Consider the following 54,634-nt stretch of genomic DNA (forward strand, 5'->3'; position numbering starts at 1 on the left):
GTGGGTGCGGGCGCGCTTGGTCTCGACGACCACGGTCTTGGACCGGCCGTGGCTGAAGCTTTGCTTCACCGTACCCGCGCTCACCGACCCTGCGACGCCACGCGGCTTCAGGGTGAGAGGTGTGCGTCCGCCAGGGGCGGGGGGCCGGCCGTTGTCGTTCTCGTCGCTCATGCGCTCGCTTTACATACCGGTCGGGCGTTCCGACCACGTTCAATAGCTTTAGGCGCGCGGAACGAGGTTCGTTCCGCCCGCCTCTTCAGGGCTCCTCGCGCCAACTCTCGGGAAGGAGCGGGCGGAAGCCAGATAAACGGTGGACATCGAATGTCCACTGATCGGCGCCGCGCCCCGCAAGGAAGGCGGTGTGTATCACATTCTCTCCACCCAAGGCCAAACCCAATTCCTCATTGGAATAGAGTCCGAGAAGCTTGGGCGCCCGCGGTGACTTGCGGGCCACATTGAGGATCTTGCGGCGACCGTCCGCCGCGCCGTCGGCGGCCTCGATCACCCAGGCCGCGCGGCCGGCGTTCAGCGCGGCGGCGACCTTCTCGTAACCAGAGATAAGATCGCCGGCCCGCTTGGCAAGACCAAGGCCGTCCAGGACGCGGCGCCGCAGCAGAGCGTCGACCTGGTCGGCGAGGTCCGGGCTGGCGATCAGCTTGGCCTTGGCCGAGCGGGAGAACAGCCCCTTCTTGGCCGCGGTTTCCACCGAGGCGCGGTCGGCGGCCACCCACATCCCCCGGCCCGGCAGCTTGCGCGCCAGGTCCGGGACCACGACCCCGCCCGGACCCGCCACGAAGCGGATCAGGCGGTCCTCGGCCATCACCTCGCCCGTGACGATGTCGCGACGCTCGCGCGCGACCTGCGCCAGGGTCTTTGGGGCGGACGAGGCGGTCACGCTGAGGCTTACGCCTCCTCGCTGTCGGCAGGGGTCGCTTCGGCGGCCGCGTCTTCGGCGGGGGCTTCCGCGGCGGCGGCGGCCCTGGCCGCCGAGGCGGCGGCCTGGGACGCGGCGGTGCCGAACACCTGCTCTTCTTCCGTCAGCTCCACCGGAGCGGCTTCCTCGACCTCGGGTTCGGGGGGCGCCTCGATCCAGCCCATGGCGACACGGGCGCGCATGATCAGGGCCTCGGCGTCGGCGGCGTCCAGGCCGAAGGCCTCCAGGATGCCCGGCTCGCGGACCCGCTCGCCGTCCTTGCTCTCGAACCAGCCGCGCAGGTCGTCGGGGATCAGGCCAGCCAGGTCCTCGACGGTCTTCACGTCGCCGGCGCCCAGGGCCACGGCGACCGGCAGGGTGACACCCTCGATCTCCAGCAGGGCGTCGTCGACCCCGTATTCGCGGCGCTTGGCGTCCAGCTCGGCGGCTTCCTTCTCCAGGAAGTCGCGCGCGCGGGCCTGGATTTCCTCGGCGGTGTCCTCGTCGAAGCCCTCGATGGCCGCGACCTCGGCGTTCTCGACATAGGCGACGTCTTCCACCGTGGCGAAGCCCTCGGTGACCAGCAGCTGGGCGATGACCTCGTCGACGTCCAGGGCTTCCTGGAACAGGGCCGTGCGCTCGGTGAACTCGCGCTGGCGGCGCTCGCTCTCCTGGCTCTCGGTCATGATGTCGATCTGCCAGCCGGTGAGCTGGCTGGCGAGGCGCACGTTCTGGCCGCGGCGGCCGATGGCCAGGCTCAGCTGCTCGTCGGGGACGACCACCTCGACGCGCTCGTCCTCCTCGTCCATGACGACCTTGGAGACTTCGGCGGGGGCCAGGCCGTTGACGATGAAGGTCGCCTCGTCCGGGCTCCACTGGATGATGTCGATCTTCTCGCCCTGCAGCTCGGCGACGACGGCCTGGACGCGGCTGCCGCGCATGCCGACGCAGGCGCCGACGGGGTCGATGGAGCTGTCGTTGGAGACCACGGCCATCTTGGCGCGGCTGCCCGGGTCGCGGGCCACGGCGCGGATCTCGATGACGCCGTCGTACACTTCAGGAACTTCCTGGGCGAACAGCTTGGCCATGAAGCCGCCGTGGGCGCGGCTCAGCAGGATCTGCGGGCCCTTGGTCTCGCGGCGGACGTCGTAGATGTAGCAGCGGATGCGGTCGCCGATGTTGAAGTTCTCGCGCGGGATCGACTGGTCGCGGCGCATGATGCCCTCGCCGCGGCCCAGGTCGACGACGGTGTTGCCGTACTCGACCCGCTTGACCACGCCGTTGACGATCTCGCCCACGCGGTCCTTGAACTCCTCGAACTGGCGCTCGCGCTCGGCCTCGCGGACCTTTCCGGTCACCACCTGGCGGGCCATCTGGGTCTGGACCCGGCCGAACTCGAAGGGCGGCAGGATTTCTTCGTAGGTCTTGCCGACGAAGGCGTCCTTGTCGGCGGCCAGCGCCTCGCGCAGGCGGCGCGAGCCCATGGGCTCGCTGGGGCCCTCCTCGCTGTCTTCGGCTTCATAGACCAGATCGTCGGGGATCACGGTGATCACGCGCTTGATGGTGGTCTCGCCGGTCTTGGGATCGATATGGACCCGGATGTCGTGCTCGGCGCCGTAGCGCGAGCGGGCGCCCTTCTGGATCGCTTCCTCGATCGCCTCGATGACGATTTCCTTGTCGATCGACTTCTCGCGGGCCACGGCCTCGGCGATCTGCAGGAGTTCAAGCCGGTTGGCTGAAATGCCGGTCAGGCTCATGGTCTTAGTCCTCTTGCTCGGGCGTCTGTTGTTGGGTTTCGGCCAGCCGTGCGGCGCGCTCTTCGGCGCCGCGCTTCATCAGCTGGTCGGTCAGGATCAGTTTGGCTTCCACGATCCAGGCGAAGGGAATGAGGGCGGTCTCGGCCTCCCCCTCCAGATCGATGGCGACATTGTCATCCTCGACCCCGGCCAGCATGCCGCGGAAGCGCTTGCGGCCGTCGGCGACGCGGTCGAGTTCGAGGCGGGCCTCATGGCCCTCGTAATTGGCGAAGTCCTTCATCCGGGTCAGGGGACGGTCGACGCCGGGGGAGGAGACCTCCAGGGTGTATTCGCCGCTGATCGGGTCGGCGGCGTCCATGATCTCGGAGATGGCCCGCGAAAGCTTGGCGCAGTCCTCCACCACCATCTCGCCGTCGGGGGTCTCGGCCATGATCTGCAGCCGGCGGGCGTGCTCGCCCCCCATCAGGCGCAGGCGGACGATCTCGTAGCCCGCGGCCTCGGCCACGGGGTCCAGCAGCTCCAGGAGCCTCAGGTCTTCTGCAGTCTTGCCACGCATAAGCTTGGCCGCTCTCCGGCAACAAAAAAGCGGCCGGGCCGAAGCCTGCCGCTCATAGGCGCTATCCAGCGCTTACGGACGATGTAGAGCCCCATATAGCACCGCGCGGGGGACTTGTCAGCCCCCGCCGGCGCGGCCTCGTCAAGCGATCAGGGCTTGCGGTTGGACCAGATCGACACCCCGAGCGTGACCACGATCAGGATCGTGAAGCTGACGACGACGAGGGCGAGATAGAGGGTTTGGCCGTTGATGATCATGGGGCGCGCCTTTTCAAAGGCCAGCCTTGCGCCCAATCGAAGGTCATGGCGCGTTTATTCGTAAGGGGTCGGGCCTTTATCCCGCGCGCCGAATAGTCCAAAGACCGCGCCTACTCTTCCTGTGTGTGAAAAGGCCATCTCCCCATGGACATTTCCAAGATCTCGGTGGGTTTCAATCCGCCCTATGACGTCAACGCCATCATCGAAATCCCGCAGGGCGGGGAACCGGTGAAGTACGAACTCGATAAGGAAAGCGGCGCGATCTATGTCGACCGCTTCCTGCACACCGCCATGTTCTATCCCGGCAACTACGGGTTCATCCCCCACACCCTGTCGGGCGACGGCGATCCCATGGACATCCTGGTCGTGGGCCCCACCCCGGTGGTCCCCGGCGCCATCATCCGCTGCCGCCCGATCGGCTGCCTGATGATGGTGGACGAGGCCGGCAACGACGAGAAGATCCTGGCCGTCCCGGTGGACAAGCTGCACCCCTTCTATGCCGGCCTGGATTCCTGGCGCGGCCTGCCGGCGATCCTGACCGAGCAGATCGCCCACTTCTTCCAGCACTATAAGGACCTGGAAAAGGGCAAGTCGGTGGAGATCGTCCGCTGGGCCGATCCGGAAGAGACCGGCGAGCTGATCCGCGCGGGCATCGAGCTGAACGCCCAGATGGAGGCCGAGAAGGCCGCCGCCAAGGCCAAGCTGCTCAAGTAACTAGGGCTGCCAGACGGTGTGACGGGCGCCTAAACCGGCCTCCACTTCAGGCTGTCACGCCCGGACGAAGTCCAGGAACACCGGCGCGCAGTCGCCCAGGCGCTTTTCCTCATAGCGCGTGGTGACGTGGTCGGCGGGCGGGACGCGCCAGTCGCAGGCGCGTTCCGCCGGCCAGGCGAACAGGCCGCTGGCCAGCACCCGCTCCAGGGTCCAGTCGGCGTAGTCGGCCCAGTCCGTGGCGAAGCGCAGGGCCCCGCCGGGCTTCAGCAGGCGGGCCAGCTCGGCGATCGTCTCGGCCTGGATCAGGCGGCGCTTGTTGTGCCGCGCCTTGGGCCAGGGATCGGGGAACAGCACGAAGACGCGATCGAGACAGGCGTCGGGCATCCGCGCCATCAGCTCGCGCACGTCATTGTCGTGGATGCGGACGTTCCGCAGGCCCGCCTCGTCGATGTGCCGCAGGGCGCTGGCCACGCCGTTCAGGAAGGGCTCCGCGCCGAGGATCAGCGTATCGGGGGCCCGCGCGGCCTGGGCGGCCATGTGCTCGCCACCGCCGAAGCCCACCTCCAGCCAGACCTGGCGGGCTGCGGGCATGAGCGCCCTGGGATCGAAGTCTTCCAGCGGCGCGCGAATGGACGGCAGCAGGCTGTCCATCAGGGCGGCCTGGCGCGGCTTGATCGGGCGCGACTTGAGGCGGCCGAAGGACCGGAGGGGCGGGTGGTTATCCATGCCGCGCCCTCTAGCCCAGCGAACCCGCGGCGGCGAGACCTATCCCGCCGCCGGAGACGTTAGATCGCGGCGCGGAGCTTTTCCACGAGGTCGGTCTTCTCCCAGGAGAAGCCGCCGTCCTTGTCCGGCGTGCGGCCGAAGTGGCCGTAGGCCGCGGTGCGGGCGTAGATGGGCTTGTTGAGGCCCAGGTGCTCGCGGATGGAGCGCGGGGTGGCGCCGCCCACCAGCTCGGGCAGGACCTTCTCCAGCTTCGCCGCCTCGACCTCGCCGGTGCCATGCAGGTCGACATAGAAGGACAGCGGATTGGCCACGCCGATGGCGTAGCTGATCTGGATGGTGCACTTCCGGGCCAGGCCCGCGGCCACCACGTTCTTGGCCAGGTAGCGGCACATATAGGCCGCCGAGCGGTCCACCTTGGTGGGATCCTTGCCGGAGAAGGCGCCGCCGCCGTGCGGGGCCGCGCCGCCGTAGGTGTCGACGATGATCTTGCGGCCGGTAAGGCCAGCGTCGCCGTCCGGCCCGCCGATCAGGAACTTGCCGGTCGGGTTGACGTGCCACTTGGTCTTCTTGGTCACCAGGCCGTCGGGGAAGACGCCGAGCACATAGGGCTTGATCAGTTCGAGGATGCGCTTGGAGGAGGCGGCGTGGTCGCCGATCTTCTTGGCGTGCTGGGTGGAGACCACGATCTGCAGCACCTCGACGGGGCGGCCGTCCTGGTAGAGCAGGGTCACCTGGCTCTTGGCGTCGGGCTCCAGGCCCTTGGCCTCGCCCGAGTGACGCACCTGGGCCAGCTTGCTGAGGATGTTGTGCGAGTACTGCAGGGTGGCCGGCATCATCTCCGGCGTCTCGTCGCAGGCGTAGCCGAACATGATGCCCTGGTCGCCGGCGCCCTCGTCCTTCTTGTTGGACGAGTCCACGCCCTGGGCGATGTCGGCCGACTGGGCGTGCAGGTAGTTGGCGAACTTCGCCTTCTGCCAGTGGAAGCCCTTCTGCTCGTAGCCGATGTCCTTGACCGCGGCGCGCACCAGGGGCTCCAGCGTGCCAAGGATATCCTTGGTCATCTGCTTGTTCTCGGCCTTGGAGGCGCCCGGCTTACCGGCGCGGACCTCGCCGGCCAGGACGATGCGGTTGGTGGTGACCAGGGTCTCGCAGGCCACGCGGGCCTCGGGCTCGGCGGCCAGGAAGGCGTCGACCACCGTGTCGGAGATGCGGTCGGCGACCTTGTCCGGGTGACCTTCGGAAACGCTTTCGCTGGTGAAGATGTAGGAGGAACGGCTCAAGAGGAAGGCTCCGGAAAATGCGCGAGCGCCGCAGGCAGGGGCGGCGATCTGGAACGTCGCGGAAATCCTATAAAGAAATCTTTATATCCCGCAAGCGGCGCCTATCGGTCGCAGGCCTCGACGAAGCCTCGGAAGATGCGATTTCCGGCGTGATCGGTCCCGGCGAACAGCTCCTGATGCCACTGGATCCCCAGGGCGAACGGGTGGTCGGCCACCTCCACCGCCTCGATGACGCCGTCGGGGGCATGCGCCGTGGCCCGAAGCCCTGGGGCCAGGTCGGCGACGGCCTCCCGGTGGAAGCTGTTGACGCTCAGGGTCGGCGCCCCGACCAGGGCGGCCAGGCGCGAGCCCGGCGCCAGGGCGACCTCGTGCAGATGGTCGCGGGTGTCGTGGTCGAGGACCTCGCCCAGGGTCTTCACGTCGGCGGTGAGCCGCGCGCCGTGCAGGCAGGCCAGCATCTGCATGCCCGCGCAGATCCCCAGCACCGGCTTGCCGGCCGCCAGGAAGCCCGACATCAGGGCCTGCTCCACCGCCAGCCGCGGCGAGTCCGGCGCGAAGGAGGCCTCGCCCGCCCGATACCAGGCGGGCGGATAGGCGAAGCGGCCGCCGACGCTGAGCAGGCCGTCGAAGTCGGCGACGACGCCTTCGACCATCTCGGCGAAATAGGGCAGGCCGAAGGGCGCGGCGCCGGCCTGGCGCAGGCCCTGGAAGTAGCCCTTGTGGGCCTCGTAGCGCGTCGCGCCGCTGCTGGTGTTCTCATCCAGCAGGACGGCGATGCGCGGGGTCATGGCGCTCAGTCGGCCTCGACCGGCTCGCGGGGAAGGGCCGGTTCCGGCTCACCCTCCTCCTCGTCCACCATGGCCCGGACCAGGTCCAGGATGCGCCGGCGCACCCGGGCGCGGCGGATCTTGGGAAACACCGAGGCCAGCTCCATGCCCTCGGGCGTCATCAGGAAGGCGTGGGCCGGCGAGGGCCCTTCGCCCGGCGCCGGGGCGTTCAGAGCCTCGTCGGGCAGGCCGTCGAAGAAGTAGGAGATGGAGGTCTGCAGGGCGCGCGCCATGTCCCAGAGCTTCGAGGCGCTCACCCGGTTGGCGGCGCGCTCGTACTTCTGGACTTGCTGGAAGGTCAGGCCGATGGAGTCCGCCAGCTTCTCCTGGCTGACACCCAGTTCCTTCCGCCTCAGACGGATACGCAAACCCACATGCAGGTCGATCGGATTGGGGGACCGATCGACGTCGAATTCCTTGGCCATATGCTTCCCATAGACGAATCCGAGCCACGCCGCCAAAACATGACGCCGGCGTCAACTCAGACAGCTCGTCGAAAACGTCCCACCAACGGGATGAGCGCGGATAAGAGCAACATGATGGCGAATCCGGCGTCGCCGAAACGCGAATACACCGTAGGGGCGAGCGCTGGAGGCAGGCGAATGTCCAGAATCCCTTCCTGGCCAAGGGTTAGACGGGCGCCCAAAATGGGGCGGCCATAGGCGTCGATCATCGTCGACACACCTGTCGGGGTGGCTCGCGCGATCGGCAGGCCCTCCTCGATCGCCCGGTAGGCGGCGATGTTGAGGTGTTGCCAGGGTCCGCTGGTGGCCCCGAACCAGGCGTCGTTGGACACGTTCAGCAGCCAGCCGGCCCGGCCGCCGCCGCGGCGGGCGGCCTCCGAGGCGAAGCCCGGGAAAAGGGCCTCGTAGCAGATCAGGGGCTGGACGGCCGGCACCCCCTCGGGATGGATCGGCGCCGGCGGCGGCCCGGCGGTGAAGTCCTCGGGCATGTGCACCAGACTGCGGATCCCGAGCCGGGTGGCGAGATCCCCCAGGGGCAGGAACTCGCCGAAGGGCACCAGGCGGTGCTTGTCATAGAACCCCGTCACCCGCAGGCCCGGCGCCTCCCGGCGCAGGGCCACCAGACTGTTGAAATAGTCGACCCCGCCGCCGGGGCTGGGGCCGACCCGGTTGGCGCCCATCATCAGGGTCTGGCCCGGCTGCAGGGCGTCGGTGAGGCGGGTGGCGTAGGGGCTGCCGGGCGCCAGCAGGTCGTCGATCACCGCCGGCAGGGCGCCCTCGGGCCAGACCACGATGTCGGGGCGGGCCTTGGCCGGCCGGGTGGTGAGGCGGACATAGGTGGAGAAGACCATGTCCAGGTTCTCCGGCTTCCACTTCTCCTTCTGGTCGATATTGCCCTGCACGATCCGCACGAGGGGGGCGGTCGCCGCCGTCTCCACGGCCCGGGAGAGCCGCAGGGCCCCGAAGCCGTAGAGGGCCGCCAGGGTCAGGACGATGGCGGCGGCGGCGACGCGACGGGTGCGGCCGGCCTCCCACAGCAGGGCGACGGACGCTCCCAGGGCCACGGTGATCCAGGAGAGGCCGTAGGTCCCCACATAGGCGGCGACCTGGGACGGCGGCGAGCCCGCCCGCCAGGCCTCGCCGGGCAGATCCCAGGGGAAGCCGGTGAGGACATGGCCCCGTAGCCACTCGCAGAGGGTCAGGGCGCCGGCGAAGACCAGCACCCGCCAGGGCCCCCGGGCCCCGGCGATCCGGTAGATCAGCGCCGCCAGCCCCCAGAACAGGGCCAGGCCGCCGGACATCAGCAGCAGGGCGAAGGGGGCCATCCAGCCCTGGTTGGCGGCGTCCACCAGGAAGGGCTCGGTGATCCAGTGCGTGCCCACGGCGAAATAGCCCACCCCGGCCAGCCAGCCGCGGAAGAAGGCCGAGCGCCGCGGGCGCGGGCCGTCGGTCTCCGCCAGCCACATCAGCAGGCCGTAGGCGGCGATCCCCAGGATCAGGCCGAAGGGCGGGTGGGCGAGGCCCGCGCCGATCCCGGCCAGGACGGCCAGGATGCGCGCCCGCCAGGCCGGCGTCAGCGGCAGGGTCAAATGATGACGTCCGGCTCGGGCAGACGGCGCACCCGCACCCGCTTGACCCGCCGGGGGTCGGCGTCGGTGACCTGGAACTCGTAGCCTCCCGGATGGGCGATCACCTCGCCCCGCTGCGGCACCCGGCCGGCCAGGGCGGTGACCAGGCCGGCCACTGTGTCGATCTCCTCCTCGAGGTCCGGCGGCGCCAGCTCGGCGCCCAGGGCGGCCTCCAGCTCCTCCAGGGGGGCGCGGGCGTCGGCCTCGAACACCCCGCCCGGACGGGCCACCACCCCGGCCGCCTGGGCCTCGTCGTGCTCGTCGTCGATCTCGCCGACCACCGCCTCCACCAGGTCCTCGAGGGTCACCAGGCCGTCGGTGCCGCCGAACTCGTCGATCACCAGGGCCATGTGGATGCGGCTGGTCTGCATGCGCAGCAGCAGGTCGGCGGCGCGCATGGAGGCCGGCACGTAGAGGGCGTCGCGGCGCACCTTCTGCAGGATGGCGTCGGTGGGGCCCGGAGCCTTGCCGCCCTTGGGCCTGGGGCCGGCCAGCAGCTTGAAGACGTCCTTCACGTGGACCACGCCCACGGGATCGTCGAGGGTCTCGCGATAGATGGGCATCCGGCTGTGCTCGGCCTCGACGAACCGCTCGATCACCCCGGCGAAGGGGGTGGTGAGCTCCACGGCGACGATGTCGGCCCGCGGCGTCATGACGTCCTCGACCCGCAGGGTCTGGAAGGCCTGGGCCTGGTCGACCATGCGGTCGCCCACCAGATCGATGGGGGCCGGCGGCGGCTCCATGCCGCCCGTGCCGCGCAGCCGTCGCAGGAAGGCCCGTATGCCGCGGCTCTTGCGCGCGGCGGCGGGCGGGTCGTCGGAACTAGCCATCGTCTCCCTGTTCGGCGCCGTAGGGATCAGGCGCCCCCAGACCGGCCATGACGACGCGCTCCAGACCTTCCATGTCCTCGGCGTCGGCGTCGTTTTCGTGATCGTACCCTACAAGATGCAACACCCCGTGCGCCACAAGGTGTTGCAGATGGTGGGCCAGGGTCTTGCCCTGCTCGGCGGCCTCTCGGACGCAGACCCCGTGGGCCAGCGCGATGTCCCCCAGGTGGTCCTCGGGATTCTCCGGCGCCGGGAAGGACAGGACATTGGTGGGGCCGTCCTTGCCCCGGAAGCGCTGGTTCAGGTCCTGGACGCCGGCGTCGTCGGTGAGCAGCACCACCACCGCCCCCTCGCGCCGGGCGGCGGCCAGGGCGGCGGTCGCGGCCGCCGTCACCAGGGCCTCGATGTCGCTCAGGTCGCGGCCCCAGGCCTCGTCCTCGATCTCGACGTCGATCAAATGGAGCGTCCGCGCTTGGCGGCGTCGGCGTCATAGGCCCGCACGATGCGCTCCACCATGGGATGGCGCACCACGTCCTCGACGGTGAAGCGGTTGACCCCCACCCCCTTGACGCCCTCCAGCAGGCCGACGGCGTGGGCCAGTCCGGAATCGGCGGCGTTCACCAGGTCGATCTGGCTGGGATCCCCGGTCACCGCCATGCGCGAGCCCTCCCCCAGCCGGGTGAGCACCATCTTCATCTGCAGGCGGGTGGTGTTCTGGGCCTCGTCGACGATGACGAAGGCGTGGTTCAGGGTGCGGCCGCGCAGGAAGGCGATGGGGGCGACCTCGATCTCCCCCTTCTCGCGCCGGCGCTTGAACTGCTCGGCGCCCAGGATGTCGGTGAGCGCCTCCCACACCGGGGCCATGTAGGGGTCGACCTTCTCCGACAGATCGCCGGGCAGGAAGCCGAGGCGTTCGCCGGCCTCCACCGCCGGGCGGCTCACGATCAGGCGTTCCACTTCGCCGCGCAGCAGCATGCCCGCGCCATGGGCCACGGCCAGGAAGGTCTTGCCGGTGCCGGCGGGGCCCAGGCCGAAGACCAGTTCGCAGGCCGCCAGGGCCTGGAGATAGCGGGCCTGGCCCGGCGTCTTGGGCGCCACCTGGCCGCGCTTGCCGGTGGGCAGGCCGCCCGGCGCGGCGCCTCGGCCCATCCGGGCCTGGCCTATGGCCACGCGGATGTCGGCCTCGGTGATCTCCAGGCCGGAGTCGGCGCGCTCGGCGATCTGCTCCACCACCCGCTTGGCGGCGGCGCGGTTCTTGGCTTCGCCGGTGATCGACACCCCGCCGCCGGGGGTCTCCACCAGGACGTCGAAGGCGTCCTCGATCAGGGCCGCGTGGCGGCTGGCCGCCCCGGCCACCGCGCGGGCGGCCACGTCGGACAGGGGAATGAACTCAGGCGCCTTGCTCACGCGAACTCCAATGCCAGGGCGCCGGCCAGGCTCATCTTGGCCGCGCCCTCGATACGGACCGGAACGATCTGGCCGATCAGATGATCCGGGCCGGCGACGTGCACGGCCTGGAGATAGGGACTGCGCCCCGAAAGCTGGCCGGGATGGCGGCCGGCGCGCTCGAACAGCACCGGCAGGGTCGCGCCGACCTGGCTGGCGTTGAAGGCCTTCTGCTGGTCGTCCAGCAGCGCGTTGAGGCGGGCCAGGCGTTCGTCCTTGACCTCTTCGGCCAACTGGCCCGGCAGGGCGGCGGCGGGCGTGCCCGGGCGGCGGGAATATTTGAACGAGAACGCGCTGGCGTAGCCGATTTCGACCACCAGCTGCAGGGTCGCCTCGAAGTCGCTTTCCCGCTCGCCGGGGAAGCCGACGATGAAGTCCCCGGCCAGGGCCATGTCGGGCCGCGCCTTGCGGATCCTCTCCACCAGCCGCAGGTAGCTCTCGGCGGTGTGGGCGCGGTTCATGGCCTTGAGCACCCGGTCGGAACCGGCCTGCACCGGCAGGTGCAGATAGGGCATCAGGGCCTCGACCTCGCCATGGGCCGCGATCAGGGCCAAGTCCATGTCGGCGGGATGGCTGGTGGTGTAGCGGATGCGGTCCAGGCCCTCGACCTGGGCGAGCTGGCGGACCAGGGCGGCCAGGCCGCCCTCGCCGCCATAGGCGTTGACGTTCTGCCCCAGCAGGGTGACCTCGCGCACCCCCTGGGCGGCCAGGTCGCGGGCCTCGGCCAGGATCGCCTCGGCGGGCCGCGAGAACTCGGCGCCGCGGGTATAGGGCACCACGCAGAAGGTGCAGAACTTGTCGCAGCCCTCCTGGACGGTGAGGAAGGCGGTGACGCCGTCGGCCTTCCGCTCCGGACCCAGCCGGTCGAACTTGGCCTCCGCGGCGAAGTCGGCGGCCAGGCGCTCGCCCTTGGCGCGGTGGGTCCTGGCGATCAGTTCCGGCAGCTGGTGATAGGCCTGGGGCCCGATCACCAGGTCCACCGCCGGCTGGCGATGCATGATCTCCTTGCCCTCGGCCTGGGCCACGCAGCCGGCCACGGCGATGGTCATGGACTTGCCCCGGGCCTGGCGGTCCAGCTTCATCTGCTTGATGTAGCCGAGCTCGGAATAGACCTTCTCGGTGGCCTTCTCGCGGATATGGCAGGTGTTGAGCACCACCAGGTCGGCGTCCTCGGGACCCTCGGCCATGGCGTAGCCCAGCGGCCGCAGTAGGTCGGCCATCCGCTCGCTGTCATAGACGTTCATCTGACAGCCGTAGGTCTTGATGAAGAGGCGCCGTGCGGGCGCGGGGTCGGTCATGGGGCGCAAGGCTCCGGTCAGTCCTCGACCGGAACGCCGTAGAGCTCCAGCCGGTGATCCACCAGCCGGTAGCCGAGCTTGCGGGCGATCGCCTCCTGCAGGGCCTCGATCTCGTCGTCGACGAACTCGATGACCTTGCCCGACTTCATGTCGATCAGGTGGTCGTGGTGGACCTCGGTGGCTTCCTCGTAGCGCGAGCGGCCGTCGCGGAAATCGTGGCGGGCGATGATGCCGGCCTCCTCGAACAGGCGGACCGTCCGATAGACCGTGGCGATGGAGATGTGCGGGTCCACCTGGTGGGACCGGCGATAGAGCTCCTCCACGTCGGGGTGGTCATGAGCCGCCGAGAGCACGCGCGCGATGACGCGGCGCTGCTCCGTCATGCGCATGCCCTTTTCGATGCAGAGATTCTCGATCCGGTCCAAGAACCGACTCCTGATTGCCGACTAGCCGATAGGATAGGTCTAGAGGGCGCCGCTGTTAAGGTCGAGACGCATGACGACGGCGTCCACATAGACCCCGCCGCCGCGATCATAATAGCTCGGACGCCGGCCGGCGCGCACGAATCCCTGGGTTTCGTAGAGGGCGATGGCCCCGTCATTGTCCACCGCCACCTCCAGGAACATCGCCTGCGCCCCCGCCGCGCGGGCCGCGCCGGCGGCGGCGGTCACCAGGGCGCGGGCGACGCCGCGGCGCCGGGCCTGCGGATCCACCGCCAGGGTCAGGACCTCGGCCTCGCCGGCCAGGGCCCGGCAGAGGATCATGCCCAGGGGCGCCTCAGCCTCGACGATCAGGCCGAAGGCGCCGGGCCCGCTGGCCAGGTCGGCGATCTCCTCGGAGTCCCAGCCGGGGGTGAAGGCGCGGCGATGAACGGCCGACAGGGCCTCCAGGTCGGCTTGCTGGGCCGGGCGAAGGTTCATGCGGGCAGGTCGCGGCCGCCCGGCAGCTTGGCGTCGGGGGCGCGGAGATAGAGGGGGCGGGGGGGGACCGGGCTGCGGGCGGCGGCCAGGCGGCCCACGGCGACGGGATCGGCATGGTCGGCGGCGATCACCGTGGCGCCGGGCAGGGCCTGGGCCAGCAGGGCCGCGCCGGAGCCCACCAGGGTCACCGGTCCGGCCAGCTCCGCCAGGCGGGCGGCGGCGGTTCCCAGGGGCAGGGCGTCCGGCGCGCTGACCGCGACGCCGTCGGCGAAGGCCTGGAGGTAGACCTGGTCACGCTTGGCGTCGAGGACGGCCAGGACGCTTCCGCTCAGGGGTTCGGCCAGGGCCTCCAGCACGCCCACCCCCACCACCGGGATGGAGAGCGCCGCCCCCAGGCCCTTGGCGAAGGCTAGGCCGACCCGCAGGCCGGTGAAGGAGCCGGGGCCGACGGTGACGCCGACGCGGTCGAGCTGGTCGAAGGCGATCCCGGCTTCCGACATCACCTGCGCCGCCAGCGGCGCGAGCCGCTCCTGATGGCCCCGCGTCATGGGCTCGACCCGGCGCGCCAGGACATGCCCGCCGTCGAGGACGGCGGCGCAGCAGGCGCCCAGGCAGGTGTCGATGGCCAGCAGGATCAGAGGGTCTGCTCGACCCGGGTCACCTCGGGCACATAGTGCTTGAGCATGTTCTCGACCCCGGCCTTCAGCGTCGCCGAGGAGGAGGGGCAACCCGAGCAGGCGCCGCGCATGTGCAGCCAGACGACCCCGGTGTCGGGCTCGAAGCGGTTGAACAGGATGTCGCCGCCGTCCTGGGCCACGGCCGGACGGATGCGGGTGTCCAGCAGGTCCTTGATCTCGGCCACCACCTGGGCGGTGTCGGCGTCATAGACCGCGTCGTCGTCATGGCCGCCGCTCTCGGCGCTGGCCTCGGCGGCGAACAGGGGCTTGCCCGAGGCGAAGTGATCCATGATGGCGGCCAGGACCGGCGCCTTCAGATGGGCCCAGTCCTGGTCGGGGTGCTTGCCGACCGTGACGAAGTCGGGGCCGAAGAAGACCCGCTCCACGCCTTCGATGTCGAACAGGCCCTGAGCCAGGGGCGAGGCCTCCGCCTCCTTCGGGCCGCGGAAATCGCGCGAGCCCTCCGCCAGGACGGTCTGGCCGGGGAGGAACTTCAGGACCTCGGGGTTCGGCGTGGGTTCGGTCTGGATGAACATGGATCAGATGTGGCGCTAGAACAGGCAATACGCAAGGTTTGGCGAACCTGCGCGCCCGCGCGGACGTTGCAGACGCGACGAGCCGCCGCACCCTGTGCTCAGCCCGCGATTGAACGGCGTTGGGAAAGGGTGTATCGCGCCCGCCGCACACGGCATCCTGCCGACCAAGGGAACCGCCTTTTCGGTCCCGGAGACTTTGGATGGCTGATCCGGCCAGCGTCGCCGAGGCGACGGAGGATTCGCTGCACGCCCCCCACAAGGACAGCTTCCGCGCCCTGGCGCTGGGGGCCATCGGCGTGGTGTTCGGCGATATCGGCACCAGTCCGCTCTACGCGATGCGCGAGGCGCTGCATCACACCCGCCACTCGGTCTCCAACGAGATCGCGGTGCTGGGGGTGGTGTCCCTGGTGACCTGGGCCCTGATCCTCATCGTGACCATCAAATACGTGGTCTTCCTGATGCGGGCCGACAACAAGGGCGAGGGCGGGACGCTCGCCCTGATGGCCCTGGCCCAGCGCTCCCTGGGCCGCCGCTCGACGGCGGTCTTCTTCCTGGGCGTGGTGGGGGCGGCGCTGTTCTACGGCGACGGCATCATCACCCCGGCGGTCTCGGTGCTCTCGGCCATCGAGGGCCTGAAGGACGCGCCCGGCGTCGGACACAAGATGGCGCCCTTGGTGGTGCCCATCTCGGCGGCCATCCTGGTGGCCCTGTTCATGGTCCAGGCCAAGGGCACGGCCGGCATCGCCAAGTTCTTCGGCCCCATCACCGCCCTGTGGTTCCTGGTCCTGGCGGGCCTGGGCGTCTATCACATCATCGACGACCCCTCGATCATCCGCGCCCTGCTGCCGCACTACGGGCTGATCTTCCTGTGGGACAACGGCCTGCTGGGCTTCATCATCCTGGGCAGCGTCTTCCTGGCGGTGACCGGGGCCGAGGCCCTCTATGCCGACATGGGCCACTTCGGGAAGAAGCCGATCCAGGCCGCCTGGGTGATCCTGGTCCTGCCGGCCCTGCTGCTGAACTATCTGGGCCAGGGCGCCCTGGTGCTGGCCCATCCCGCCGCGCGGTCCAACCCGTTCTTCGAGATGATCCCGGAGGTCATCTACTGGCCGGTGCTGCTGCTGGCCACGGCGGCCACGGTCATCGCCTCCCAGGCGGTGATCACCGGCGCCTTCTCCATGACCCAGCAGGCGGTGCAGCTGGGCCTCTTCCCGCGCATCGACATCCGCCGGACCAGCGAGACCCAGGCCGGCCAGATCTTCGTGCCCCAGGTCAACACCATCCTGATGATCGGGGTGCTGGTCCTGCTGTTCACCTTCCGCAACTCGTCGAACCTGGCGGCGGCCTACGGCATCGCGGTGACCGGGGCGATGTTCGTCGACACCCTGCTGTTCTTCGTGATCATCAAGCACATGTGGCACAGGCCCACCTGGCAGGCCTGGGCGGCGGCCATCGGCTTCGGCGCCCTGGACGTCACCTTCATCTCCTCGAACCTGCTGAAGATCCCGCAGGGCGCCTGGCTGCCCCTGGTGCTGGGCCTGGCCCTGGTGGTGATCATGTGGACCTGGACCCGCGGCGCCCAGATCCTCACCGACAAGACCCGCCGCGACTCCGTGCCCCTGCTGGAGCTGTCGGAGATCCTCAAGGTCCGCGCCCCGCACCGGGCGCCCGGCACGGCGATCTTCCTGACCTCCGACCCGGACATGGCGCCCGTGGCCCTGATGCACAATCTCAAGCACAACAAGGTGCTGCACGAGAAGAACATCATCCTGACGGTCCACACCGCCGAGACCCCGCGGGTCAAGGAGGAGAACCGGGTGCAGATCGAGCCGATCAACGACGACTTCAAGAAGGTCACCATCAACTACGGCTTCATGGAGAGCCCGAACCTGCCCAAGGCGCTCGGCCTGTGCCGCAAGCTCGGCCTGAAGTTCGACATCATGGCCACCAGCTTCTTCCTCGGCCGCCGCTCGGTGGTGGCCTCGGCCCAGTCGGGCATGCCGCTCTGGCAGGACAAGCTGTTCATCTTCCTGATGCGCAACGCCGCCAACCCCACCGACTTCTACAAGATTCCCCCCGGCCGGGTGGTCGAGCTCGGAACCCAGGTGACCGTCTGATGCTGTTCTCCCTGGTGGGCGACGCCCTGTGGATCATCGCGCTCTCCATCATGGCCTCGGCCACCCGCATGGCCTGGGGCCGGATGACGCCGGAGACGAAGGTGCCGCTGCAGTTCGCCCTGAACGGCAAGCCCACCCTGCGGCTGAAGCGCAACCTGGCCCTGCTGCTGATCCCGACGGCGGCCTTCTTCCTTGGCCTGGCCCTGGTGGCCTTCAACCGCAACGCCGCCACCAGCGTGGAGCAGTCGGTGATCCTGTTCGGGGTGCGGGCCACCGCCGCGGCCCTGATCGCGGTGGGTCACCTGCGTTGGCTGAAGGCGGCCCTCGAGCTGCTGGAGAGCGAAGGCGCGCTCAAGTCTTGATACGCCGGGCCTTTGGCCCCTATACGCCCGCGACCTCCCTCTCTGCCGAAAGACCGCAACGCACATGTCCAAGCCCGCGATCAAGAAAGTCGTCCTGGCCTATTCCGGCGGGCTGGACACCTCGATCATCCTGAAGTGGCTGGAGACCGAGTACGGGGCGGAGGTGGTCACCTTCACCGCCGACCTCGGCCAGGGCGAGGAGTTGGGCCCGGCCCGCGACAAGGCCCTGCTGCTGGGGATCAAGCCCGAGAACATCTTCATCGAGGACCTGCGCGAGGAATTCGTCCGCGACTACGTCTTCCCGATGTTCCGCGCCAACACCGTCTATGAGGGCCAGTACCTGCTGGGCACCTCCATCGCCCGGCCGCTGATCGCCAAGAAGCAGATCGAGATCGCCCGCAAGGTGGGCGCCGACGCCGTCAGCCACGGCTCCACCGGCAAGGGCAACGACCAGGTCCGCTACGAGGTGGCCTATTACGCCCTGGAGCCGGACATCCACGTCATCGCGCCGTGGCGGGAATGGGACTTCAAGTCCCGCGAGGCCCTGATCGACTTCGCCGAGAAGCACCAGATCCCGATCTCCAAGGACAAGCGCGGCGAGGCGCCCTTCAGCGTCGACGCCAACCTGCTGCACTCCTCCTCCGAGGGTAAGGTGCTGGAGGACCCCGCCGTCGAGGCGCCGGAGTTCGTCCACATGCGCACCATCGCGCCGGAGGACGCGCCGGACAAACCCACGGTCTTCACCCTGGACTTCGAGCACGGCGATCCGGTGGCCATCGACGGGGTGGCCATGAGCCCGGCGACCCTGCTCACCAAGCTCAACGAGCTGGGTCACGACAACGGCGTCGGCCGCCTGGACCTGGTGGAGAACCGCTATGTCGGCATGAAGTCCCGCGGCGTCTACGAGACGCCGGGCGGGACCATCCTGCTGGCCGCCCACCGGGGCATCGAGTCCATCACGCTGGACCGCGGGTCCATGCACCTGAAGGACGAGCTGATGCCGAAATACGCCGAGCTCATCTACAACGGCTTCTGGTTCACCCCCGAGCGCGAGATGCTGCAGGCGGCCATAGACCACAGCCAGAAGATGGTCTCCGGCCAGGTGCGGGTGAAGCTCTACAAGGGCAATGTCACCATCATCGGCCGCACCAGCCCCTACTCCCTCTACGACCAGGACCTGGTCACCTTCGAGGAGGGGCAGGCGCCCTACGACCACAACGACGCCTCGGGCTTCATCAAGCTCAACGCCCTGCGCCTGCGAGTCGCCGCCAAGCGGGACAAGCGCATCAAGGGCTGAGGCCCTTTCCGAACGCCGGACAGCAAGACGCCCGCCCCCAGGTCCGGGGGCGGGCGTCTTTCGTTTCAGGATCTCACGGTGCCGGGCGCAGGACGCGGGGGCCGATATTGTCCATCACCGCGCGGGCGTCGAAGGCGTGGGCGTCGCCCTCGGGCTTGACGCCCTTGTGCATGACGATCTCGGCGGTGGCTTCGAAACGCTCCACCGTGCGGACGTCCATGCGGTCGGCCCAGAAGGGGTCGCCATAGAACGGGTCCCAAGAGCGCCAGCCGTAGCCCGCGCCGTAATAGCGCCAGGAGGGCCGCCAGAAGCCGTAACGCGGGCCATACCAGGGGCGGTAGAAGGGATCGGGCTCGACATAGGTCCGCGCGTCGCGGTCGGTCTGGCGATCCACCACGGTGAACCAGTCATAGCCCTGGTTCACGGTGAGCTCGGCGGCGCGATAGAGCAGGTAGCCCTCCACCGTCTCGCGGGAGGTGAGGCTGTTGCCCGAGAAGGTGACCCGGTAGCGGTCGGCCTCCAGGCGCACCTCGGAGAAGCCGCCCTTGACCTGCTGGCCGGGAATATTGGGCTGGTAGGGCGTGGCGGTGGCGCAGGCGCCAAGAGTCGCCAAGACGACAAAACTGGCGGCGAGGGCGGCGGAACGGCGTTTCATGACGAGGCACCAAGTGGATCGGGCGGATATTCCAGCCGAACACATGGGCTTTATTTTGGTTGCGGCCAAGGGCCGGATGTCAAACTTGAAACCGGAAAAAGTCGGCGCGCGCCTGCCTTGAATCAAGCGCGCGCCAGTCGAATCCTCGGGGGGGAGGAAAGCCGGACCCGGAGGCGGGGGACGCCGCCGGGCTAGGTGAGGTCAGACCGGGATCAGAATTCCTCCCAGTCCTGGGTCTTCTGCTGGGCCGCGCCGCCGCCGAAGTTGGCGCGGATCTTCTCGGCCATGCGCCGCGGCGGGGAGGCCGCGGGACGCGAATCCGCGCCGGCGATGCGCGGACGGTTCGGCGCGCGGGCGGCCTTGCGCGGCGGCGCATTCTCGGCGCCGGTGCGGAAGTCGCCCATCAGGCGGCGAAGCTCGCTGGCCTCGTCGTTCAGGGCGTGGGCGGCGGCGGTGGACTGCTCCACCATGGCCGCGTTCTGCTGGGTCACCTGGTCCATCTTGTTGACCGCGGCGTTGACCTCGTTGAGGCCGGTGGCCTGCTCCCTGGCCGAGGCGGCGATCTCGCCCACCAGGCCGTCGATCTCGTCCACCTGCGCCACCAGCATCTCAAGGGCCTGGCCGGTCTTGCCCACCAGCTGCACGCCGGACCCGACCTGGGTCGAGGAGGCGCTGATCAGGGCCTTGATCTCCTTGGCGGCTTCCGCCGAGCGCTGGGCGAGCGCCCGGACCTCGGAGGCGACGACGGCGAAGCCCTTGCCGGCCTCCCCGGCGCGGGCGGCCTCGACCCCGGCGTTGAGCGCCAGCAGGTTGGTCTGGAAGGCGATCTCGTCGATCACCCCGATGATCTGGCTGATCTGGGTGGAGGAGCGTTCGATCTCGCCCATGGCCAGGACGGCCTGGCGAACGATCTCGCCGCCGTCGGCCGCGCCCGTCTTGGCGGTCTGCACCACCTGGCGGGCGTGACCGGCCCCTTCGGCGGACTTCTTCACCGTGGCGGTGATCTCATCCAGGGCCGCGGCGGTCTCCTCCAGGGAGGCGGCCTGCTGCTCGGTGCGGCGCGACAGGTCGTCCGACGCGCCGGCGATCTCCTCGGCGCTGGAGCCGATCTGGGAGCTGGTGGCGACGATGACCTGCATCGCCTCCCGCAGCTTGTCGACCGCGGCGTTGAAGTCGGAACGCAGCGCCTCGTATTCCTCGGGGAAGGCCTGGTCGATGGAATGGGTCAGATCCCCCTGGGACAGCCGCGACAGGCCGTCGGCCAGGGTGCTGACCACGGCGGCCTGGGCGGCCTGGGCTTCGGCCCGTTCCTTTTCGGCCTGGGCGCGGGTGGCTTCCTCGCGCGCCGCCATCGTCTCCTGTTCCTCACGCATGGAGGCCAGGCGGAGCTGGTTGTCGCGGAAGACCCCCAGGGAGCCAACGATGGCCCCCAGTTCGTCGCCGCGGGCGATCTTGTCGAGGTCCTGGTTGTTGTCCCCGGCGGCCAGCTTCTCGGTGGCCCCAGCGATGCCCTGGATGGCGCGCTTGACCCCCAGGATGGTGCCAATGGAGATCCCGGCGACGGCCAGCAGGGTGATGAGCGCCCCGCCCATGGCGACTTGGCCGCTGAGGGTGGCCTGGGCCGCACTGGCCTTGGCATGCGCCTTGGCGGCCGCCTGGACCTTGGCGGTGGCGGCGTCCAGGGTCTGGGTCATGCGGTTGTACTGGACCTCGAAGGGTTCCACGAAGGCCGCGGCGGTGGCGAAGTCGATGCCCAGCATGGAGCCCACGACCTCGATCCCGCCGCGATAGTCGGTGAGATCCTTGATCAGGGAGTCGAAGGCCTTGCGCTCGTCGGCGGGCATCTTGCCCTTCACCTGGACCAGCTCGGCCTTGATGGCGTCGACGTCGGCCATCAGCTTCTGCAGCTGGGCGGTGGCGTCGGTTCCCGGCGTGGCGGCCGTGTGGGTCATCAGCAGGTAGAGTTCGCCGTGCACCGACGTGATGCGCTTGGAGATGCGCGCCAGGTCGAGACTGACGGCCATATCCTCGCTGACGATGCGATCGATGGCCTTGGTCTGCTGTTGCTGGCTCCACAGCGCCCCGCCAGCCACCAGGGCCAGCATGAGCACGGCGAAGGCCGGAGCGAACGCCATCTTCACGACGAGGGAGAGGTCGGCGAGGCGGAAGGTCTTCATCTCAATTCTCCAGAAGAAGCGTGACCCCGCGGCGGCGCCGCGGGGTCGGCTCTAGATCACCAGGCCTTGCTGAGGGTGAACTGCACCCGACGCTCGGCCTGCAGGCCGCTGGGGCCCTTGGCTTGCGACTGGCGCCCGTGCATCAGGTTCATGCCGTTCAGGCCCAGCTCGATGCCGTTCTCCAGCTTATAGGACACGCGGCCGGCGAGGGTGGTGTAGGCCGGCACGGCCTCCAGCAGGTTCCCGTTGTAGGAGGAGAACTTGCTGATTTGGTGAACATAACCGTCGATCGCCCACTTCTCGTCCGCCCAGCCGAGGGCCAGGTTGCTGCGATATTTCGGCGTGGTGGCTTCGAAGTCGACCTTCCGGAGGATCAGGGCGGCCGAGCTGATGGTCGGCTTGTCCTCGACCTTCGTGTAGGTGCTGTCGGCGCTCCAGTGGAAGCCCGTCCCGAACTTGCCGGAGGCGGCGATTTCCACGCCCTTCATCTCGGAGTCGCCGGTGTTGGCGTACTGATAGGCGTTCCAGGTGGTCGCCGTGGCCGGGATGTCGATGATCGCGGTGGAGAACTGACCCTTCACGCTTTCGGTCTTCTGCATGAAGACCTTCACGCTGGCCTTGGCCCGCAGCGGGGCGAGGTCGCGGTCATAGGTCAGCTGGTAGTTGGTGACGATGGCCGGATCCAGGAACGGATTGCCCTCGATCAGGAAGCCCACCGGAGCCGGGGTGGCGGGCGGGATGATCAGGCCGCCCAGCTCCAGCAGGGTCGGGGCCTGGACGCCGCGGGCGTAGGTGGCGCGCAGGCTGTCCTTGTCGGTGGCCTTGAAGACCGCGCCGAGATTGACGCTGGTTTCCTTGATGTCGCGGTCCCAGAGCGCGTTGTTGGTCTGGGGCACGCCGGCCGGGAAGGGCCCGGTGCGTTCCAGGGTCAGCTTGTCCAGGCGGGCGGCGGCGGTCAGGGAGAGCTTGGGATTGACCACCCAGTTCCACATCACCGAGGGGGCCAGGACCTTGTAGCTGATCTTGGCGCCCGAGTAGGAGGCGGTGTCGAGCTGGTTGTCGCGATATTCCAGGCCGACGCGGACGGTGTGGGCCGCGCCGATCTTGAACAGGTCCTCGATGCTGGCCACCGTGATGCCGTTCAGATAGCGGCGGCCAGGCGTCAGGGCGTCCAGATCGTTATGATAACCCTGGACCTGGATCAGGCCGAGCTTGGTGTCGGCGCTGAGCGTGGCCTTCAGGGAGTCCGTCTTGATGCGGTGCTGGGCATAGGCGAAGGTCGAGATGACCTGCGAGGCCTGACCGTTGGAATAGGAGCCTTCCACCCGTAGTTGGGCCTTGGGGCCCATCTCGACGACGGCGTCGACATTGGCATGCAGGGTCGAGGGATTGTGGATCATGGCGGCGGTGACGGCCGCGCTGTTGTCCTTCCACTCGTTCTGGTGCTCGCCGCCGGCCGAGAGCCGGACCGAGACCTTGTCGCCCAGGTGCATGGTCTGGACGACCGAGACGCCGGCGCTCTCGCCGGTGCCGACCCGGGCCTCGGCGACGTTGATGTCATCGAACTTCGGATTGAAGGTGATGATGTTGACCACGCCGGAGACGGCGTTGAACCCGAAGATGGCGCTGTTGGGTCCGCGGACCACCTCGATCTGGCGGATCTCGCCCAGGGAGATCGGCAGGGCGGTCCAGTCGGTGTAGCCGAAGTGGTCCAGATAGACCTGACGGCCGTTGATCAGCACCAGCAGGCGCGGCGAGCGGGCCTGGTTGTAGCCGCGGATGCCGACGTCGGACTGGCCGGCGGCGAAGTTGAGCACGTCCACGCCGGCGACGCGGCTGAGGATGGTGGGCAGGTCGCTGGCGCCCGAGCGCTTGATGTCGGCGGCCGAGATGATGGTCATGTCGACCGGCACCTCGGTGGAGCGCTGCGGCGAACCGGTGGCCGAGGTGGTCACGGGCTCGTTGAACAGCTGCTCGAGGGAGCCGTAGTCGATGGACTGGGCGTGGGCCGCGGAGGCGGCGAGCGCGAGGCTCGCGGCGGCGCCGGCCAGGAGGATTTGCTTTTTCATGAAATGGCTTTCTCTGGCTGTTCTGCTCAGATCTCGTGGATCATCATGCGGAAGGCGGCCTTGAAGGTGGCGCCCACGGCGGCGGCGGCCGCGCGGTTGACGGTGATGTCGACCTTGGGTTCGGTGGCGACGCCCATGACGCAGGCGCCGGACTTCACGCAGGCCGGGTCCGAACCGATGGTGATCAGCTTCTTGGCCTTGGCGGCCCCGCCGACCGCGCCGTAGTTGACGCCCTCGGTGACGTAGAGGGCCGCGACGCCGCTGGCGCCGCCCACCGCGGAGGCCTCGATCGGTTTGCCGGTCAGGGTGACGGCGCCAGCCGCATAGCCCGCGCCGAGCGCGGCCATGATGGCGTTCTTCTCGGCCACCGAGCCCGGCTTGGAAGGATCGAAGACCACCCCCAGAACCGCCTTGCCGGCGGGTCCGCCCTCCAGGAAGGTCAGGGCCCGGGCGGCCACGGCCAGGTCCTTGGCCGGATCGGCGTGGCCGACGGCGGGCGCCGCCAGGACGAGGGCCATGGCCCCCGCCGACAGCAGTTTCTTCGTTGAGATCGACATGTAACCCCTCTGGTCGTCGCCCCGCGCCGTTCTGGCGGAGGTCTCTGGTAAGGAATGGAATCCCGCGCCTTGCGGCGGATGGTTCGGTGGGCGCGTCGGGCCTCGGGCCGCGCGGGCGGCCGCCGGGGTCCGATGCTCGTGGCGTCCGCCGGTGAGCAAGCCGATGCGGCCGGGCTCGCGGCCCGCCTCGGACGCGCCTCGCTCGGCCGCCGTCGGCCCGCTGACGCCGATCGCGGGCGTCACCAGGGGGAGGGCCATGGCCCCCGCCGTCGGCTGCTTCATGTGGTGTCGCGACATCGTCGTTCCCTCACCCGGTGCGGGCTAAGTGAGGGCGCTTTTGAACCGCTCAATGGTAAATAGAAGTTAATCGCCGCAGTGCGGTTGCTGGATTTTCGCGCACGAAATACAGTGATGTCGCGCACTGAACGGCCATACTTATGTAATCAGATCGTATATTGTCTTGGTAATACCCAGAGTCGGTTGCATTATTATTTAAGTTCGGCTTCGAAAACCGGGGGCGTCGCAGGCATCAACATCGCATCGACCGGTCGCCGATGCTCTCGAAGGTCGGCCTACGCTTGGCCCTACCGCGGTAGGGCCGGGTCCCGAGACTGGCGAAGAAGCTTAACCTTACTGGGTTGGAACCTATTGTCGCACCCCCGGGCCGGGCGCTTTGTCGCACCCATTAAGGCTCTGAATTCACGACACTATACCCGATTTGGGGATGGGGGAGGACCGCCCCGGGTAGTCCTGGCCCCCCGCGGGGTGGGGCCGGTCTAGCGGCGGAGGGCCATCAGGGCCGCGGCGCTGATCAGCAGGATCCCCACGACGACCTGGAACCCCCGGCGGAACCGCGGCTCGGTCATCCGCCGCGCGAGCGCCGCGCCCCCCAGGCCGTAGGCGCTCATGGCGATCACGTCGAAGGCGATGGTGCCGCAGGCGAAGCTGGCCAATTGCAGCGGCAGGGGCCGGTGCGGATCGAGGAACGGCGGCAGGACGGCGGTGAAGAACAGGATCGCCTTGGGGTTGGAGATCTGCACCGCGAAGCCGTCCCGGAAGGCGTGGCGGCCGGGACGGAGGACGGCGGGCTTCAGCTCGCCCAGGGTGGGGATGCGGGCCGCCAGCAGGCTCTTGAGCCCCAGCCAGGCGACATAGGCCGCTCCGGCGTAGGCGATCAGGTGGAAGACCTGCGGAAAGGCCAGGACCGCCGCGCCGAGGCCCAGCGCCGCCACGGCGAACCAGACGAGGGTGGCGCTGTTCATGCCGGCCACGGCGGTGAGCGCCGCCCGGCGCCCCCGCTCGGCCCCGATGGCGATGGCGAAGACGTTGGCCGGGCCGGGCGTCACGGCCATCACCGCCATCACCCCGAGGAAGGTGGCGTAGCGGGTCGGATCGACGGGAAGGGCGGTCATGAGCAAGGTCGCGGGGGCTGAATCGGGGTCACGCCCCAGCTAGCCCGTCCGCCGCCTCCGCGATAGGTCATGCGGCCCCGCGGTCCCCTGTGGGGTTTCAGCGCACAGCAAAAAGGCTCCAGGGCGGGGGCGCCCTGGAGCCTCTGGAACGCGGCGGACCGCGTCCGGCCTGGAGGTGTCGGCCGCCGGGGAGGGCGGCGGCCGTCAGGTCACCAGGTCTTGCTGACCGTGAACAGGACGCGTCGCTCGGCGCCGAGACCGCTGGTCTGGTTCTGACGCTCGTGCAGCAGGTTCTGGCCGGCGAGGGCCAGGGTGATCCCGGTCTCGGTCCTGTAGCCCACCCGCGCCGAGAGACTGGCGAAGGCGTTCACCGGGGTGAGCTTGGTCGTGACGACATCGTAGAACTGATAGTCGCCGACATAGTGCAGGTTGGCGTCAGCCTCCCAGGGGCCCTTGACGTAGTCGACGCCGACATTGCCTCGGCCCTTGGGGGTGGTCTCTTGGAAGGCGACGCCCCGGGCGAAGGTGTTGACGCCGGCGAACGGCGCGTCCTTCACGTCGGTCATGGTGTAGTCGGCGCGCCAGCCCAGCTCGGGGGTGATCTTCCCGGACGCCGTGATTTCGGCGCCTTTCAACTTGGAATTCAGGCCGTTGATCTGGGTGAAGCCGCCATTGGTCGTGAGGGTGGGGTAGAAGTCCAAGGCGGCGGTGCTGATACCGGTCTTGATGTCCTTCCAGTCCTGGCTGAACAGACGCACACCGAGCCTGGCCTTGATCGGCGCGAAGTCGTGGTCGTAGGCCAGCTCGTAGTTGGTGACGATCGAGGGTTTCAGCTTCGGATTGCCGACGATGTCCAGGGTCATGGGCCCAGCGGCGAGCGGCAGTTCAAGTCCGCCGAGCTCGATCAGGCTGGGGGCCTGAACCCCGCGGCCGTAGGACAGCCGGAAGGTGTCCGCGTCGGTCGGCCGCCAGGCCACCGTCGCATTGGCGCTGGTCTTGGTGATATCGCGGTCCCAGAGCCTGTTGTCGCCGTTCGGCGCGCGGGGCAGGAAGGGCCCGGTGCGCTCCAGGGACATCCGGTCGACGCGGAGGGCGGTGGTGGTGGTCAGCTTGTCGTTGACCTCCCAGTTCCACATGCCCGACAGCGCCGCAACGTCGTAGCTGACGTCCGACGTATTGGCCGGCGCGATATTCAGGGTGTTGTGCCGATATTCGCCGCCCAACCGGAAGGTATGGGCCGTACCAACCTTGAACAGGTCCTGCAGGCTGGCCACCGTGATGGTGTTTTTCCAGTAGATGCCGCCAGCGATGCTGTACTTCGCCGTGAGTTGGTTCTGATAGACCTGGGCCTGAATGGTGCCAAGCCTGGTGTCCGAGGTCAGGGTGGCCTTCTCGGAATTGGTGATCATCTTGAGAACGGTATAGGAGGATCCGGCGGCCCGGCTGTCCTCCTGAATGTTGGACCAGGAGCCCTCCATCCGCAGTTCGGTCTTCTCGGCCAGCTGGGCGACGACGTCCAGATTGGCCGAGGCCGCCTGGGGATCATGCAGCTCGTCCGCGGTCGGCAGGACAGCCTTGGCCGCCCACTCGTCCTGGCGGCTGCCGCCGACGGAGAGGCGGGCCGACAGGGCCTGGCCCAGCTTGAAGGTGCTCACCAGCGAACCGCTGGTGGAGCCGTGGGTCCCGGCGCGCACGGTCACCACGTCGGTGTCGTCGAACTTCGGGTTGTAGGTGATGATGTTGACCACGCCGGAGACGGCGTTGAAGCCGAACAGGGCGCTGTTGGGGCCCTTCACGACCTCGATCTGGCGGATCTCGTCGAGCTGGACCGGGATGGTGGCCCAGATCGTCACGCCGTAGTGGTCCAGATAGACCTGACGGCCGTTGACCAGCACCAGCAGGCGCGGCGAGCTGACCTGGTCATAGCCGCGGACATTGACGTCCGACTGGCCGGCCGAATGGTTCAGCACGTCGATGCCGGCCACCCGCTGGAGGATGCCGGGCAGGCTCGTTTCGCCGGAGCGGCGGATCTCGTCGGCCGAGATGATCTGCATGTCGGCGGGCGCTTCGGTGGAGCGCTGCGGCGAGCCGGTGGCCGAGGTGGTGACGGCTTCGCCGAACAGCTCCTGCAGAGAGCCGTAGTCGATGGACTGGGCCTGGGCGTTGGAGGCGGCGAGCGCCAGGCCGGCGGCGGCGCCGGCGAGAAGGAATTGCTTTTTCATGGGGTGTTCTTTCCGAGCCTTCAGGCTCAGACCTCCTTGATCATCATGCGGAAGGCGGCCTTGAAGGTGGCGCCCACGGCGGCGGCGGCCGCGCGGTTGACGGTGATGTCGACCTTGGGGTCGGTGGAGACGCCCATCACGCAGGCGCCGGACATCACGCAGGCCGGGTCCGAGCCGATGGTGATCATCTTCTTGGCCTTGGCCGCGGAGCCCACGGCCCCATAGCTGACGCCCTCGGTGACGTAGAGCGCCGCGACGCCGCTGGCGCCGCCCACCGCGGAGGCCTCGATCGGCTTGCCGGTCAGGGTGACGGCGCCGGCCGCATAGCCCGCGCCGAGCGCGGCCATGATGGCGTTCTTCTCGGCCACCGAGCCCGGCTTGGAAGGATCGAAGACCACCCCCAGCACGGCGCGGCCCGTGGGACCGTTCTCCAGGAAGGTCAGGGCCCGGGCGGCGACCGCCAGGTCCTTGGCCGGGTCGGCGTGGCCGACCATCGGCGCCGCCAGCATGAGCGTCATCGCTCCTGCGGCCAGCAGTGTCTTGTGGTGTCGTGACATCGTTTTCCCCTCGCCCGTTTGGGCTGAACGGGGCGAGGGATAGCAAAACCCGGTAAAACACCTAATGACCGACGGGGCGAGTCCTAGTCATGGCGCCGGGATCATGATGTCAGATCAACAGCAATTCCAACAAACTGGACGGCCTGCGAGCCACTTATACTGGCGCTACTTTTGCATTTCCAAGATCGACCGGTTGAACAACTCAGGAGAGATGGCGGGTCAAAGCCGCATGTCTCCTCGTCTTATCGCGGAGACGCCCATCTCGTCTGAAGCGGCCACTGGCCCTACCGCGGTAGGGCCGACCCTCGAAACTGCGGTCGCGCGTTAGCTCTATTCTTACGGGCAGATGGTCGCAACCGTGAGCTTGGGACGTTTTGTCGCGATAAATATCCCATTGAAAACAACACGTTATACCCGTTTTGGGTATGATCCGGTTGGCAAGATAGACGAGCGGCGACTGATTCGGGGGGCCGCCGCCGCCGCCGCCGCCCGGGGAGCGGAGGCCACCCGGAGGCCTTCAGAAAACTTGCACAGGACCCGAGTTAATCCCCAATGCTCGGGTGGGGAATTTCCGCCACATAGGCCGCGCACAAAGGGGCGACCTCATGGGTTCCGAATTCTGGCTGTTCGTCGCGGTGGGCTTCGCCGCCCAGCTCGTCGATGGCGCGCTCGGCATGGCCTATGGGGTGATCTGCTCCACCGTGCTGCTGGCGCTCGGGGTCAGCCCCGCCAACGCCTCGGCCAGCGTGCACGCCGCCAAGATGTTCACCGGCGCGGCCTCGGCCATCAGCCACATCTATCACCGCAACATCGGCTGGCGACTGCTGCTGCTCCTGTCGGCGGGCGGCGTGCTGGGCGGGGTGGCCGGAACCTACCTGCTCACCTCCATCGATGGGGCGGTGATCAAGCCCTATGTGGTGGGCTGGCTGGGGCTGATGGGCCTGGTGATCCTCTATCGCGCCTGGCGGCAGGCCCGCCCCAAGCTGTTCTCCTGGCGCCTGCCCTTCCCGCTCGGCCTCACCGGCGGCTTCTTCGACGCCGTGGGCGGCGGCGGCTGGGGGCCGGTGGTCACCTCCACCCTGATGGGCGGCGGCGCCGACCCCCGCCAGGCGATCGGCACCACCAACGCCGCGGAGTTCTTCATGTCGGTGGCGGTCTCGGCGGCCTTCGTCACCGCCCTCGTCACCGGCCACTGGGAGACGACGGGCCTGACCGACCACCTGTGGTCGGTGGTCGGCCTGATCGCCGGCGGGGTGGTGGCCGCCCCCGTCGCCGGCTGGGCCACCAAGGTCCTGCCCCTGCGGGCCCTGACCTGGCTGGTGGGGGCCCTGGTGACCGGCCTGTCGCTCTGGCAGGCCTGGGTGCTGTTCGCCTAGACCGTCCCGGTCTGCAGCATGGCCCAGATGACCCGGCCGAGCGCGCCGAACAGCAGGATCGCGGCGGCCAGGGCCTGGATCAGGAAGCCCGCTTCCCGCTTGCCGGGATCGGCCACATAGCCCAGCGCATAGACGATGCGCCCGATAATCCAGACCACACCCACGGCCGCGGCGATGCGGTCGTCCCAGTAGATGGCGAACAACCACAGGCCGGCCAGGAAGACCGGCAGCCATTCCAGGGTGTTGTAGTGGACCCGGATATTGCGCTCCAGGTGAGCGTCGCCGTGCATGGCGGGCGCGGCGATGCCGGAAACTTGACGGGCCTTGCCCACCCGCAACCCCATCCAGACATAGACGAGCAGGGCCGCGATGGTGACGATGGCGACTTCGTAGTGCGGTTGCATGATTTCCCCCGAAATTCCTCCGGCCCAGGTTGTGGCCGGTTCGCGTCAAGGTGACACGCGTCGGTCCCCGCGGGAACCATCCCCCAGGCTCGTGGTGTTTTAGTCCGTCGACGGAGACTTTGGAGGTCCCGATGCAGATCCAATCCGCCGCTATCAGCGACATCCGCTACGACGAGAATCGCTCAAAGCTGTTCGTCCGGTTCCACGACGGAGACGAGTACGTCTATGTCGGGGTGCCCGGCGAGGTGCACCGCAGCTTCATCGACGCCGATTCCAAGGGCCAGTTCTTCGCCTACGAGATCCGCGACCAGTATCCCTACAACAAGATCGAGGCCTGACCGGGCTCGTCGGCGAGCATCTGGCGCAGGCGGTCGCGCTGGATCTTGCCCATGGCGTTGCGCGGCGTCTGCGCGACCCGCAGCAGCCGCGCCGGCCGCCCCAGCGCGCCTTCGATCACCCGGCGGAGGGAAGCCAGGTCGAGGCCCTCGGCGGCCACATAGGCCACGTGGGGGGCGTCCAGGCCATCGGCGTCCGGCGCCAGGAAGACCGCGGCGTCGCAGACCCCCTCCACGGCCAGGACCAGGGCCTCCAGCCGCGAGGCGAGGAACTTCGCCCCGCCGACGTTCATCAGGTCGTTGGTCCGTCCCACCACCCGCAGCAGGCCGCGGTCGTCGATCACCCCCAGGTCGCCCGGCCAGAACCAGCCGTCGCGGAACATCTGCGCTGTGGCCGCGGGATCGTCCATGTAGCCCTCCACCAGGCCAGACCCGCCGATGCGGATTTCCCCCACCTGGCCCGGCGGCAGGACCTCGCCCTCCGGACCCAGGATCTGAACCTCCGCCCAGGGACAGACGAACCCCGCGGCGTCCTCCGCGCCGGCCATGTCCGCCAGCCGGCCGAGCGCCGTGGCCCCCGCCTCGGTGGACCCGTAATTGACCACGATGTTTCCGCTCAGCCGGGCCCGGGTCTCCTCGGCCAGGGCCTTGGAGATCGAGCCGCCGATGACGCCGACGATCAGGTCGGGGCGGGGCGTGGCGTCGCCGGGCAGGGCTCGCAGCAGGGTCTGGAGATGGTGCGGGGCCAGGCGGATCAGGTTGATCTCCAGGGCGTCCAGGGCCGGGGCCCAGCCCATCGCGGGATCGGGGTGGCACATGGTTCCCCCCTGGGCCCAGCACAGCAGGCTGGTCTTCAGGCCGCCGATGGAGCCGGCGCCCACCGTGGCGGCCGCCCGCAGCCGCGGCCGGACATAGAACTGGTTGAACAGCAGGGCGCCGGTCTGGACATCGATCACCTCGCGGGTCAGCAGGATCTTCTTCGGCGAGCCGGTGGTGCCCGAGGTGACGATGATGCGGCAGGGATCATCCTTGCCGCGCGGACGCCGCCGCGCCGAGCTGGGCGCATGGGCCCACAGGGCGTCGATCCAGGCCTGGTCGATCCGATGGGTGGGAACCAGGGGCGGGCCAGCGGGCGGGGCGCTGGCGAACAGCACCTGGGGCTTCAGCAGGGCCATGTCGCGGGGGATGTCCTCCGCCGTGGCGCTGCAGGCGCTCACCAGGCCGCTCTGCTCCAGGGCGAAGGTCAGCACCCAGTGCAGGTAGGGATGGGGCGTGCAGACCAGGGCGCGGGCGTCCAGGGGCAGGTCCAGGGTCGCCAGCCAGGCCGCGCAGCGCCCGATGTCGGCGGCCATGCGGGCGAAGGTGAAGCTGTCCTGGCCGTGGACCAGGGCCACGGCGTCGGGCTGCTGCCCGGCCTGATAGGCGATAAGCTGTTCGAACATACAGGGCTCAACGCGCGGCGGCGCAAGGCGGATAGAAAACGCCCGCGTCCTTGCGGAGGCGGGCGTCGGGTCGTCTCGAGGCTGTGAGGCTTGGCCCCTACTTCCGCTTCTGCTTGCGGGCGGCGTAGCGCAGGTCGCGGGCTTCTTTCTGCTTGGCGCGCAGATCGAGGTCGCGGGCTTCCTGGGTGATGGCTTCGTCCTCCAGGCGCAGGCGCTCGGCCTCGGCGGCGGCGGCGCGCTTGGTCTCGCGCTCGGCGTTGCGGGCGGCGCGGACGGCCTCCAGCTCGGCGGCGGCGGCGGCCTTGCGGGCCTCGATATTCGGATCGATGACGGTGGGCTTGGGCTTGAAGCGTTCCAGCAGGGCCTTCTTGGCCGCGGCCGAGGTGGCCTGGCGGTCGGCGTGCTTCATGCCTTTGGGTTCGAACATGCGGTCTTAAAGTTCCATATCAGGGCCCGGTTCCGGTTCGCCGTCCCTTCCCCCGGATGGGGAGGTACGCCGGGCCTGCGGGTCGATCGAATTTCTGGAGCGGGCGAAGAGATTCGAACTCTCGACCCCAACCTTGGCAAGGTTGTGCTCTACCACTGAGCTACGCCCGCACTCCGTGAAACCGATCCCTGTCAGGAATGGCCCCGAAATTCGAGAGCGGGCTTATGGCAGAGGGTCCGGGGCTTGGCAAGCGGGGCTGGCCTCTATTGGCGTCTTTCTCACCCCATGAAGCGCGGCGCCTTGAGCCGGCGCTTGTTCACGTGGTCCTTGGGAGCCTCGTTTTCGATCTCCGGCGGGAACTCGCCCTTGAAGTAATAGCGCTGCCAGGCGGCCTTGGTGGCCTCCGGATCGAGCTGGAAGATCTTCTTGTTGAACTCCGCCCGGTGCTTCTCCCAGACGTCGTACTGGTCGCGCAGTTCGGGATTGCGGGACATCGACTTGATCACCGGCTGGACCTCCGCGATCACCTTGTCCTGGGTCAGGGTGATGAAGCAGAAGGGCTCGCCCTTCTCGAACCGCACCACGCCGGGGCGGGTGAAGATCCAGTTCATCGTGAAGGGGAAGGGCAGCCAGTCGGTCTCCACCAGGCCCGCCAAGGGCTGGATGCCGTCCTTGACGTGGTTGGGAGGTCCCTGGGCGATCATCGACCAGCCGGGCGGGGTGCGGAACAGGTAGCCGGGGTGGAAGGTCACCACGCCGTGGCTGAAGTGGCTCTTGGCGAAGTTGTGGAAGTCCGGGTGCGGGTGGTCGGTCTTGAGCTTGATGTCCTCCTGCCGGGCCCCGCCGTTCCATTCGGCGGTGAAGGCCATGGGGCAGAGGATCTCCCACCCGGTGGTGTTGGCCATGGCCAGGGGCAGGCACCGGTAGGGATGGCGCTCGGCGAAGTGGTCCATCCAGGCCCGCTGCGGGCGGCCCGGCACGATTTCCGGCGGGCGTTCGGCGGTGGGGTAGCACTCAAGTTCCATGGCGGGCTCTCGACGCAAGTGACCAGTCTCTGGTCTAGCCAGCCTGTCGCGCCCGCGTCCAGTTCGGTATCAAGCCGAATGCTGACTCGCCCCGACCTGATCGCCTTCTTCGACGCCCACGGGATCGACCACGCCACCACCGAGCACGAGGCGGTGTTCCGGGTGGGGGAGGGCGAGGACATCAAGCACGGCATCGCCGGCGCCCACAGCAAGAACCTGTTCCTGAAGGACGCCAAGGGCCGCCTGTGGCTGATCTCGGCCCAGGACACCACGGTGATCGACCTCAAGCGCCTGCACCCGGTGATCGGCTCGGCCCGGCTCTCCTTCGGCAGCGCCGAGCTGATGGCGGAGACCCTGGGGGTGACCCCGGGCTCGGTGACCGCCTTCGCCATGATCAACGACACCGGCCGCCGGGTGACCTTCGTCCTGGACCGGGCGCTGGCCGAGGCGGAACGGGTAAATTTTCACCCTCTCACCAACACCGCCACCACCACGGTGAGCCAGGCGGGGCTGCGGCGGTTCTTCGAGGCCCTGGGTATCGCGCCCTTGGTGGTGGATTTCACGGCCATGGCTGTGGTCGAGGATGGTTTCGTCCGTTGAAGCGCGGGCCGCTTGGGACCATTTTAGGCGCCGAGACGTTCAACCCCCGGACGGGAAAGACTGCAGACCATGACCCTCATCGGTGAAACCGCGCCGGGCGCCGGCGGCGACCTCATCAAGGACGGCAGCGACGCGGGCTTCATGGCCGACGTCATCGAGGCGTCGAAGACCGTCCCGGTCATCGTCGACTTCTGGGCGCCCTGGTGCGGCCCCTGCAAGCAGCTGGGCCCCTCCATCGAAAAAGCGGTGCTGGCGGCCAAGGGCAAGGTCCGGCTGGTGAAGATCGACATCGACCAGCACCCGCAGTACGCGGGCCAGCTGCGGGTGCAGTCGATCCCCGCGGTCTTCGCCTTCTCCGGCGGGCAACCCATCGACGGCTTCATGGGCGCCCTGCCCGACAGCCAGGTGAAGCAGTTCGTCGACCGCATCGCCGGCCAGGCGCCGGCCAACGAGACCGACGAACTTCTGGCCATGGCCAAGGAGTCCCTGGAGCTGGGGGACCTGGGCGGCGCGGCCCAGGCCTTCGCCCAGGTGCTGCAGGGCGACCCCGCCAACGCCAAGGCCCTGGGAGGTCTGGCCCGGGTCTATCTGCAGGGCGGCGAGCCCGAGCGGGCCCGCGAGATCGCCGGCATGGCCCCGGAAGGCGCCAAGGACCCCGACCTGGACAGCGTGCGCGCGGCGCTCGCCCTGGCCGACGCCGCGCCGGAGGAGACCTCCGACCTGGAGAAGCGCCTGGCCGCCGACGCCAATGACCACCAGGCCCGCTACGAGATCGCCACGGCCCTGGCCGGCCGCGGCGCCTGGGAGGCGGCGTCCGATCACCTGCTGAAGATCATCGAGGCCGACCGCGCCTGGAACGACGAGGCGGCCCGCAAGCAGCTGATCACCATCTTCGAGGCCGCAGGCCCCGGTTCCGACGTGGCCCGGTCGGGGAGGCGGCGGCTGTCGTCGATCCTGTTCTCATGAAGGGCGAACGCGCCGTCCCCGGCGGCTACCAGAGCCCGGGCGACCTGCCGCAGGTGATCCCGGTCTTTCCCCTGGACGGCGCCATGCTGCTGCCCGGCGGGGAGCTGCCCCTGCGGATTTTCGAGCCGCGCTACCTGAACCTGATCGACGATGTCATGGCCGGCGACCGCATGATCGGCATGGTCCAGACCCGGCCCGGCGGCGAGCGGTCGCGGCCCAACCTGGCCCATGTCGGCTGCGCCGGACGCATCACCAGCTTCAACGAGACCTCCGACGGCACCTATCTCATCACCCTGACCGGGGTCTGCCGGTTCGAGGCCGGGGAAGAGCTGCCGGTGAAGACCCCCTATCGCCAGGTGCGCACCGCCTTCGCCCCCTTCTTCGGGGATCTGGCCGACGAGGAGGTCGATCCCGACGAGTTCGACCGCAAGCGGTTCGCCAAGGCGCTGAAGAAATACCTGAACCGCCGCGAACTGGACATCGACTGGGACACCGCCGAGACCGCGCCCCTGGAGAGCCTGGTCACCAGCCTGGCCATGGGCCTGCCCTTCGAGCCCCTGGAGAAACAGGCCCTGCTGGAGGCGCCGACCCTCATCGAGCGGGTGGACGCGCTCACCACCCTGCTGGAGATCGACGCCCTGGAAGACGGCGATGACGCCGGCCATTCCATGCAGTAGGGATGGCGCCATGACCCAGCCCCTCCCCGCCCTCACCGCCGAGATCGACCCGCGCCTGCTGGAAATCCTCGTCTGCCCGGTGACCCACGGGCCCCTGAGCTATGACCGCGACCGGAGCGAGCTGATCTCCAAGTCGGCCAGGCTCGCCTATCCCATCCGCGACGGGGTGCCGATCATGCTGCCCGAAGAGGCGCGCGAGCTGGCCGACTAGCTTCTCACCGGCTCGTTTCCCACGCCACCCGAGGCCTGGGCCTCAATCAGAACTCTTCCCATTCATTGCTTGAGGGCGCCGGGGCCATGGCCGCGGCCAGGCGGCCCTGGGCGCGGGCCACCGGATTGGCGGCCGGCGCATGGCGGCCCGGCTGGGCGACCACCGGGCGGGCGGCGGACCTGGCCTGCCGCTTCCCGGTCTGGAAGCGCGCCACCAGCTGGGTGAGGTCGTCGGCCTCGGAGCGCAGGCTGGAGGCCGCCGCCGTGGCCTGCTCCACCATGGCGGCGTTCTGCTGGGTGACCTGGTCCATCTGGTTGACCGCCGTATTGACCTGGTTGAGGCCGGTGGCCTGCTCCTGGGAGGACTGGGCGATCTCGGAGATCAGGGTGTCGATCTCGGTCACCCGGCTGACGATGGCGGTCAGGGCCTCGCCCGTCTCCCCCACCAGCCTGACCCCGCGCTCCACCTGGGAGGAGGAGGAGGCGATCAGGGCCTTGATCTCCTTGGCGGCCTCGGCGGACCGCTGGGCGAGCGCGCGGACCTCGGAGGCCACCACCGCGAAGCCCTTGCCGGCGTCGCCGGCGCGGGCGGCCTCGACCCCGGCGTTCAGGGCCAGCAGGTTGGTCTGGAAGGCGATCTCGTCGATGACGCTGATGATCTGGGTGATCTGGCCAGAACTCTCCTCGATCTCCCCCATGGCCGAGACCGCCTCATTGACCACCTCGCCCGAGCGGGCGGCGTCGGTGCGGGCGGTGGCGGCGGCGGTGGAGGCCTGCTTGGCGCCCTCGGCGCTGCGGCGCACGGTGGCGGTGATCTGATCCAGGGCCGCGGCGGTCTCTTCCAGGCTGGCGGCCTGCTGCTCGGTGCGCCGCGACAGGTCGTCCGAGGCCGTCGCGATCTCGTCCGAGCCGCCCTTGATGCCGTCGGTGGCGGTGGAGATGGCCCCCATGGCCTCCTCCAGGCTGTCGACGGCGGCGTTGAAGTCCTTCTTGATCTGCAGATACTGGCCGGTGAACTCCGCCTCGATCCGGGAGGTCAGGTCCCCCTGGGCCAGGCGCCCCAGATTGGCCGCCAGGGTGGAGACCACCATCGCCTGCTCGGCCTCGATCTTCTTGCGTTCGGCCTCGGTCATCACCCGCTCGTTTTCGGCGGCGGACCGCAGCTCCGTGGCCTCGGTCTCCAGGGCCCGGGCCCGCAGGCCGTTGTCCTTGAACACCTGAACCGCCTTGGCCATCAGGCCCACCTCGTCGCCGCGGGCCTGGCCGTCCACCTCGACCTCCAGGTCGCCGCCGGCCAGGCGCCCCATGCGCTCGGCCAGGCGGTTGAGCGGACCGGAGATCTTGCCGTTTCCGATCCAGATTCCGACCGCCAGGCCGGCGCCGATGCCGGCCACCGCCATGGCGATATTGGCGATCACCGTCCGGCTGCTGGCCGCAGCGAGGTCGGCGCTGATCTTTTCGTCGGCGGAGGCGGAGGCCTCGTTGAAGGCGCGCAGGTCCGAGGTCAGGGCCGCGATCTTGGGGTCGAGGGCCGCCATGACCGCGTTGGCCTCGGCCGACTGATTCTGCAGGCCCAGGGCGACGGCCTGGCCGCCCCCGGTCGCGATCTCCTCGGCCCGGGTCCGGAACTCGGCGATCTTGGGGGCGTCCTTCGGCTCCAGCTTGGCCGCCTTGTCGAGATTGGCCCTCAGCTTGACGACGGCGTCCTCGTAGGCGGCCTTGGCGGCCTGGGCCTCGGCGCCCGCGCCGTCATAGGCGATGGTGCGATAGGCGGCGTAGCCGATCTGGTTGACCTGCCGGTTGGCGCGCGAGAGCTCAAGGGCCGATGGCGCGCTGTGCTGGGTCAGGACCGCATAGGCCTTCTGCGTCTTCACCATCTGAAGGCTGCCGAAGGTGGCGCTGGCCGCAAAGGCGAGCGAGACCACCAGCAGGGCGGTCAGGATCTTGGCGGAGATCTTCCAGTTATCGAAAAACGTCATGTGGGGCCCTTGCACGCCTTCAGACCGTCGGCGCGCGGGGATGCGCGAACGGTCGGAAAGACGACAGATCGAGCGGGTTGGTATACGACGCGTTAATACTGGATAAGGACAAGTAAATTGGCCTGTGGCCTCTGTACCCGCCATGGGCGTGACCTGAACTGAGCCTGAGGTTGCAGGGCGCCGCGCACCACAATTCCAGGTGCGCCGATCCCGCATGGCCGCAGGGGCCTTTTCCGAAAACGGCAAAGGGTTTGTCGTCGTTGGGTCGGCCTCGAAGGACATCGGGGCTCGCTGGAGGGTCGCGGACGGAGCCGCCGGTCGGGCCCGCCCAGGGCGCGACATTGCGCCGCAAGGGCGTCAGGCGCGGGCGACCGCCAGCACCCGGGCCACGCTCTCCTCCACCGTCGGCGCGTCGCCGATCTCCAGGACGGGGCAGGTCAGGGTCGACAGCCAGGCGCGGTGGCTGGGCAGGCTGCGGCCGCCGTTGGAGCCGTCGTCATAGCCCCGCGACCAGGCCACGAACTTCGCGTGGATCTCGTGCATGTCGCCGCCGGGCAGGATCCGGTCGCCATAGCGGGCGCGTTCACGGGCCAGGCTGCGGGCCATGCGGATCTCGGGGTCGAGATAGAGGAAGACCACCAGGTCGAACCGGTCGGCCACCTCCAGCCCCCAGGACAACAGGGAGCCGGACAGCACCCAGGATTCGCCCTCCGGCACGGCGGCCTTCAACATCGCAAGCCGCTCCTCCTGCGGCCGTTGGGTGGTGAAGGGCGGCTCCGTGGGCAGCCAGAAGAAGGTGTCGCTGTCGTGATGCGGCGCGCCCATGGCCGCGGCCAGGGCGGCGCCGAGGGTGGTGGTCCCCGAGCCCGAGGCCCCGACGATGTGGATGCGCCGCGCGGTCATGGTCCCCTCCCCTCGCCATCCGATAGCGAGGGCTGCGCGGCGGCGCAATTGACAGACCACCCCCGCCCGCGCACCGTTCCGGCCTCATCTTCAGGTCGGGAGGCGGTTTCATGAAGGCTCGTTCGTCCACGCGGACCGCTCCGGGCGCCTAGCGCCCCTTCCAGCGTCCGCAGGTTTTCGCGCGCCGGCCGCCTCGAGCGGGCCCTGGCGCATGCCTGACACCTCGCGACGACGAGACATCATGACCGACATTCTCAACCGCTACGGAAGCCTCTGTGCGGAGATCTACGACCTCGACAAACCGGTCGGGTCGCTGTTCGACATCCCCTACTACCAGAACCGCCTGAAGCACCTGGAGGGCCCCATCCTGGAGGCCGCCGTGGGGACCGGCCGCCTGTTCATCCCCCTGCTTGAGGCAGGCCTGGACATGGTGGGGTTCGACCATTCCGCCGAGATGCTGGCGGTCTGCCGGCGCAACGCCCAGGCCCGCGGCCTGGCGCCGGTCCTGGCCCAGGCCAGGTTCCAGGACTTCGCCTTCGACCGAGCCTTCGCCGCCATCATCGTGCCGGCCAGCTCCTTCATGCTGGTGGATGACTTCGACGCCGCCCTGGCGGTGCTGGGGCGCTTCCACGACGCGCTCGCGCCGGGGGGCCTGCTGCTGGTGGACCTGCCCCCCATGAGCTTCCTCGAGGCTCCGGGCGGGGTGCGAAGCTGGACCGCCGCCAATGGCGACCTGCTGCGGCTGAATTCCCAGCGCGTCGAGACCGACCCTGTCGGCCAGAGGCGGGTCAATCACGACACCTATGAGCGGTGGCGCGACGGGCGGCTGCTGGAGAGCCAGCTCGAGCTGTTCGCCTACCGGGTCTGGGGGATGCGGGAGTTCCAGATGGCGCTGGCCGCCACGGGGTTCGCCGACATCGCCGTAAGCGCCAACTACCGGCCCGGCCGCGCCCCCAGGGCGGGCGACGGCATCCTCAACTTCGAGGCCCGAGCGCCGGACTAGAGGGCCTCGCCCCGCAGCAGCCGGGGCAGGTCCCCCAGGGCTCCGCCCGCGTCGTTCATGAAGAACCGGCGGGCGGGGCCGATGCGGTTGACCGCGGCCATGCCCGCCCCCCGCGCCAGACGCAGCAGGGGATTGTCGTTGGAGAACAGCCGCACGAAGAGGTCGCAGGCGGCCACCACCGAGATGTTGTCGAACCGCCGCCAGCGGGCGTAGCGCTCCAGCACCACCTCCGAGCCGATGTCCTCCCCCAGGCGGGCGGCGTCCACCAGCACCTCGGCCAGGGCCGCGGCGCCCTTCAGCCCCAGGTTCAGCCCCTGGCCGGCGATGGGATGGATGCCGTGGGCGGCGTCCCCCAGCAGGGCGGCGCGCGGCGCGCACATGCGCTCGGCCAGCTGCAGGGACAGGGGATAGGTGAAGACCGGCCCCATCACCTGGGCCTCGCCGAGCAGGGCGCCGAACCGGCGCTGCAGGTGGGCGTGGAACACCTCCGGGCGGGCCGATTTCAGGGCTTGGGCCTTGGCGGTGGGTTCGGTCCAGACCAGGCTGGCCCGGTCCTCGGTGAGCGGCAGGATGGCGAAGGGGCCGCCCGGCAGGAAATATTCGTGGGCCACGCCCTCGTGCGGGCGCGCCAGCTTCACCGTGGCCACCACGCCGGTCTGGGCGTAGGCCCAACCGAGGGAATTGATCCCGGCGGCGGCGCGCACCACCGAGGCGCGGCCCTCGGCGCCCACCACCAGGGGGGCGGTCAGGACCCGGCCGTCCTCCAGGGTGACCCGGGCGCAGTCGGTATCGAAGCTGACCTGGTCCACCCGGGCGGGGGCCAGGACGGTGATCTTGGCCTTCTCCACCGCCGCGGCCAGGGCGGCGCGGGAGCGGCGGTTCTCCAGCAGGTAGCCCAGGGGCTCGCCGTCGGAACGGTCGGCGATCTCGGCGGAGTCGAAGCGCAGGTAGAAGGGCGAGGGCTTGCCCACCGAGGCGCCGGGGCTGCGGCCGTCGGTCACCAGGATCTGCTCGATCCGCTGGGCGTGGGGCTCGATGTCCTGGGCCAGGCCCAGCGCCCGCCACTGACGGAAGCTGGCGTAGGCGATGGCCGAGGAGCGGCCGTCGAAGGTCGGCGCCAGCTGGGCGTCGAAGACGATGGGGTCGATCAGGATCGGGGTCAGGCCGCCCTGTTTCAGGGCCAGGGCCAGGGTGGCCCCGGCCATGCCGGCCCCGGCGATAATGACATCGGCGTCGAAGGTCTCGCTCATGGGCCGATATGCCGACGATCGGGCCGGGGCGTCCAGCCCCTCCACCGGGGCGCCTGTTTTTTGGACGGATGCGTCCATTTATCCGTTGCCAAGCTGGCGCGGCGCCTGTCTGCTGTTTCTTGGACCCGTGCGTCCAGGTTTGCGGGGGCTTCACCAATGGCTGGCTTGCCGAGATCCCGACTTGTCCCCCTCGCCGTGGGCGGAGTGGTGGCCCTGGCCCTGATCGTCGGCGGCGGTATCTGGTGGACCGGCAAGCAGCGCTACGAGTCCACCGACAACGCCTTCATCGCCGCCGACAAGGTGGTGGTGGCCCCCCAGGTGGACGGCTATGTCGCCCAGGTTCTGGTGGAGGACAACCAGAGGGTCGCCGCCGGCCAGGTGGTGGTCCGGCTGGACGCCGCCGCCCTGCAGGCCAGGCTCGCCGAGGCCGTCGCCAACGCCCAGGCCCTGGACGCCGCCGTGCAGGGGGTGGACGACAAGTCGGCCCTGGAGACCGCCATGATCGCCCAGAAGGCGGCCGGGGTGGATTCCGCCCACGCCCAGGCCCAGATGGCCGCCTCCGAGCTCAACCGCTATGGCGCGCTCGCCCAACAGGGCTGGGTCTCGCCGCAGCGGGCCCAGTCGGCCAAGGCCGCCGCCAGCACCGCCGTGGCCGGGGTCGCCCAGGCCCAGGCCACCCTGGAGGCCGAGCGCCGCGCCGCCGCGGCCCTGGGCTCGGCGCGGGCCCAGACCCTCGCCCAGGCCCAGGCCGCCCACGCCGCGGTCGACGCCGCCCGCATCGAGGTCTCCCGCACCGAGATCCGCGCCCCGGTCGCCGGGGTCGTGGGCGCCAAGTCGGTGCGGCCGGGCCAGTATGTCCGGCCAGGCTCGGCCCTGATGAGCATCGTGCCCCTCGGCCAGGCCTATGTGGTGGCCAACTTCAAGGAGACCCAGGTCTCGCGCCTGCGGGTCGGCCAGCCGGTGGAGATCCGCGCCGACGCTTTCGGCCGCCAGACCATTCGCGGCCACATCGACAGCTTCGCCCCGGCCACGGGGTCGGAGTTCGCCCTGATCCCGGTGGAGAACGCCGTCGGCAACTTCACCAAGATCGCCCAGCGCCTGCCGGTGAAGATCGCCGTCGACGCCAAGGAGCCCCTGGCCGGCGCCCTGCGGCCGGGCCTGTCGGTGGCGGTCAAGGTGGACGTGCGGCAGGACACCGGCCAGGGCTTCGCCGACGCCACGCCGGACACCGAGCTCGCCCGCCGCGGCGTCTCGCGCTAGGCGCCCGCCGTGGCCGACGCCGCCGCCATCGACCGCCCGCCGCAGCCGGCGCCCCCCGGCGGCCACCTGACCAAGGCCGGCGAGATCGACTGGCTGAAGGTCTTCCTGGGCTTCGGCGGCATGGTGATCGGCCAGTTCATGGCCGTGCTGGACGTCCAGATCGTCGCCTCGTCGCTCTCGCAGATCCAGGCCGGGGTCGGCGCCAGCTCCGACGAGATCAGCTGGGTGCAGACCATCTACCTGCTGGCCGAGGTGGTGATGATCCCGCTCACCGCCTACTTCTCCAAGATGTGGGGCACGCGGCCCTTCTTCATGGCCGCCACCGTGACCTTCGTCGCGGCCTCGATCCTCACGGGCCTCTCCACCACCTTCGAGATGATGATCGTCACCCGCGCCCTGCAGGGCCTGGCGGGCGGCGCCATGATCCCCCAGGTCTTCTCCGCGGCCATGACCGTCTTCCCCATCGAGCGCCGGGTGACCGCCAATGTGGTGGTGGGCCTGATCGTCACCCTGGCGCCCACGGTGGGCCCCACCATCGGCGGCCACCTGACCGAGGCCCTGGGCTGGCGGTGGCTGTTCTACATCAACGTCATTCCGGGCCTGCTCTCCCTGTTCCTGGTGGGCCGCTACGCCAATTTCGACAAGGGCGACCCCTCCCTGGCCAAGGGGATCGACTGGACCGGCCTGGTGCTGATGGCGGCCTTCCTGCTCAGCATGCAGTACGTGCTGGAGGAGGGCGCGGGCGACGGCTGGCTGAAGGACGACAAGATCCTCTGGCTCACCGTCCTGTCGGTGCTGGCCGGGGCGGCCTTCACGTGGCGGCAGCTGACCTATCGCCAGCCCATCGTCTCCCTGGCCCCCTTCACCGACCGCAACTTCGCGCTCGGCACGGTGATGAACTTCGTCTCCGGGATGAGCCTCTATTCCGGCACCTTCGTCCTGCCCCTCTACCTGGCCCAGATCCGCGGCTATTCCCCCGGTCAGGTGGGCACCACCATGCTGGTCTCGGGCCTGACCATGTTCCTGGCCGCCCCCATCGCGGGACGGGTGATCCGCACGATGGACCTGCGGATCGGCCTGGTGCTGGGCTTTTCCCTGGTGGGGATCGGGCTGGGCCAAGGTCTGCACGTCGGCGCCGACTGGGGCTTCAACGAGTTCCTGGTGCTGCAGATCTGCCGGGGCCTGGGGGCGATGATCGCCATGATCGCCGCCTCCCAGATGAGCATCTCCACCCTGCCGCTCACCCTGATGAAAGACGGTTCGGGACTGCTGAACCTGATCCGCAACATCGGCGGGGCCGTGGGCCTGGCCATGGTGACCACCATCCTGGCCCATATGAGCGCCGTCCACCTGGCCGAGCTCTCGGCCTCGCTGAACAGCGGCAGCCTCGAGGCCCAGACCATGATGACCCAGTTCACCGCCATGATGCAGGCCTCCGGCGCCCTGGATCCCGAGGGCGGCATGCGAAAACTGATGGGGATGATGCTGCGGCGCGAGGCCCTGGTCATGGCCTTCGCCGATGTCTTCATGTTCCTGACCGCCGGCTGCGTCGTCGCCATCGGCCTGGCCCTGCTGGCCAAGCCGGCGCCGGCCGTCCCGCAGACGCCCCCCGGCGGCGGGGGCCACTGATGCCGCGGATCGCCGGACAGATCGACCTGGCCAAGGGCGAGGCCATCCTGGACGCCGCCATCGGCGTCCTGGCCGAACGCGGCCTGGCCGCCTCCATGGAGGAGATCGCCCGCCGCGCCGGGGTCTCCAAGCAGACCATCTACAATCACTACGGCTCCAAGGCCGAGCTGATCGCCGCCCTGGTGGAGCGCCGGGTGACCGACATCACCGCCCCGCTGGAGATGCCCGGCGCCGACGAGCATCCCGAGGAGGCCCTGGCCGGCTTCGCCAGGATCATGCTGCAGGCCCTGGTCAATCCCCGCGCCACCGCCCTGATGCGGCTCTACATCCAGGGCGCCGGCGAGGCGCCGGAGGTGGCGCGCGCCGTGTTCGAGGCCGGGCCCAAGGCGTCGCGCGCCCGCCTGGCCGCCTTCCTGACCCGGGAGACCGCCGCCGGGCGCCTGGCCGCAGACGACCCGGCCCAGGCCGCGGAGTTCTTCGGCGGCATGGTGGCCGGCACCTACCAGCTGGCCGAGCTGCTGGGGGTCGACCGGGGTCTCACAGAGCCCCAGATCGACCACATCGCCGCCGAGGCCGCGCGGCGCTTCCTGCGGGCCTATTCGGTCTGAGAGAGGGGGCCACGGCCCCCACGACCCAACAGGTGTCATCCCGGAAAGCCCGCAGGGCTTGTCCGGGACCCAGATTCATCGATCTCTCCGGCACGCCCCGCGCATCTGGGTCCCGGCCTTCCGCGCTTCGCGCTGCAACCGGGATGACACGCGTTGAATTGGCGTCGCCTAAGCCTCCGCCCCGAAATCGTCGGGCAGGCCGATCATGTGGAAGCCGGCGTCGACATGGACCACCTCGCCGGTGGTGGAGCGGCCGAGGTCCGACAGCAGCCACAGCGCCGTCCCGGCCACGCCCTCCATGGAGGTGTCCTCCTTCAGGGCCGACATGGCGCGGCCCTGGGAGAGCTTCTCGCGGCCGCCGGCGATGCCGGCCAGGGACAGGGTGCGCATGGCGCCGGCCGAGATGGCGTTGACCCGGATCTTGCCGGGGCCCAGGTCGCGGGCGGCGTAGCGGGTGGCCGCCTCCAGGCCCGCCTTGGCCACGCCCATGGTGTTGTAGTTGGGGATCACCCGCTCGGCGCCCAGATAGGTCATGCAGATGATCGAGCCGCCGTCCGGCATCAGCCGCGAGGCGCGGCGGGCGCAGTCGACGAAGCTGTAAACCGAGATATCCATCGCCTGGAGGAAGCCCGCCCGGGTGGTATTCTCCACGAAGGAGCCCCTGATCTCGTCGCGGGGGGCGAAGGCGATGGAGTGGACGAAGAAGTCCAGGGTCCCCAAGGCCGCCTCGACCCCGGCGAAGGCCGTGTCCATCTGGGCGTCGTCGGTGACGTCCACCGGCAGGACGGTCGTGACACCGATCGAGTCGGCGAGCGGCTGGACCCGGCGCTCCATGCCCGGCAGGTGCAGGAAGGCCAGCTCCGCGCCCTGGGCGGCCAGCTGGGCGGCGATGCCCCAGGCGATCGACTGGTGGTTGGCGACGCCGATGACGACGCCCTTCTTGCCCTTCATCAGGTCGCCCCTGGGCAGGTCATAGTCCTCGGCCACGATCGCCTCCTCTACAGCTTGATCCGGTAGCCCACATGGCTCTGCTCGAACCCCAGCCGATCGTAGAACCGGTGGGCGTCGACGCGGCTCCTGTGGGTGAAGAGCTCCACGGCCTGGCAACCCCGCGCGCGGGCGGCGTCCAGGGCCCAGGCGATGAGCTGCGCGCCCAGGCCCTGGCTGCGCAGGGCGGTGTCCACGCGCACCCCCTCGAGAAGGGCCAGGTCGGCGCCCTGGTTGGAGAGGCCGGGGATGAAGGTCAACTGCAGGCAGCCCACGACGGCCCCGTCCAGCTCCGCGACGGTTAAGATATTACCGTCGCTGGCCTCGATCCGGTCGAAGGCGGCGTAGTAAGTCTCGGGCAGGGGCTCCTCGAACCGCTCGCGGCCCGAGCCCAGGGGATCGTCGGCCAGCAGCTGGACGATCCGCGCCACATCCTGCCGGCGGGCGGGACGGAAGAGCGGGGCGCCCAAGCCCCTAGACCCGCCCCATCACCAGGCAGCCGTTGGTGCCGCCGAAGCCGAAGCTGTTGGACATCACGGTCTCCACCTGCTGGTCCAGGCGCTTACGCAGGATCGGCAGGTCGGCGAAGGCGGGGTCAAGGTTCTCGATGTGGGCGCTCTCGGCCAGGAAGCCGTTGTTGAGCATCAGCAGCGAATAGATCGCCTCCTGGGCGCCGGCGGCCCCCAGGCTGTGGCCGGTGAGGGACTTGGTGGACGAGATGTAGGGCGCCTTGTCCCCGAACACCGAACGCACGGCCTCCATCTCCTTGAGGTCGCCCACCGGCGTCGAGGTGCCGTGCGGGTTCAGATAGTCGATCTTGCGGCCGCCGAGATCGGCCATGGCCAGGTTCATGCAGCGCGCGGCGCCCTCGCCCGAGGGGGCGACCATGTCGAAGCCGTCGGAATTGGCGGCGTAGCCGAGGATCTCGCCATAGATCTTGGCCCCGCGGGCCTTGGCGTGCTCGTACTCCTCCAGCACCACGATGCCCGCGCCGCCGGCGATCACGAAGCCGTCGCGGGCCGCGTCATAGGCGCGGCTGGCCACCGCCGGGGTCTCGTTGAAGTTGGAGCTCATGGCGCCCATGGCGTCGAAGAGCACGCTGAGGGTCCAGTCCAGCTCCTCGGTGCCCCCGGCGAAGACCACGTCCTGCTTGCCCATCAGGATCTGCTCGTAGCCGACCCCGATGCAGTGGGTGGAGGTGGCGCAGGCCGAGGAGATGGAGAAGTTCAGGCCCTTGATCTTGAACCAGGTCGACAGGGTCGCCGAGGGGCCCGAGCTCATGGCCTTGGGCACGGCGAAGGGGCCGACCCGCTTGGGACCACGGGTCTTGGCGGTTTCCGCCGCCTCGATGATGGACCGGGTGGAGGGGCCGCCCGAGCCGACGATCAGGCCGGTGCGCACATTGGAGACATCGGCCTCCTCGAGGCCCGAGTCGGCGATCACCTGCTCCATGGCGATGTGGGCGAAACCGGTGCCCTGGGCCAGGAAGCGGGCCGCACGGCGGTCCACCATGGATTCCCAGTCCACGTCGGGCTTGGCCTGGACCTGGCTGCGGAAGCCGAGCTCCGCATAGTCCGGGGCGAAGGAGATCCCCGACTTGGCCTCGTGCAGCGAGGCGAGGACCTCATTGGCGTTGGCGCCAATGGAGGAGACGATACCGATACCGGTGACGACGACGCGACGCATGTTTGCTCCCAGATCCGGACGGCTTTTACCGTTACCGTTGGTAGAGACCGACGCGGAGATCCTGCGCCCAGTAGATAGGAACCCCGTCCGCTTCCAGCACGCCGTCGCCGATCCCCATGACGAGACGGCGGTTGATGACGCGCTTCATCTGAATCTTGTAGGTGACCTTCTTGATGTTCGGGGTCACCTCGCCGCCGAACTTCACCTCGCCACAGCCCAGGGCGCGGCCGCGGCCCTTGCCGCCGATCCAGCCGAGATAGAAGCCCACCAGCTGCCACAGGGCGTCCAGCCCCAGGCTGCCGGGCATGACCGGGTCGCCGATGAAGTGGCAATCAAAGAACCAGAGGCCCGGATTGATGTCGAATTCGGCTTCGATGAAACCCTTGCCATGATCGCCGCCCTCGTCGGTGATCTTGGTCATGCGGTCGAACAGCAGCATCGGCGGCGCCGGAAGCTGGGCGTTGCCCGGCCCGAACATCTCACCGCGCGCGCACGCCATGAGATCTTCGAAGCTGTAGTTGTCCTTGGCCTTCACGCCCGTGGTCATGCAGTTCGCCTTCCGGCTTCAAAAGTGGGGTCAGGGCCTATCAGAGCCGGCCGCGTCGCTCAACGGCATTGCGGGCGGTCGTCGGTTCCCCAGAGTTCGGCGGCCGGGGCCCAGCCCGAGACGCCGTCGACGCGGACCTTGCACCAACCCTTGCTGTCGCACCGGACCAACGCGGCCAGGGCCCGGGCGTTCAAAATCGCGTGCACCGGGGCGTTGGCCTTGGGCCCGCCGCGCAGGGCCAGGGGGGCCGGCTTGATCCGCATCACCGTGCGCCGGCCGTCGGTGGTGCGCCGGTGAACCCAGGCCATGCCGTGCTCGGGATCGCAGATCCGGCGCCATTCGGTGTTCTCGGCCACCACCTGCACCGGCAGGTCGCGGGCGTGATAGACCCAGAGCAGGCGATGATCGTCCCCGGGGCCGGACCGCGCGTTCACCTCGTTGAATTTCAAGGAAACATAGCGGGGCACCGGGAAACCCGACGGCGTCGGACGGTCGGCGGCCGCCATCGTCTGGGCCGCGCCCAGGGCCCAGAACAGGGCCGCCGTCAAAAGCGGCGCCCACGCCCGCGCGCTCATCGCCGTTTCCGCCTCGCCTTGGCCGCTCATATGCCCTTTGCTAGAGGTTCATCTCACGACGCGCCAGTCACCCGCGCGCCGCACGCCCTTTTTCGAGTTCCGCGAAACCGCCCATGCCCGCCCGAAAGCCCAAAGTCATCGTCACGCGCAGGCTTCCGGATCCCGTGGAGACACGGCTGCGGGAACTGTTCGACACCCAGCTCAACCTGAACGACGAGCCCCTGGACCGCGCCGCCCTGATCGCGGCGGTGCAGACCGCCGACGTCATCGTCCCCACCATCACCGACAAGCTGGACGCCGACATCCTGTCCCAGGCCGGGGAGCAGTTGAAGCTGATCGCCAATTTTGGGGCCGGGGTGGACCATATCGACGTGGCCGCCGCCAATGCGCGCGGCATCAGCGTCACCAACACCCCCGGCGTGCTCACCGAGGACACCGCCGACCTGACGCTCGCCCTGATGATGGCGGTCTCCCGCCGCATCGTGGAGGGGGCCAATGTGGCCCAGGCCGGGGGCTTCACCGGCTGGGCGCCCACCTGGATGATGGGCCGGCGGATCTCCGGAAAACGGTTAGGAATTATCGGCATGGGCCGCATCGGCCAGGCCGTGGCGCGCCGGGCCAGGGCCTTCGGCATGCAGATCCACTATCACAACCGCAAGCCGGTCAGCCCCCGCATCGCCGAGGACCTGGAGGCCACCTACTGGGAAAGCCTCGACCAGATGCTGGCGCGGATGGACATCATCTCGGTCAACTGCCCGCACACGCCGGCCACCTATCACCTGCTGTCGGCGCGCCGGCTGAAGCTGATGCAGCCTCACGCCATCCTGGTGAACACCGCCCGCGGCGAGATCATCGACGAGGGCGCGCTCGCCGATCAGCTGGCCAAGGGCGAGATCGGCGGGGCGGGCCTGGACGTCTTCGAGTTCGAACCGGCGATCAATCCCAAGCTGCTCAAGCTCTCCAACGCCGTCCTCCTGCCCCACCTGGGCTCGGCCACGGTGGAGGCCCGCACCGAGATGGGCGAGAAGGTGATCATCAACATCAAGACCTGGATGGACGGGCATAAGCCCCCGGACCGGGTGCTGACCTCGATGCTCTAAGGGTCTTGACGGACTGGGCCCGGGCCTGAACCCTATCCTGGGTTGTTCGGGGGCTTTCTGTGATCACGAGACGTAGCGCGCTGGCGGCCGGCGCGGTCTTGCCTTGGCTGGGCGTCAGGGCGGCGCAGGCGGCCGCGCCGACGCCACCCACCCTCGAGGAACTGCTGCGCGGCGCAAGCGTGCTGGACGCCGCGCTGTCGCCGGACGGAGAGCGGGTCGCCATCCTGCGCAAGCAGACCGAGGGCAAGAAGGAAAAGGCCGTCGTGGTGCTGACCCGGGTGGACGGCTCGGCCGCGCCGGTCCGCGTGGTCATCGGCGAGCACGACGTCAAGACGGTGGAATGGGGCAGCAACGACCGCCTGCTGGTCACGATCAACATGTGGAAGTCGGCCTCGGGAGAGCCCTACGGCTTCAGCTTCTACGGCCTATTCCTGCCCTATCCGCTGCGCCGGATCATCGCCATCGGCGTGGACGGCTCCAATCCGCTCATGCTGTTCGCCGACCAGGCCAAGGTGCTCAGGTCGCAGTTCGATGTGTCCCGGGTGGTGGACTACATGTGGGACGATCCCCGGCACATCCTGATGCAGATCTGGGACGGCCGGCGCGAGGCCTGGTCCCTGCAGAAGGTGGACATGCACACCGGCCAGTCGGAGCTCGTGGAGCTGGGAGTCACCTCCACCGACTTCTGGCTGACCCAGCGGGGCGTGCCGATGATGCGCTTCGACTCCAACTCCCCGGGCACGGTCAGCATACAGGGCCGCGCCCCCGGCGAGACGGGATGGAAGCTGATCCGCAAGGCCCGAAGGAACGAACTCAAGAAGCTTCCGGACTTCGATGTCGCCGGCCCCACCCCCAAGCCCGGCGTCTTCCTGGTGTCCCAGGTGCGTGAGGGAGAAGATGCGCGGGTCCTGCGCACCTTCGACATCGCCACGATGCAGTTCGGCGAGGTGGTGGCTCAGCACCCGTCGCGGGATATCGAACTGGCGATCATCGACGAAGACCTGAAGCTGCTGGCCACCGCCTACCGCGAGGACCGCATCGAATACCAGTTCCTCGACCCGAAGCTGGCCGCCCACTTCCGGGGCGTGAACAGCTATTTCGGCAACACCTGCAACGTCCAGCTGTACGACATGAACCTGGCCCACACCCGGTTCCTGCTCAACGTCACGGGACCCAAGGACGCCGGCGCCTTCTACATGTACGACACCGGCAAGCGGGCCGTGGAGGCCATAGGCGACCGCTTCCCCTGGCTGCCGCCCGAGCGTCTGGCCGGCATGGAGGCGCTGAAGGTCAAGACCCGCGACGGCGCGTCCCTCACCGCCTATCTCTCGACACCGATCAATGCTCCCGGGGGGCCCCTGCCCATGCTGGTCATGCCGCACGGCGGGCCGGAGCTGCGGGACAACTACGACTATGACTTCATGGTCCAGGCCTTCGCCGCCCAGGGCTGGCTGGTCTTGCAGCCCAACTTCCGGGGGTCCGGCGGGCTCGGCCGCGCCTTCGCCGACGCCGGCCGCCGCCGATGGGGGGACCTGATGCAGGACGACGTCGAGGACGCCGTGGCCCACGTCGTCGGCCTCGGCCGCGCCGACCCCAAGCGGCTGGCGATCCTGGGCGCCAGCTACGGTGGCTACGCCGCCCTCATGGGGGCGGTCCGCAAGCCGGACCTCTACAAGGCCGCTGTTTCCATCGCGGGAGTCTCGGACTTGCCGACCCTGATGGCCACCAAGCGGCGGGAAGACGGCGCGGACTCGCTCTCCTACGCCTATTGGCTGACGACCATCGGCGACCCCAGGAGCGACCAGGCCACGCTCGTGCGCAGTTCGCCCGCCCGGCGGGCGGCCGAGATCAAGGCGCCGGTCCTGCTGATGCACGGCACCGAGGACAGCACCGTCCCGCCCAGCCAGTCGAAGACCATGGCCGACGCCCTGTTCGCCGCCGGCAAAGGCTGCGAATACGTGCCGTTGAAGGGCGAAGACCACAACGATTGGCAGGATTCGACCTGGACCACCGTGGTGACCCAGTCGGCCAAGTTCATCGCCAAATATATCTGATCGGGCGCTTCGGGCGCTCAAGGCCCGGGACTTGACGGCGAAGCTTCCGGCGACCAGCCTACCGAGAGTTGTCGGGGGGTTGGAAGATGATCACAAGGCGAGCGGCCCTGGCGGCCGGCATGGTTCCGCTCGTCCTGGCCAATGCGAGCCTGGCGGCCGACGCCCCGGTCCCGCCCAGTCTGGAGGCCCTGGTCCGTTCCCCCACCACCATCGGGGCGGCCCTGTCCCCCGACGGTGAGCAGATCGCCATCCTGCGGGAGCAGCGTGAGGGCGACGTCCGCGTGGCCTATGTGCATCTGATCCGCGCCGCCGATCCCAAGGCGCCGCCCCGGCGGGTGGTGGTGGGCGATCTTGATGTCTACGCCATCCAGTGGGCCAACAATGAGCGGCTGCTGATCTCCGTCGTGCTGAAAGCCGACGAGGACTATGTCCCCACCGGCAGCTTCATGGGGCGCAAGCTGAACATGAGCGTCCGGCGCCTGCTCTCGGTGGGCCTGGGCAATGAGCCGCCGGTGATGATGTTCGCCGCCCAGAAGGGCTACCTGCGGTACAATTTCGACGGGGGCCGCGTGATCGATCTCCTGCCCGACGACCCGGGCCACATCCTGATGGCCCTCTATCCGCCCGGCTCGGAGGCTCTCTGCCTCTACCGGGTGGACGTCCTCACCGGCGAGGGAACCCAGGTGGACCGGGGCGTCTCGGGGACCTTCCACTGGATGACCCAGGGCGGGAAGCCGGTGCTGCGCTGGGACAGCAACAACCGCGGCACAGCGGCCATGCTCTACTGGCGCGGCCCCCAGGACACCGCCTGGAAATTCGTGCGCCGCATGATCCTGAAGACGGAATGGCTCAAGCCGGACTTCGAGATCGTCGGGGCGTCGCCCACGCCAGGCGCCTTCTATGTGGTGACCCGGGGCGACACGGGCCAGGCCGCCGTCCTGCGCGAGTTCGACATGCGCACCCTGACCTATGGCGCCACCGTGGCGGAGCGGCCCGGCCGCGACATCGAGGACGCCCTGATCGACGACCAGCGCCGGTTCGTCGCCGCCAGCTATGTCGAGGACCGACTGGCCTATGTCTTCGCCGATCCGGCCCTGGCCAGCCATTTCCGCGGCATCGAGGCGTTCCTGGGCCGCAAGCAGAATGTGGGGCTCGTGGATATCAGCCGCGACCACAACCGACTGCTGATCCGCGCCAGCGGACCGGGGATGTACTCGCTCTACTGCCTCTATGATCTGGCCGCCAGAAAGCTGAGCCCCCTCTCGCTGGGGAAGCCCTGGCTGACCGAAGGAGCCCTGGCCACGGTCGAGCCAATGGACGTGACGACCCGGGACGGGACCACCATCCGGGCCTATCTCACCGTGCCCCGCGCCGCGGGTCCCCGGCCCCTGGTGGTGATGCCGCACGGAGGACCCGAGGTTCGCGACGGCTATGACTACGATCTCTACGCCCAGGCCTTCGCCGCTCAGGGCTGGTTGGTGCTGAAACCCAACTTCCGCGGCTCGGGCGGCTATGGCCGCGCCTTCGCCCAGGCCGGGGAGGGCCACTGGGGCGACCGCATGCAGGAGGACGTGGAGGACGCCGTGGCCCAGGTCCTGGCTTCGGGCCGCGCCGATCCCAAGCGCGTGGCCATCTGCGGCGCCAGCTATGGCGGCTACGCCGCCCTGATGGGCGCCGTGCGGCGGCCCGAGCTCTATCGCGCGGCCATCTCCATCGCCGGGGTCAGCGATCTGCCGGAGATCCTGGAGGACGAACGTCAGGACGGCCTGGATTCGCCGATCTACCAGCTTTGGGTGCGGCGGATCGGCGATCCGAAGACCGACGCGGCGCGGCTGGCGGCCGCGTCCCCCCGCCGGCGAGCGGCGGAAATCAAGGCGCCGGTGCTGCTGATCCACGGCCTGGACGACACGGTGGTGGCGGTGGCCCAGTCACGGATGATGGCCCAGGCCCTGAAGGGCGCGGGGAAGTCGTCGGAACTGGTGACCCTGCGCGACGCCGGGCACAGCGGCTGGGAGCCGGAGATGGAGCTCGACGTGCTCAAGCGGTGCGTGGCCTTCCTGGGCAAGGCCTTGGCCTAGGGCGTGTCAGCCCGGAGTGGACGCGGCGGGCGCCCGTCACGTCCGAAGTCCATGCCCCCCACAGACCTCGCAGTCGGGATCGGCGCCGATCCTGACGGTGCGGGTCTCGGCCGACAGGGCGTCATAGATCAGCAGCCGGCCGGCCAGCGGATCGCCGGCGCCGGTCAGGATCTTGATGGCCTCGAGCGCCATCATCGAGCCGACGACCCCGGCGAGCGCCCCCACCACGCCCACGGCGGAGCAGGTCTCGGCCTCGGGGGGGATCTCCGGCACCAGGCAGCGATAGCAGGGGGCGCGCCGGAACACGCCCACCTGGCCGGTCCAGCGGCCGATGGCGCCGGAGACCAGGGTCACGTGCTCGGCCACGCAGGCGGCGTTGACGGTGAACCGAGTGGCGAAGTCGTCGGTGCCGTCCAGCACCAGGTCGCAGCCGCGGACCAGGGCGCGCGCATTGGCCTCTTCAAGGTGAACCGGGACACGCTCGACGTGGACGTGGGGGTTGAGCGCCTGCAGCCGGTCGGCGGCCGCCTCCACCTTGCAGCGGCCGACATCGCCCTGCGAATAGATCACCTGCCGCTGCAGGTTTGAGACGTCGACCTTGTCGGGGTCGACCAGGACCAGGGTCCCGACCCCTGCGGCGGCCAGGTAGAGGGCGGCCGGCGCGCCGAGCCCGCCGGCGCCGACGATCAGCACTCGGGCCGCCTTCAGCCGCTGCTGGCCCGGTCCCCCCACTTCGCGCAGCACCAGGTGGCGGGCGTAGCGCTCGACCTCGTCGTCGGAAAAACTCATCGTCCTTGACCTAGACCCTTCGCCTGCTCACATCGGCCAGCATGACACAGGCTGACCCGACCAACTTCCCCGACTGGCATGGGACCACCATCCTGGCCGTACGCAAGGACGGACAGACCGTCATCGCCGGCGACGGACAGGTGTCGATGGGCCAGACCATCGTCAAGGGCAATGCGCGCAAGGTGCGCAAGCTGGCCGGCGGCAAGGTGATCGCGGGCTTCGCCGGCGCCACCGCCGACGCGCTGACCCTGATCGAGCGGCTGGAGGCCAAGCTGGAGCAGTATCCCGACCAGCTGGCCCGGGCCTGCGTCGACCTGGCCAAGGACTGGCGCACCGACCGCTATCTGCGGCGGCTGGAGGCCATGCTGCTGGTGGCCGACAAGGACAATATCTTCACCGTCACCGGGGCCGGCGACGTGCTGGAGCCGGAAACCGGGGTGGCGGCCATCGGTTCGGGAGGCAACTACGCCCTG

55 protein-coding genes and 1 tRNA gene (1 of these 56 cut by a window edge) are annotated in these 54,634 nt (G+C 69.2%); 18 read left to right on the forward strand and 38 right to left on the reverse strand.

The window, feature by feature from the left end:
- The 4 genes from ACO06I_RS16170 to rimP form a co-directional block, all read right to left on the reverse strand.
- A partial coding sequence (locus tag ACO06I_RS16170; protein WP_421935096.1) for a translation initiation factor IF-2 associated domain-containing protein occupies window positions 1-171 on the reverse strand: 171 nt, incomplete at its 3' end.
- Between the two features lie 85 nt (window positions 172-256).
- Window positions 257-895: an RNA-binding protein gene (locus tag ACO06I_RS16175; RefSeq protein ID WP_421933648.1), complete on the reverse strand. Its 639-nt coding sequence runs from the start codon at window positions 893-895 to the stop codon at window positions 257-259.
- A gap of 8 nt (window positions 896-903) precedes the next feature.
- The gene (gene nusA, locus ACO06I_RS16180) at window positions 904-2,670 is read right to left on the reverse strand and encodes a transcription termination factor NusA (RefSeq protein WP_421933649.1); all 1,767 of its coding nucleotides are present in this window, start codon (window positions 2,668-2,670) and stop codon (window positions 904-906) included.
- A gap of 4 nt (window positions 2,671-2,674) precedes the next feature.
- The gene (rimP, locus tag ACO06I_RS16185; protein WP_421933650.1) at window positions 2,675-3,226 is read right to left on the reverse strand and encodes a ribosome maturation factor RimP; all 552 of its coding nucleotides are present in this window, start codon (window positions 3,224-3,226) and stop codon (window positions 2,675-2,677) included.
- A 401-nt stretch (window positions 3,227-3,627) separates the two neighbouring features.
- On the opposite strand from rimP, the gene ppa reads away from it, so the two are divergent.
- Entirely contained in the window at window positions 3,628-4,197 is a 570-nt protein-coding gene (ppa, locus tag ACO06I_RS16190) for an inorganic diphosphatase (RefSeq protein ID WP_421933651.1), read from the forward strand.
- A gap of 54 nt (window positions 4,198-4,251) precedes the next feature.
- Here ppa and trmB read toward each other — a convergent pair whose 3' ends face one another.
- From trmB to ACO06I_RS16255, 13 genes are all read right to left on the reverse strand, one after another.
- Window positions 4,252-4,923, reverse strand: a complete 672-nt coding sequence (trmB, locus tag ACO06I_RS16195) for a tRNA (guanosine(46)-N7)-methyltransferase TrmB (protein WP_421933652.1) — start codon at window positions 4,921-4,923, stop codon at window positions 4,252-4,254.
- 59 nt (window positions 4,924-4,982) lie between these two features.
- Entirely contained in the window at window positions 4,983-6,203 is a 1,221-nt protein-coding gene (gene metK, locus ACO06I_RS16200) for a methionine adenosyltransferase (protein ID WP_421933653.1), read from the reverse strand.
- 101 nt (window positions 6,204-6,304) lie between these two features.
- Complete coding sequence (locus tag ACO06I_RS16205) at window positions 6,305-6,991, reverse strand: gamma-glutamyl-gamma-aminobutyrate hydrolase family protein (RefSeq protein ID WP_421933654.1); 687 nt, start codon at window positions 6,989-6,991, stop codon at window positions 6,305-6,307.
- Between the two features lie 5 nt (window positions 6,992-6,996).
- Window positions 6,997-7,455 (reverse strand): helix-turn-helix domain-containing protein, encoded by a 459-nt coding sequence (locus ACO06I_RS16210; protein ID WP_421933655.1) that lies wholly within the window; start codon window positions 7,453-7,455, stop codon window positions 6,997-6,999.
- A gap of 56 nt (window positions 7,456-7,511) precedes the next feature.
- Window positions 7,512-9,083 carry an apolipoprotein N-acyltransferase gene (gene lnt / locus ACO06I_RS16215; RefSeq protein ID WP_421933656.1) on the reverse strand — a complete coding sequence of 524 codons (1,572 nt, stop codon included), beginning with the start codon at window positions 9,081-9,083 and terminating at the stop codon, window positions 7,512-7,514.
- Window positions 9,080-9,952 (reverse strand): hemolysin family protein, encoded by an 873-nt coding sequence (locus tag ACO06I_RS16220; protein WP_421933657.1) that lies wholly within the window; start codon window positions 9,950-9,952, stop codon window positions 9,080-9,082. Before ACO06I_RS16220 ends, lnt begins: the two co-directional genes overlap by 4 nt.
- Window positions 9,945-10,406 carry an rRNA maturation RNase YbeY gene (ybeY, locus tag ACO06I_RS16225; RefSeq protein ID WP_421933658.1) on the reverse strand — a complete coding sequence of 154 codons (462 nt, stop codon included), beginning with the start codon at window positions 10,404-10,406 and terminating at the stop codon, window positions 9,945-9,947. The genes ACO06I_RS16220 and ybeY overlap by 8 nt, the downstream gene beginning before the upstream one ends.
- Window positions 10,403-11,356, reverse strand: coding sequence for a PhoH family protein (locus ACO06I_RS16230; protein WP_421933659.1), 954 nt, complete (start codon window positions 11,354-11,356; stop codon window positions 10,403-10,405). Before ACO06I_RS16230 ends, ybeY begins: the two co-directional genes overlap by 4 nt.
- On the reverse strand, window positions 11,353-12,693 hold the full coding sequence (gene miaB / locus ACO06I_RS16235; RefSeq protein ID WP_421933660.1) for a tRNA (N6-isopentenyl adenosine(37)-C2)-methylthiotransferase MiaB: 1,341 nt from the start codon (window positions 12,691-12,693) through the stop codon (window positions 11,353-11,355). Before miaB ends, ACO06I_RS16230 begins: the two co-directional genes overlap by 4 nt.
- A gap of 17 nt (window positions 12,694-12,710) precedes the next feature.
- Complete coding sequence (locus tag ACO06I_RS16240) at window positions 12,711-13,118, reverse strand: Fur family transcriptional regulator (RefSeq protein WP_304697056.1); 408 nt, start codon at window positions 13,116-13,118, stop codon at window positions 12,711-12,713.
- A 39-nt stretch (window positions 13,119-13,157) separates the two neighbouring features.
- The gene (locus ACO06I_RS16245; protein WP_421933661.1) at window positions 13,158-13,613 is read right to left on the reverse strand and encodes a GNAT family N-acetyltransferase; all 456 of its coding nucleotides are present in this window, start codon (window positions 13,611-13,613) and stop codon (window positions 13,158-13,160) included.
- Complete coding sequence (gene tsaB, locus ACO06I_RS16250) at window positions 13,610-14,248, reverse strand: tRNA (adenosine(37)-N6)-threonylcarbamoyltransferase complex dimerization subunit type 1 TsaB (protein WP_421935097.1); 639 nt, start codon at window positions 14,246-14,248, stop codon at window positions 13,610-13,612. The genes ACO06I_RS16245 and tsaB overlap by 4 nt, the downstream gene beginning before the upstream one ends.
- A complete protein-coding gene (locus ACO06I_RS16255) occupies window positions 14,248-14,826 on the reverse strand; it encodes a NifU family protein (protein WP_421933662.1) in 579 nt (192 codons plus the stop codon). The genes tsaB and ACO06I_RS16255 overlap by 1 nt, the downstream gene beginning before the upstream one ends.
- Window positions 14,827-15,026: 200 nt before the next feature.
- Here ACO06I_RS16255 and ACO06I_RS16260 point away from each other — a divergent pair, with 200 nt between their 5' ends.
- The 3 genes from ACO06I_RS16260 (at window position 15,027) to ACO06I_RS16270 (ending at window position 18,602) form a co-directional block, all read left to right on the forward strand.
- Window positions 15,027-16,943 carry a potassium transporter Kup gene (locus ACO06I_RS16260; protein WP_421933663.1) on the forward strand — a complete coding sequence of 639 codons (1,917 nt, stop codon included), beginning with the start codon at window positions 15,027-15,029 and terminating at the stop codon, window positions 16,941-16,943.
- Complete coding sequence (locus ACO06I_RS16265) at window positions 16,943-17,305, forward strand: hypothetical protein (protein ID WP_421933664.1); 363 nt, start codon at window positions 16,943-16,945, stop codon at window positions 17,303-17,305. The genes ACO06I_RS16260 and ACO06I_RS16265 overlap by 1 nt, the downstream gene beginning before the upstream one ends.
- 64 nt (window positions 17,306-17,369) lie before the next feature.
- Window positions 17,370-18,602: an argininosuccinate synthase gene (locus tag ACO06I_RS16270; RefSeq protein ID WP_421933665.1), complete on the forward strand. Its 1,233-nt coding sequence runs from the start codon at window positions 17,370-17,372 to the stop codon at window positions 18,600-18,602.
- A 73-nt stretch (window positions 18,603-18,675) separates the two neighbouring features.
- Here ACO06I_RS16270 and ACO06I_RS16275 read toward each other — a convergent pair whose 3' ends face one another.
- The 7 genes from ACO06I_RS16275 to ACO06I_RS16305 form a co-directional block, all read right to left on the reverse strand.
- A complete protein-coding gene (locus ACO06I_RS16275; protein WP_421933666.1) occupies window positions 18,676-19,257 on the reverse strand; it encodes a CC0125/CC1285 family lipoprotein in 582 nt (193 codons plus the stop codon).
- Between the two features lie 212 nt (window positions 19,258-19,469).
- The gene (locus tag ACO06I_RS16280) at window positions 19,470-21,434 is read right to left on the reverse strand and encodes a HAMP domain-containing methyl-accepting chemotaxis protein (protein ID WP_421933667.1); all 1,965 of its coding nucleotides are present in this window, start codon (window positions 21,432-21,434) and stop codon (window positions 19,470-19,472) included.
- A 56-nt stretch (window positions 21,435-21,490) separates the two neighbouring features.
- A complete protein-coding gene (locus ACO06I_RS16285; RefSeq protein WP_421933668.1) occupies window positions 21,491-23,503 on the reverse strand; it encodes a TonB-dependent receptor plug domain-containing protein in 2,013 nt (670 codons plus the stop codon).
- 26 nt (window positions 23,504-23,529) lie between these two features.
- Window positions 23,530-24,357 (reverse strand): hypothetical protein, encoded by an 828-nt coding sequence (locus ACO06I_RS16290; RefSeq protein WP_421933669.1) that lies wholly within the window; start codon window positions 24,355-24,357, stop codon window positions 23,530-23,532.
- A 479-nt stretch (window positions 24,358-24,836) separates the two neighbouring features.
- Window positions 24,837-25,472, reverse strand: a complete 636-nt coding sequence (locus tag ACO06I_RS16295; RefSeq protein ID WP_421933670.1) for a LysE family translocator — start codon at window positions 25,470-25,472, stop codon at window positions 24,837-24,839.
- 209 nt (window positions 25,473-25,681) lie between these two features.
- Window positions 25,682-27,694, reverse strand: a complete 2,013-nt coding sequence (locus tag ACO06I_RS16300; RefSeq protein ID WP_421933671.1) for a TonB-dependent receptor plug domain-containing protein — start codon at window positions 27,692-27,694, stop codon at window positions 25,682-25,684.
- A gap of 26 nt (window positions 27,695-27,720) precedes the next feature.
- Window positions 27,721-28,251: a hypothetical protein gene (locus tag ACO06I_RS16305; protein WP_421933672.1), complete on the reverse strand. Its 531-nt coding sequence runs from the start codon at window positions 28,249-28,251 to the stop codon at window positions 27,721-27,723.
- A gap of 605 nt (window positions 28,252-28,856) precedes the next feature.
- On the opposite strand from ACO06I_RS16305, the gene ACO06I_RS16310 reads away from it, so the two are divergent.
- Complete coding sequence (locus ACO06I_RS16310) at window positions 28,857-29,627, forward strand: sulfite exporter TauE/SafE family protein (protein WP_421933673.1); 771 nt, start codon at window positions 28,857-28,859, stop codon at window positions 29,625-29,627.
- Here ACO06I_RS16310 and ACO06I_RS16315 read toward each other — a convergent pair.
- Window positions 29,624-30,031, reverse strand: coding sequence for an MAPEG family protein (locus ACO06I_RS16315; protein ID WP_421933674.1), 408 nt, complete (start codon window positions 30,029-30,031; stop codon window positions 29,624-29,626). The two genes, ACO06I_RS16310 and ACO06I_RS16315, sit on opposite strands and share 4 nt — an antisense overlap.
- 131 nt (window positions 30,032-30,162) lie before the next feature.
- Here ACO06I_RS16315 and ACO06I_RS16320 point away from each other — a divergent pair, with 131 nt between their 5' ends.
- Entirely contained in the window at window positions 30,163-30,369 is a 207-nt protein-coding gene (locus ACO06I_RS16320; protein ID WP_421933675.1) for a KTSC domain-containing protein, read from the forward strand.
- Here the strand turns inward: ACO06I_RS16320 and ACO06I_RS16325 are convergent.
- The 4 genes from ACO06I_RS16325 to ACO06I_RS16340 all read right to left on the reverse strand — a co-directional run bounded on the left by ACO06I_RS16325 (window position 30,348) and on the right by ACO06I_RS16340 (window position 33,260).
- Window positions 30,348-31,808, reverse strand: a complete 1,461-nt coding sequence (locus ACO06I_RS16325; protein ID WP_421933676.1) for a class I adenylate-forming enzyme family protein — start codon at window positions 31,806-31,808, stop codon at window positions 30,348-30,350. The genes ACO06I_RS16320 and ACO06I_RS16325 overlap by 22 nt on opposite strands.
- A gap of 97 nt (window positions 31,809-31,905) precedes the next feature.
- A complete protein-coding gene (locus ACO06I_RS16330) occupies window positions 31,906-32,235 on the reverse strand; it encodes a DUF6481 family protein (RefSeq protein WP_421933677.1) in 330 nt (109 codons plus the stop codon).
- Window positions 32,236-32,330: 95 nt separating this feature from the next.
- Window positions 32,331-32,405: transfer RNA gene (locus ACO06I_RS16335), tRNA-Gly, on the reverse strand.
- 108 nt (window positions 32,406-32,513) lie between these two features.
- Window positions 32,514-33,260, reverse strand: coding sequence for a DUF6065 family protein (locus tag ACO06I_RS16340; RefSeq protein ID WP_421933678.1), 747 nt, complete (start codon window positions 33,258-33,260; stop codon window positions 32,514-32,516).
- 78 nt (window positions 33,261-33,338) lie between these two features.
- Here ACO06I_RS16340 and ACO06I_RS16345 point away from each other — a divergent pair, with 78 nt between their 5' ends.
- The 4 genes from ACO06I_RS16345 (at window position 33,339) to ACO06I_RS16360 (ending at window position 35,714) form a co-directional block, all read left to right on the forward strand.
- Window positions 33,339-33,860, forward strand: a complete 522-nt coding sequence (locus ACO06I_RS16345) for a prolyl-tRNA synthetase associated domain-containing protein (protein ID WP_421933679.1) — start codon at window positions 33,339-33,341, stop codon at window positions 33,858-33,860.
- A gap of 69 nt (window positions 33,861-33,929) precedes the next feature.
- Window positions 33,930-34,826, forward strand: a complete 897-nt coding sequence (locus ACO06I_RS16350) for a tetratricopeptide repeat protein (RefSeq protein WP_421933680.1) — start codon at window positions 33,930-33,932, stop codon at window positions 34,824-34,826.
- Window positions 34,823-35,503, forward strand: a complete 681-nt coding sequence (locus ACO06I_RS16355) for an LON peptidase substrate-binding domain-containing protein (protein ID WP_421933681.1) — start codon at window positions 34,823-34,825, stop codon at window positions 35,501-35,503. The genes ACO06I_RS16350 and ACO06I_RS16355 overlap by 4 nt, the downstream gene beginning before the upstream one ends.
- Before the next feature lie 10 nt (window positions 35,504-35,513).
- Entirely contained in the window at window positions 35,514-35,714 is a 201-nt protein-coding gene (locus tag ACO06I_RS16360) for a Trm112 family protein (RefSeq protein ID WP_421933682.1), read from the forward strand.
- Window positions 35,715-35,760: 46 nt separating this feature from the next.
- Here ACO06I_RS16360 and ACO06I_RS16365 read toward each other — a convergent pair whose 3' ends face one another.
- Both ACO06I_RS16365 and ACO06I_RS16370 read right to left on the reverse strand, forming a co-directional pair.
- Window positions 35,761-37,692, reverse strand: a complete 1,932-nt coding sequence (locus tag ACO06I_RS16365) for a methyl-accepting chemotaxis protein (protein ID WP_421933683.1) — start codon at window positions 37,690-37,692, stop codon at window positions 35,761-35,763.
- A gap of 357 nt (window positions 37,693-38,049) precedes the next feature.
- On the reverse strand, window positions 38,050-38,595 hold the full coding sequence (locus tag ACO06I_RS16370; RefSeq protein ID WP_421933684.1) for a hypothetical protein: 546 nt from the start codon (window positions 38,593-38,595) through the stop codon (window positions 38,050-38,052).
- 241 nt (window positions 38,596-38,836) lie between these two features.
- On the opposite strand from ACO06I_RS16370, the gene ACO06I_RS16375 reads away from it, so the two are divergent.
- Window positions 38,837-39,598, forward strand: coding sequence for a class I SAM-dependent methyltransferase (locus ACO06I_RS16375; RefSeq protein WP_421933685.1), 762 nt, complete (start codon window positions 38,837-38,839; stop codon window positions 39,596-39,598).
- Here the strand turns inward: ACO06I_RS16375 and ACO06I_RS16380 are convergent.
- Window positions 39,595-40,848, reverse strand: a complete 1,254-nt coding sequence (locus tag ACO06I_RS16380) for a UbiH/UbiF/VisC/COQ6 family ubiquinone biosynthesis hydroxylase (protein WP_421933686.1) — start codon at window positions 40,846-40,848, stop codon at window positions 39,595-39,597. The genes ACO06I_RS16375 and ACO06I_RS16380 overlap by 4 nt on opposite strands.
- Before the next feature lie 156 nt (window positions 40,849-41,004).
- Here ACO06I_RS16380 and ACO06I_RS16385 point away from each other — a divergent pair, with 156 nt between their 5' ends.
- Genes ACO06I_RS16385 through ACO06I_RS16395 form a run of 3 tightly spaced genes read left to right on the forward strand, consistent with a single transcriptional unit; the run spans window position 41,005 to window position 44,345 of the window.
- Window positions 41,005-42,108, forward strand: coding sequence for an HlyD family secretion protein (locus ACO06I_RS16385; protein WP_421933687.1), 1,104 nt, complete (start codon window positions 41,005-41,007; stop codon window positions 42,106-42,108).
- Window positions 42,109-42,117: 9 nt separating this feature from the next.
- The gene (locus ACO06I_RS16390) at window positions 42,118-43,737 is read left to right on the forward strand and encodes a DHA2 family efflux MFS transporter permease subunit (protein WP_421933688.1); all 1,620 of its coding nucleotides are present in this window, start codon (window positions 42,118-42,120) and stop codon (window positions 43,735-43,737) included.
- Window positions 43,737-44,345, forward strand: coding sequence for a TetR/AcrR family transcriptional regulator (locus ACO06I_RS16395; RefSeq protein WP_421933689.1), 609 nt, complete (start codon window positions 43,737-43,739; stop codon window positions 44,343-44,345). Before ACO06I_RS16390 ends, ACO06I_RS16395 begins: the two co-directional genes overlap by 1 nt.
- Before the next feature lie 168 nt (window positions 44,346-44,513).
- On the opposite strand, the gene ACO06I_RS16400 is transcribed toward ACO06I_RS16395, so the two are convergent.
- The 5 genes from ACO06I_RS16400 to ACO06I_RS16420 are packed head-to-tail and all read right to left on the reverse strand — an operon-like array spanning window position 44,514 to window position 48,140.
- Window positions 44,514-45,332, reverse strand: coding sequence for an enoyl-ACP reductase FabI (locus ACO06I_RS16400; protein WP_421933690.1), 819 nt, complete (start codon window positions 45,330-45,332; stop codon window positions 44,514-44,516).
- Window positions 45,333-45,343: 11 nt separating this feature from the next.
- Window positions 45,344-45,802, reverse strand: a complete 459-nt coding sequence (locus ACO06I_RS16405; protein WP_421933691.1) for a GNAT family N-acetyltransferase — start codon at window positions 45,800-45,802, stop codon at window positions 45,344-45,346.
- A 4-nt stretch (window positions 45,803-45,806) separates the two neighbouring features.
- The gene (gene fabB, locus ACO06I_RS16410; RefSeq protein WP_421933692.1) at window positions 45,807-47,018 is read right to left on the reverse strand and encodes a beta-ketoacyl-ACP synthase I; all 1,212 of its coding nucleotides are present in this window, start codon (window positions 47,016-47,018) and stop codon (window positions 45,807-45,809) included.
- 31 nt (window positions 47,019-47,049) lie between these two features.
- Window positions 47,050-47,565 carry a 3-hydroxyacyl-[acyl-carrier-protein] dehydratase FabA gene (fabA, locus tag ACO06I_RS16415; protein ID WP_421933693.1) on the reverse strand — a complete coding sequence of 172 codons (516 nt, stop codon included), beginning with the start codon at window positions 47,563-47,565 and terminating at the stop codon, window positions 47,050-47,052.
- A 59-nt stretch (window positions 47,566-47,624) separates the two neighbouring features.
- A complete protein-coding gene (locus ACO06I_RS16420; RefSeq protein ID WP_421933694.1) occupies window positions 47,625-48,140 on the reverse strand; it encodes an SH3 domain-containing protein in 516 nt (171 codons plus the stop codon).
- 113 nt (window positions 48,141-48,253) lie between these two features.
- Between ACO06I_RS16420 and ACO06I_RS16425 the strand changes: the two genes are divergently transcribed.
- The 3 genes from ACO06I_RS16425 (at window position 48,254) to ACO06I_RS16435 (ending at window position 53,372) form a co-directional block, all read left to right on the forward strand.
- On the forward strand, window positions 48,254-49,240 hold the full coding sequence (locus ACO06I_RS16425) for a 2-hydroxyacid dehydrogenase (protein WP_421933695.1): 987 nt from the start codon (window positions 48,254-48,256) through the stop codon (window positions 49,238-49,240).
- Window positions 49,241-49,299: 59 nt separating this feature from the next.
- Window positions 49,300-51,294: an alpha/beta hydrolase family protein gene (locus ACO06I_RS16430; protein WP_421933696.1), complete on the forward strand. Its 1,995-nt coding sequence runs from the start codon at window positions 49,300-49,302 to the stop codon at window positions 51,292-51,294.
- Between the two features lie 86 nt (window positions 51,295-51,380).
- Window positions 51,381-53,372 (forward strand): alpha/beta hydrolase family protein, encoded by a 1,992-nt coding sequence (locus ACO06I_RS16435; RefSeq protein ID WP_421933697.1) that lies wholly within the window; start codon window positions 51,381-51,383, stop codon window positions 53,370-53,372.
- 36 nt (window positions 53,373-53,408) lie between these two features.
- Here ACO06I_RS16435 and ACO06I_RS16440 read toward each other — a convergent pair whose 3' ends face one another.
- On the reverse strand, window positions 53,409-54,161 hold the full coding sequence (locus ACO06I_RS16440; RefSeq protein WP_421933698.1) for a HesA/MoeB/ThiF family protein: 753 nt from the start codon (window positions 54,159-54,161) through the stop codon (window positions 53,409-53,411).
- A 41-nt stretch (window positions 54,162-54,202) separates the two neighbouring features.
- Between ACO06I_RS16440 and hslV the strand changes: the two genes are divergently transcribed.
- Window positions 54,203-54,634, forward strand: the 5' portion of a protein-coding gene (hslV, locus tag ACO06I_RS16445; protein WP_421933699.1) for an ATP-dependent protease subunit HslV. It continues 123 nt past the right edge of the window; only the first 432 of its 555 coding nucleotides appear in the window; its start codon is at window positions 54,203-54,205; its stop codon lies off the right edge, out of view.

Source organism: Phenylobacterium sp. (genome assembly GCF_965229015.1).
In the GTDB taxonomy this organism is placed as follows: domain Bacteria; phylum Pseudomonadota; class Alphaproteobacteria; order Caulobacterales; family Caulobacteraceae; genus Phenylobacterium.

What these genes read in the sequence shown, in the direction of transcription:
- nusA (WP_421933649.1), bottom strand. Translation starts at nt 2,670, where the DNA reads ATGAGCCTGACCGGCATTTCAGCCAACCGGCTTGAACTCCTGCAGATC.
- rimP (WP_421933650.1), bottom strand. Translation starts at nt 3,226, where the DNA reads ATGCGTGGCAAGACTGCAGAAGACCTGAGGCTCCTGGAGCTGCTGGAC.
- ppa (WP_421933651.1), top strand. Translation starts at nt 3,628, where the DNA reads ATGGACATTTCCAAGATCTCGGTGGGTTTCAATCCGCCCTATGACGTC.
- trmB (WP_421933652.1), bottom strand. Translation starts at nt 4,923, where the DNA reads ATGGATAACCACCCGCCCCTCCGGTCCTTCGGCCGCCTCAAGTCGCGC.
- ACO06I_RS16205 (WP_421933654.1), bottom strand. Translation starts at nt 6,991, where the DNA reads ATGACCCCGCGCATCGCCGTCCTGCTGGATGAGAACACCAGCAGCGGC.
- ACO06I_RS16210 (WP_421933655.1), bottom strand. Translation starts at nt 7,455, where the DNA reads ATGGCCAAGGAATTCGACGTCGATCGGTCCCCCAATCCGATCGACCTG.
- ACO06I_RS16220 (WP_421933657.1), bottom strand. Translation starts at nt 9,952, where the DNA reads ATGGCTAGTTCCGACGACCCGCCCGCCGCCGCGCGCAAGAGCCGCGGC.
- miaB (WP_421933660.1), bottom strand. Translation starts at nt 12,693, where the DNA reads ATGACCGACCCCGCGCCCGCACGGCGCCTCTTCATCAAGACCTACGGC.
- ACO06I_RS16245 (WP_421933661.1), bottom strand. Translation starts at nt 13,613, where the DNA reads ATGAACCTTCGCCCGGCCCAGCAAGCCGACCTGGAGGCCCTGTCGGCC.
- ACO06I_RS16255 (WP_421933662.1), bottom strand. Translation starts at nt 14,826, where the DNA reads ATGTTCATCCAGACCGAACCCACGCCGAACCCCGAGGTCCTGAAGTTC.
- ACO06I_RS16260 (WP_421933663.1), top strand. Translation starts at nt 15,027, where the DNA reads ATGGCTGATCCGGCCAGCGTCGCCGAGGCGACGGAGGATTCGCTGCAC.
- ACO06I_RS16265 (WP_421933664.1), top strand. Translation starts at nt 16,943, where the DNA reads ATGCTGTTCTCCCTGGTGGGCGACGCCCTGTGGATCATCGCGCTCTCC.
- ACO06I_RS16270 (WP_421933665.1), top strand. Translation starts at nt 17,370, where the DNA reads ATGTCCAAGCCCGCGATCAAGAAAGTCGTCCTGGCCTATTCCGGCGGG.
- ACO06I_RS16275 (WP_421933666.1), bottom strand. Translation starts at nt 19,257, where the DNA reads ATGAAACGCCGTTCCGCCGCCCTCGCCGCCAGTTTTGTCGTCTTGGCG.
- ACO06I_RS16280 (WP_421933667.1), bottom strand. Translation starts at nt 21,434, where the DNA reads ATGAAGACCTTCCGCCTCGCCGACCTCTCCCTCGTCGTGAAGATGGCG.
- ACO06I_RS16285 (WP_421933668.1), bottom strand. Translation starts at nt 23,503, where the DNA reads ATGAAAAAGCAAATCCTCCTGGCCGGCGCCGCCGCGAGCCTCGCGCTC.
- ACO06I_RS16290 (WP_421933669.1), bottom strand. Translation starts at nt 24,357, where the DNA reads ATGTCGCGACACCACATGAAGCAGCCGACGGCGGGGGCCATGGCCCTC.
- ACO06I_RS16295 (WP_421933670.1), bottom strand. Translation starts at nt 25,472, where the DNA reads ATGACCGCCCTTCCCGTCGATCCGACCCGCTACGCCACCTTCCTCGGG.
- ACO06I_RS16300 (WP_421933671.1), bottom strand. Translation starts at nt 27,694, where the DNA reads ATGAAAAAGCAATTCCTTCTCGCCGGCGCCGCCGCCGGCCTGGCGCTC.
- ACO06I_RS16305 (WP_421933672.1), bottom strand. Translation starts at nt 28,251, where the DNA reads ATGTCACGACACCACAAGACACTGCTGGCCGCAGGAGCGATGACGCTC.
- ACO06I_RS16310 (WP_421933673.1), top strand. Translation starts at nt 28,857, where the DNA reads ATGGGTTCCGAATTCTGGCTGTTCGTCGCGGTGGGCTTCGCCGCCCAG.
- ACO06I_RS16315 (WP_421933674.1), bottom strand. Translation starts at nt 30,031, where the DNA reads ATGCAACCGCACTACGAAGTCGCCATCGTCACCATCGCGGCCCTGCTC.
- ACO06I_RS16320 (WP_421933675.1), top strand. Translation starts at nt 30,163, where the DNA reads ATGCAGATCCAATCCGCCGCTATCAGCGACATCCGCTACGACGAGAAT.
- ACO06I_RS16325 (WP_421933676.1), bottom strand. Translation starts at nt 31,808, where the DNA reads ATGTTCGAACAGCTTATCGCCTATCAGGCCGGGCAGCAGCCCGACGCC.
- ACO06I_RS16330 (WP_421933677.1), bottom strand. Translation starts at nt 32,235, where the DNA reads ATGTTCGAACCCAAAGGCATGAAGCACGCCGACCGCCAGGCCACCTCG.
- ACO06I_RS16340 (WP_421933678.1), bottom strand. Translation starts at nt 33,260, where the DNA reads ATGGAACTTGAGTGCTACCCCACCGCCGAACGCCCGCCGGAAATCGTG.
- ACO06I_RS16345 (WP_421933679.1), top strand. Translation starts at nt 33,339, where the DNA reads ATGCTGACTCGCCCCGACCTGATCGCCTTCTTCGACGCCCACGGGATC.
- ACO06I_RS16350 (WP_421933680.1), top strand. Translation starts at nt 33,930, where the DNA reads ATGACCCTCATCGGTGAAACCGCGCCGGGCGCCGGCGGCGACCTCATC.
- ACO06I_RS16355 (WP_421933681.1), top strand. Translation starts at nt 34,823, where the DNA reads ATGAAGGGCGAACGCGCCGTCCCCGGCGGCTACCAGAGCCCGGGCGAC.
- ACO06I_RS16360 (WP_421933682.1), top strand. Translation starts at nt 35,514, where the DNA reads ATGACCCAGCCCCTCCCCGCCCTCACCGCCGAGATCGACCCGCGCCTG.
- ACO06I_RS16365 (WP_421933683.1), bottom strand. Translation starts at nt 37,692, where the DNA reads ATGACGTTTTTCGATAACTGGAAGATCTCCGCCAAGATCCTGACCGCC.
- ACO06I_RS16370 (WP_421933684.1), bottom strand. Translation starts at nt 38,595, where the DNA reads ATGACCGCGCGGCGCATCCACATCGTCGGGGCCTCGGGCTCGGGGACC.
- ACO06I_RS16375 (WP_421933685.1), top strand. Translation starts at nt 38,837, where the DNA reads ATGACCGACATTCTCAACCGCTACGGAAGCCTCTGTGCGGAGATCTAC.
- ACO06I_RS16380 (WP_421933686.1), bottom strand. Translation starts at nt 40,848, where the DNA reads ATGAGCGAGACCTTCGACGCCGATGTCATTATCGCCGGGGCCGGCATG.
- ACO06I_RS16385 (WP_421933687.1), top strand. Translation starts at nt 41,005, where the DNA reads ATGGCTGGCTTGCCGAGATCCCGACTTGTCCCCCTCGCCGTGGGCGGA.
- ACO06I_RS16395 (WP_421933689.1), top strand. Translation starts at nt 43,737, where the DNA reads ATGCCGCGGATCGCCGGACAGATCGACCTGGCCAAGGGCGAGGCCATC.
- fabB (WP_421933692.1), bottom strand. Translation starts at nt 47,018, where the DNA reads ATGCGTCGCGTCGTCGTCACCGGTATCGGTATCGTCTCCTCCATTGGC.
- fabA (WP_421933693.1), bottom strand. Translation starts at nt 47,565, where the DNA reads ATGACCACGGGCGTGAAGGCCAAGGACAACTACAGCTTCGAAGATCTC.
- ACO06I_RS16420 (WP_421933694.1), bottom strand. Translation starts at nt 48,140, where the DNA reads ATGAGCGCGCGGGCGTGGGCGCCGCTTTTGACGGCGGCCCTGTTCTGG.
- ACO06I_RS16425 (WP_421933695.1), top strand. Translation starts at nt 48,254, where the DNA reads ATGCCCGCCCGAAAGCCCAAAGTCATCGTCACGCGCAGGCTTCCGGAT.
- ACO06I_RS16435 (WP_421933697.1), top strand. Translation starts at nt 51,381, where the DNA reads ATGATCACAAGGCGAGCGGCCCTGGCGGCCGGCATGGTTCCGCTCGTC.
- ACO06I_RS16440 (WP_421933698.1), bottom strand. Translation starts at nt 54,161, where the DNA reads ATGAGTTTTTCCGACGACGAGGTCGAGCGCTACGCCCGCCACCTGGTG.